This is a genomic window from Amycolatopsis echigonensis (assembly GCF_014174495.1).
GTDB lineage: Bacteria > Actinomycetota > Actinomycetes > Mycobacteriales > Pseudonocardiaceae > Amycolatopsis > Amycolatopsis echigonensis.
The window spans coordinates 55,661-110,448 of record NZ_JACJHR010000026.1 but is presented as its reverse complement, the minus strand read 5'-3'; the positions used below and the strand labels follow the sequence as shown (position 1 = coordinate 110,448).

Sequence of the window (54,788 nt, the reverse complement as noted above, 5' to 3'; positions counted from 1 at the left end):
ATGGAATGCGCCTTCCGGCTTGAGCTTCTCGAGCCGGAGCTGCCGCCGTTCGACGTGCCGCCCGGCGAGACTGAGACCACGCACCTGCGAAAACTCGTCAAGGAGGGCTTCAAGGAGCGTTACGCGGGCAAAGACCACGAAGACGAGGCTTGGCGGCAGATCCAGCACGAGATGGAGGTGATCGAGAAGCTCGGCTTCCCCGGGTACTTCCTGATCGTCTGGGACATCGTCCGGTTCTGCCGGAAAAACGACATTCTTTGCCAGGGAAGGGGTTCCGCGGCCAATTCGGCGGTGTGCTACGCGCTCGGGATCACCAAGGTCGACCCCATCGAGTACCACCTGCTCTTCGAACGGTTTCTCGCACCCGACCGCGACGGCTACCCGGACATCGACATCGACATCGAGTCCGACCGGCGCGAGGAAGCGATCCAGTACGTCTACGGCAAACACGGCAGGCTCAACGCCGCCCAGGTCGCGAACGTGATCACCTACCGCGCCCGCTCCGCGATCCGCGACGCCGCCCGAGCGCTCGGCTACTCGCCCGGCCAGCAGGACGCGTGGAGCAAGCAAATCGACCGCTGGGGCGCTTTGCGCAGCACGGAAAAAGACCACGACCACGACATCCCGAACGACGTCGTGCAGCTCGCCTTCGCCCTCGAAGACTTCCCGCGGCACCTCGGCATCCACTCCGGCGGCATGGTGATGTGCCGGGAACCGGTGAGCCAGGTGTGCCCGGTCGAATGGGCGCGTATGGAAAACCGCAGCGTGCTTCAGTGGGAGAAGGAGGATTGCGCCGCGGCGGGGCTGGTGAAGTTCGACCTGCTCGGGCTCGGCATGCTCTCCGCGCTGCACTACATGCTCGACCTGGTCGAGGAATACAAGGGCGAGAAGATCGATCTCGCCGAGCTGGACCTCAACGACCAGAACATCTACGAAATGCTCTGCCGCGCCGACGCGATCGGCGTGTTCCAGGTGGAAAGCCGCGCCCAGCTGGCGACGTTGCCGCGATTGCGGCCGGAGGAATTCTACGACCTGGCCGTGGAAGTCGCGCTGATCCGCCCCGGCCCGATCCAAGGCGGTTCGGTGCACCCGTACATCCGCCGCAAACAGAAGCGCGAGAAGTGGGACTACGACCATCCGCTGCTGGAGAAGGCTCTGTCGAAGACGCTGGGAGTGCCGCTGTTCCAGGAGCAGATGATGCAGATCGCCCTGGACGTCGCGAACTTCACCCCGGCCGAGGCCGACCAGCTCCGGCACGCGATGGGGTCGAAACGGTCGCAGCGAAAAATGGAACGGCTGCACAAGCGGTTCCTCGACGGAGCTGTCGCCAACGGGCTGGACGCGGAGCTGGCGGAGAAAATCTTCCAGAAGCTCAAGGCGTTCGCCAACTTCGGCTTCCCGGAAAGCCACGCGCTGAGCTTCGCGCATCTGGTGTTCGCGAGCGCGTACTTCAAGTACTACCACCCGGACGCGTTCTGCGCGGGCCTGCTGCGGGCGCAGCCGATGGGGTTCTACTCGCCGCAGTCGCTGGTGGCGGACGCGCGCCGGCACGGCGTCACCACGCTCGGCCCGGACATCAACCGGAGTCTCCCGCACGCGACCCTGGAAGCGTTGCCGGACAACGGAAAACTCCACGCGGTACGCGGTGGGCTCAGCACTGTCCGGATGATCGGCGAAACGCTGGCCAAGACGATCGTGGCGGAACGGCAGGCGAACGGCCGGTACGAGAGCATGTCCGACCTCGGTCGGCGTGTCCGGCTCACCACGCCTCAGCTGGAAGCGCTGGCCACCGCGGGCGCGTTCAGCGCGTTCGGCCCGGGCCGAAGGCAGGCGTTGTGGTCCGCGGGCGCGGTCGCGCAGGACCGGCCGGAGAAACTGCCCGGCACCGGCGTCGGCGTGGAAGCGCCGATGCTGCCCGGGATGGACGGGCTCGAAGTCGCGGCCGCCGACGTGTGGGCCACCGGGATCTCGCCGGACAGCTACCCGACGGAGTTCATCCGCGACCGGCTCGACGCGCTCGGCGTCATCACCGCCGACAAGCTGCTGGACCGGTCCGACGGGGAGCGAGTGCTCGTCGGGGGAGCGGTCACGCACCGCCAGCGGCCCGCGACCGCCGGCGGAGTCACATTCCTGAACCTCGAGGACGAGACCGGCATGGTGAACGTGATCTGCACACTCGGGCTGTGGCAGCGGTTCCACCGGATCGCGCGAGGGAGCGCGGCGCTGCTGGTGCACGGAGTGCTCGAAAAAGCGGACGGCGTCGCGAGCGTGCGCGCGCAGAAACTGGAGCAGCTGAGGCTGCGGATCCCCACGAGATCGCGGGACTTCCGATGACCCGCGGACAGTTCGTGGACACACGCCTTGTGGCGACTCGCAGCCACCCCGTCGACGAGGCGGCACCGGGGCTGATGTCATCCTGTCGGGGTGACGGAGACCGGCGAGGACTACACCGAAGCGCGACTTTCCGGCCAGTGGTGGGAAAAACGCCAGTTCGCGGGTTGCGATTTCACCGAGGCGGACCTGCGCGACCTGCGCACTCGCGGCTGCACTTTCGACAATTGCGACTTCACCAAGGTCGACCTCGCCGGTTCGCGGCACGACGCGTCGGCGTTCCGCTCGTGCACGTTCGACCGCTCGGTGCTCGCCGACAGCCGATGGTCGTCGTGCTCGCTGCTTGGTTCGTCCTTTGTGGACTGTCGCTACACCGGGATCGCGCTGACCGAATGCGATCTGTCGCTGGCGTCATTCGCGCGCGGCCGGTTGCGGAAACTGGACCTGTCCGGTCTGCGGATGCGGGAAGTGAACCTCAACGAGGCGGATCTGACGGATTCCGATCTGCGGGGCACGGATCTGTCCGGGTCCCGGATGCTCGGCACGAGGTTTTCCGGAGCCGATCTGCGCGGCGCGGTGGTCGACGCGAACGGGCTCGTGCAGGCGGACTTGCGCGGCGCTTACGTGGACGTCGAACTGGCGGTGGCGTTCGCCGCGGCCAATGGCTTGGTCGTCAAGTAGCGCGCTTCCAGCTCTTCCGGGCACGGAAAAGGGGCGAAGCCCGCTGGCCCCGCCCCTTTTCCGCGTCCTCAGTCGATCGGCGGTTCGCCCGGGTCGAGTTCGATCAGATCGCCCTCGGCGAGCAGTTCTTCGATGCTCGCCGGAAGCAGGTAGGCCGACCCGCCGCCCGGCTGGTTGAACCACGGGATCGCGACCCCGGCCAGGGTTTCGAGCGGCCGCTGCACCCGGTACACGTGGTACGGCCGGTTCACCCACTCCGGCACCAGCGAACGCTCCTCGAACGGGGTGCCCGCCGCGTAGGTCAGGTTGCCGTTCGGGCCGCCGAAGCGGTCCAGCTCGCTGCCCGCGGGCAGTTCGCGCAGTTCCTTGCCGCGGAACAGGGTCAGCGGGGGCTCGCCGGACAGCGGCGCGATCGGCCACTGCCCGCTGCCGCCGGTTCCGTTGGCGCGCACCGGTTCCTCGCGCCGGGCCGGCGGTTCCCGCCGCGGCGGCGGGCTGACCGGCTGGGCGACCTGGGTGGGCGGTGCGCTGACCGGCGAGGCGACCTGCGTCGGCGGGGCACCGACTGGAGGAGCCACCTGGGTCGGTGGGCTCACCGGTGCCGAGACCTGCGCCGGCGAGGCTGGCGGCGGGGTCTGCCGGGACGGTGGTTCGTCGTCGGCCAGCAGCTGATCGGCTGGCGTGAACGCGGTCTGTTCCTGCGGCGGCACGTTCTCGCGCGGCCGGACCGGGAACGAGCCCGTCGCGACCTCGGGCGACAACGTCGCCACCACCGGCGGCTTCGGCGCGTTCGCGACTGGCTGCGCAGCCGGCACGGGAGCTCCCGCCGCGACGTACCCGTCGGGGTGCAGCAGCACCTTGCCGAGCATGAACGCCGCGGCGTCCTCCGCGTCGCCGAACACCGCCGGGTTGATCAGCTCGCCGTCGTACCAGCCGACGCGCCAGCCTTCGCCCACCTGCTCGACGCTCCACCCGCGTTCGGTGGGGCCGCCGAGCCGGTACGCGGCCTCGGGCACGTTCAGCTCGTCGAGCTTCGTCTGAAGTTCGGCCAGCTCCGGCTGGACAGGCTGTTCCCGCCGGGCGACCGGAGCCGGTTCGGCCTGCTCCCGTGCCGCGCGCCGCCCGCCGGACGGCGGGGGCACCGGCATCTCCGGCACCGGAAGCCCGCCGGGGATCTCGGACCCCGGCATGATCATCGCGGTGGGCGGGCCCGCGTCGTACTCGGCCTCGCGGCGGTTGTCGTCCTCGTACCCACTGGAGTGCGTGAACAGTTCGGCACGCTGCTCGTCGTCGCCGCGGGACGGTTCGTTGCCGTGCGTGAAGAGCACCGGCTCCTCGGCGTCGACCGGCTGGTGGACGTCGGTGTCGTCCTCGTCGGCGTCCGCGTGGCCCGGACCGGTGCCGTTGCGGCCGGAGACGAGGTCGTGGTGGACGTCGGTGTGGTCGTCGTCGTAATGGCCTTCGTCGCGGCGGTCGTACTGCGCGTCGTCGAAGTCCTGCTCGAACGGCGGCTCCGCGGGACGCTCCGGCGCGGTGCCGTGGCGACCCTCGGCCTCCTTCTGGCGACCCCGGCCGTGCGCGGCGGCAAGACCCGCGGCGGCCAACCCGCCGGCCGCGGCGACCCCGGCGGCAGCCGCGCCGACGTGGCTGCCGTGCTCGTCCGCTGGTTCGGCCTGGCCCTCGGGTTCGGCACCGCGCCGTCCGCCGTCCTCGGCGTTCAGCCGCACGTCTTCCCGACGGCTGTCGTCCGCTTCGGTGTCCGGTTGGGCTCGCCGACGGCCACCTTCCTGATCGCCAGCGCGGACGTCGTCCGATGCCGCGCTGCGACGGCCCGCGTCCGGCTCGGCGTTGTGCCGGTTCGGGGCGGCGGGTTCGTCGGCGGAGCTGTCCGCGCCGATGAGCCCGTCGGCACCGATGAGGCCATCCGCGCCGACCAGCCCGTCCTCCGCGTTCGGGGCAGCGGGCTGCTCGAACGCGCTGACGCCGGGGACCTTGCTCCCGTGGGCGTCGAGGTGGTCGTCGTACCCGTGGTCGTCGTCGTAGTCGCCCGCCGCGTCGCGGTTGCGGGCGTCGGCGTGGTGCGCGGGCACGTCGTAACCAGCTTCGGCATGGCTGTGCTGACCAGCGGTTTCGTCGTATCCGTGCGGCTCGGCGTACGCCTCGTGGGATGCGGCGTCCTCGTACCCGTGCTGGTCGGAGTAACCGCTCTCGTCGTACGGCTCGGCGTCGTATCCGCGGGCGTCGTGCGGTGCGGATTCGTCGTACTCGCCGTGGGGCGCGCGGTAGCCGCCGTCGTGGCCAGGCTCTTCGTAACCCTCGTCGTGCTGGTCGTAGTGCTCGCCGTGGCCTTGCTGGCCTTCGCCGCGGTCTTGCCGGTCGTAGTCCTCCGCGTGGCCGTGCTGGTCGTAACCGGCGGCATGACCGTGCTGGTCGGCGTCGGGGTGACCTTGCTGGTCGTAGCCAGCGTCGTGGTGGCCTGGGTCGGCGTAACCGACGGCGTCGTGGGCTCGGTCGTCGTAGCCGGACGCGTCGGGGTGCTCGTCGGAGCCGGGTGCGGCGTGAGCGTGGCTCGCGGCGGCTCCCACTGCGCCCGCGACTCCCGCCGCCCCTGCCGCGGCAGCGGCGACGCCCAGGCCGTGCGCCCCGCCGGGGCTGTCCGGGCCGGACACTCGCGTGCCCTGCGGAGCGCTCGGCGCGCCTGGCCCGCCTGCGGCACCCGGAGCGCCCTGCTGCGGACCAGGCCGGTCGCGCCGGTCCGAACCGCCGTGGGCTGGCGCATTGGGCTCGAAGTGATCCTCCGAGCCGCTGTGTGCGCCGCGATCGTCGAAGCCGGGTTCGTCCGTTGCGCCGGGCTCGCCGAATTCGTCGGCTGAGTGGAAGTTGTCGGGACTGTCCGGTCGGCCAGCCGCGCTGGGCCTGCCGGAACCGGGGCTGTCGAATTCGTTGGCCGGGTGGAAGTTGTCGGGACCGTCGGGTCGGCCAGCTGCGCTGGGCCTGCCGGAACCGGGGCTGTCGAATTCGTCGGCAGGGCCGCGCCGGTCGGGAGCGGGGCCGCCTGGGCCGCCGGTCGCGCCGGGCCTGCGGGAGCCGGGGGCGCCGAACTCGTTTGCCGAGTCGAAACCGTCGGGGCCAGGACCGTTCGGCCCACCGGCTGTGCCGGGCCTGGCGAATTCGTCGGCTGGGCGGAAGTCGTCGGGATTGCCCGGTCCGCTGGGCTGGCTGGGCCCGTGGGACCCGCCTGCCGCGCCGAGCGCGGCTGCTCCGAGACCTGCCGCGCCGAGTCCGGCCGCGGCTGCGCCGACTCCGGCTGCGCCAGAGCCGCCAGGCCTTCCGGAACCGGGTCCGTCAGCGCCGGGGCGGCCGGAACCAGGTCCGTTGGCGTCGAACTCGCCACCAGGGCCGCCGGAACGAGGCCCGTTGCCGTCGAATTCGCCGCCGGGACCGCCCGGGGCACCGGGTCCGCCGGGTCCGGCGATGCCGTTCGGTCCGCCAGCGCCCGGTCCGCCCGGCGTACCGGGGCCACCGGCGCTGCCCGCGCCGCCAGGACCGCCCGGAGCTCCAGCACCGCCAGGACCACCGGGCCCGCCAGCCGAACCCGGTCCGCCAGGCCCACCGGCACCAGGGCCGCCAGGACCAGCCGCGGCAGGGCCAACGGCGCCAGGTCCGCCCGGACCAGGAGCACCGGCACCGGGGGCACCGGGGCCACCAGCCGCGGGACCACCGGGACCACCAGCCCCGGGACCACCAGCCCCGGGACCACCGGCACCAGGGCCACCGGCACCAGGACCACCGGCACCAGGACCGCCCCCGGGAGCGGGTCGCTGCTGCGGGGTCTGGCTTCCACGGGTCAGATACGCGGCCGCTCCCTGCAGGGTCAGGTCGTCCACCTGCGGAAGCTGGAAGCCGTTCGCACGGATGTGCTCGATCAGGTCCGCTTCCGGCGAGACGCCGTACGTGCGGAGGTAGAAGTTCACCGCGGCAGGCCAGATCCAGTGGCCGTCGCTGTGGAAGGCGACTGGGACCGTCGCTTCGGGGGTCTGCGCGAGCCGGTCGATGTCGTAGCCGCGGTCCTGGACCACGACGGGTGCGTGGTCGAGGTAGTCCAGCAGCCGGTCCTGCTCGTCGACGTCCAGGTCAGGACGGTTGATGACGGGGCGGCCGGCGGGGCCGATGGTGTCGAAGATCCGTGCGATGCGGAAGTGCGGTCCGGGCTGTTCCGGGCCGAGGCCGGACATCCGGCGGATCAGCCACTCCGGCACGTTCTCCTCGGTGCGCGGGAACATGCGCAGCTCGTCGGAGTACGCCTGCGGCGGCGGGGCGAGGTGCCACGCCGGCTCGTCGCGGTTGTACTCGAGGTTGTAGCTGGAGGGGTGGTCCAGCTGGTAGCGCGCGTTGAACCACGTGCCGCGGCCGTCGCGGTACATGCCTGCGCGGAGCCTCCCGAAGAGGGTCGCGATGTCGTGCGTCGCGATCCATTCCTGCGTGGAGCCGTCCTCGAGCACGATCTCGCCGGTCAGCTCGTGGTACCTGCCGACGGCTCGGTACTCCGCGGAGACTTTGCGCCAGTCGCGGGGGGCGGCGCGAAGCAGGGCCAGTCCGATCTGCTTGACCAGAGTGTCCTGCTCCGTCGCGTTCAGCTGCGTCGTCGGTTGTGCCACAGAGAACATTTTGACTGTTCGCGCGCACGAACGCACCCCGCATAGGGCTTTTGCCACCCTCGGGCCGGCGGACGAGCGCGCTGACCTCGGCGGACGCGATATGGCACGGGTCACACGCCCGGGTGGGTGATGCGGTGGAGCGTCTCCAGTTTAAGACCCGGGACGGCTGATTCGACGGAAGACGCGCGGGCCGATCGGGTGGTGTCGCGGGCACACAGAGTGCAGAACCCACTCCTGACCGGCAGCCTCCGGCGGCTCTGCGACAATGGCCGCCGTGACGGCGAAGATTCTCGACGGCAAGGCCACGAAGAACGCCATTTTCGCAGAGCTGCGCCCGAGGGTGGCCGCGCTCGCGGAGAAGGGGATCACCCCTGGGCTGGGCACGGTGCTGGTCGGCGACGACCCCGGTTCCCACTCCTACGTGAAGATGAAGCACGCGGACAGCGCGAAGATCGGCGTCAACTCGATCCGCCGCGACCTGCCCGCGGACATCTCGCAGGAGAAGCTCGAGGCCGTCATCGACGAGCTGAACGCCGATCCGGCCTGCCACGGCTACCTCGTCCAGCTGCCGCTGCCGAAGCACCTCGACGCGAACCGCGTCCTCGAGCGCATCGACCCGGAGAAGGACGCCGACGGCCTCGCGCCGATCAGCCTCGGCCGGCTCGTGCTCGGCGAACCGGGCGCGCTGCCGTGCACCCCGTACGGAATCATCGAGCTGCTCAAGCGGCACGGTGTCGAGCTGAACGGCGCGCAGGTCACCGTCGTCGGCCGCGGCATCACCGTCGGCCGCACGCTCGGCTTGCTGCTCACCCGGCGCAGCGAAAACTCCACCGTCACGCTCTGCCACACCGGCACCCGTGACCTCGCCGCCGAAGTGCGCCGCGCGGACATCGTGGTCGCCGCGGCGGGTGTGCCGGGGATCATCAAACCGGACATGGTCAAACCCGGTGCGGCAGTGCTGGACGTCGGCGTTTCGCACGTCGACGGCAAGCTCACCGGCGACGTCGACCCGGCGGTCGCCGAGGTGGCAGGCTGGCTGTCGCCGAACCCCGGCGGCGTGGGCCCGATGACGCGGGCGATGCTGGTGACCAACGTGGTCGAGGCTGCGGAACGCGCGGCCGCGCGCTGATGGCGATGACCGGGCAACGGCACCGCGGCGATCGCCCCTGGCTCGTTCACGCGCCGTTCGCGGTGATCCTGCTGCTGCTGGCCGCGGCCGTGGTGCGCGCTGTCCAGTACCACTGGCGCGAGGGCGCGGTGCTGGTCGGCGTGGCCCTGTTCGTAGCCGGGGTGCTGCGCGCGGTACTGCCGGAGGAGCGCGCCGGGCTGCTCGCGATTCGCGGCAAGGCCGTCGACATCCTCACCTACGGCGCGTTGTGCGCCGCGGTGCTCTATATCTCGCTGACGATCGTCGGCGGCCCGTTCGACGCCTCCTCCTGAGCAGCCCTCAGGACGCGAGCGCGAGTTCCTTCTGGACCCGTGCCTCGCGCCGGTCCAGCAATCCGGACACCGCGGCGATCGACACGCCGAGCACGGCAAGCAGCGCGCCGACCCAGTTCGGGGCCAGCAGACCGAGGCCGCCCGCGATGACCAGGCCGCCGAGGTACGCGCCGATCGAGTTGGCGATGTTGAACGCCGACTGCACCGCGGCCGAGACCAGCGACGGCGTGCCGCCCGCCTTCTCCATGATCCGCGCCTGCATCATCGGGCCGATCATGAAGCCCGCGACGCCCACGAAGAAGATCGTGACAGCCGCGCCGACCTTGCCCTGCGCGGTCACGGTGAAGATCGCGAGCACGGTGGCCAGCGCGAGCAGCGCGACGTACAGGCTCGGCATCAATGCCTTGTCCGCGAGCCGTCCGCCGAGGTAGTTGCCGATCGTCATGCCGACCCCGGCCAGCGAAAGCAGCACCGTGACGTTGGCGGGCGAGTATCCGGCGACGTCGGTCAGCATCGGCGCGATGTAGGACATGCAGGCGAACACGCCGCCGAGACCGAACATCACGATCGCCAGCGCCAGCCACACCTGCGGGCGGCGGAACGCGCCGAGTTCGCCGCGGATCGACGGATCGGCCGGGCGGCCCTGGTGCGGCACCAGTTTCGCGATCGCGGCGATCGCGAGCAGGCCGATCACCGCGACGACGCCGAACGTCGCGCGCCAGCCGACCTGCTGGCCGAGCAACGTGCCGAGCGGAACGCCGATGACGTTCGCCAGCGTCAGTCCCATGAACATCATCGACACGGCCTTCGCGCGCTGGCCCGGCTGCGCGAGGCTGGACGCGACGACCGCGCCCGCGCCGAAGAACGCGCCGTGCGGCAGGCCGGCGAGGAACCGGAACGCGATGCCGAAGTCCTGGTTCGGCGAGAGCGCGAACAGCGCGTTGCCGACCGTGAACAGGCCCATCATCGCCAGCAGCATGGTTTTGCGCGGCAACCGGACGGCCAGCGCGGTAAGCAGCGGTGCGCCGATCACCACGCCGAGCGCGTAGGCGGAGATGAAGTAGCCCGCGGACGGGATGTCGATGTGGAAGTCCGCGGCGGTCAGAGGCAGCACACCCATCATCACGAACTCGGTGGTCCCGATGCCGAAGGCACCGACGGCGAGCGCGAGCAACGCGACGGGCACGGCTCTCCCTTCCTCAAGAAATCGATTGCTCAGCGCCTGGCCAGCAGGCTTCTGAAGCGCTTTAGAACGAGGGCAAAAAACTAGACAGCCCCGACGTCGTCGTGCTGTCTCGCTCTAGTTGAACCGATGGAGGGCGGGCTTGTCATCCCGGTATTCGGGTGAGGACCGCCACGTAGTGCGACCGCTCAGCGCGGCGCGGCCAGCACGCCGTCGAGCAGGCCGGGGAAGAGCGCGTCGAGATCGTTGCGGCGCAACGAGTTGTACCGGGTCGTGCCTTCCTGGCGGCCGGCGATCACCCCGGCCTGGCGCAGGGTCGCGAGGTGATGGGTGAGTGTGGACTTGGTCACCGGCACCTCGAAACCGTTGCACGAGATCTCGGTTTCGGAGTTCGCCAGCTGCCGGACCATCGCCAGCCGCACCGGGTCGGCCAGCGCGCGGAGCACTGCTTCGACGGTGATCTCGTCGCGCTCGGGATAGGCGAGCGGAGGGAGGGAGGCGTGAGCGGGCATGCGTCCATAGTACGACGGTTCTCGAATTTGTCGGTGGGTGCGTGTACGGTCATCATCGAACTACGACGTTCGTCGAACTATCCGTTCAGGTCTCATTGGGGGACTCATGTCCAGCGTCTCGTCCTCGGCGGCGGCCCGGAACTCGGTGCTCGCGTTCGGGGCCTTCGGCGTCGGCACCAGCGGCTACATCGTGGCCGGGTTGTTGCCGGCGCTGACCTCTGAGCTGCACATCTCCGCGACGGCCGCGGCGCAGCTCGTCACGTCGTTCGCCATCGCGTACGCGGTGGGCTCGCCGTTGTTCGCCGCCGCCACCGGCCGGTGGGAGCGGCGCACGCTGCTGGTCGCCGCGCTCGCGGTGGCCGCGGTCGGGAACGTCTTCGCGGCCGTCGCGCCGGGGTACACCACGCTGCTGATCGCACGGGTCGTCACGGCGGTCGGGGCTGCTGTCTACACCCCGGCTGCCACCGCAGTCGCCGCTGAACTGACTACGCCGGAACGTCGCGGGCGAGCCGTTTCCCTGGTATTCGGCGGGCTCACCATCGCACTGATCTTCGGCGTGCCGCTCGGCAGCGTGATCTCCCAGCAGTTCGGCTACGAGGGCGCGTTCCTGTTCGTCGGCATCCTCTCGCTGCTCGGCGCGATCGGCGTGCAGGTCGCGTTGCCGAAGGTCGCTCCGCCGCCAGTCGTCGGGCTCGCCGAGCGGTTCGCGGTGGCGCGGGACAAGCGGGTGGTCGCGTTGCTCGTCACCACGACGCTCGCTTGCCTGGCCGCGTTCATGGTCTACACGCTGGTGTCGCCGGTCCTGTCCGCCACGGCCGGTGTCTCCGGCGGAACGATCACGGTGCTGCTCTTCTGCTACGGCATCGGCGGCGCGATCGGCAACTTCGCCGGGGGCCGTGCGGCGGACAAGTGGGGACCGCGCAAGCCGCTGCTGATCATCCTCATCGGGTTCACCGTCGTGATGGTGCTGCTGCCGTTCACCGCGACGACCGTTGTCGGGGCCGGGATCACGTTGTTCGTGTGGGGCTTGGCGAACTGGTCGTTCAGCCCGCCGCTGCAGCACCGGCTCATCGAACTGTCGCCGGGGCACGCCGGTCTCGCGCTGTCGCTCAACGCGTCGGCGATCTACCTTGGCGTCGGGCTGTCCGGCGTCGTCGGCGGTGCGGTGCTGACCTCGGCCGGACCGACCGTCCTGCCGGAGGTCGCCGCGGTCCTCGCCGCCGCGGCGATGCTCGTGGTCTTGTTCTTCTGGGGCGCGCGCAAGCGGGTTGAGGTCCGCGAGGAGGTCGCGGTCTGAGAAGCTGCCGGACGTGGCGGAGGTACTGGAAACCGTGCCCGGGCACGGGGGCGAACTGGTGCTGCGGCGCGACGGCACCGAGTTCGAGGTGATCGAAAACGGGGTGTTCCTGATGGACACCCGCAATGGCGAGTCGGAACGGCTGCTCGTGACCGGAGCGGCCGACCGGCTCGCGCCCGGCGCGCGGATGCTGATCGGCGGCCTCGGCGTCGGGTTCTCGCTGCGGGCCGCGCTGGATCACCGTGCGGTCGGTTCCGTGGTGGTCGTGGAACGCGAGCCAGCGGTGATCGCCTGGAACCGGACTGGTCCGCTGCGCGAAGTCCACGGCGCGGCCTTGGACGATCCGCGGGTGACGGTGGTCGAGGCGGATCTGCTGGAGTGGCTGCGGACGACGAGCGAGACGTTCGACGCGCTGTGCCTGGACATCGACAACGGTCCAGAGTGGACGGTCACCGAAGGGAATGCCTCGCTGTACGCGGCTTCCGGTCTCGAGCGGTTGTCGCAACTGCTGCGTCCGGGCGGGGTGCTGGCGGTGTGGAGCGCGGGCGCGGCACCGCGGTTCACGGCTCGGTTGCGGGAGCTGTTCGCCGAGGTGGACGTGGTGGAGATTCCGGTGCCGCGCGGAGAACCGGACGTGGTGTGGTTCGCGCGAGGCTTGTGAGTGCCTATGCCGGTTCTAACCGGGATGAACACTCACGAGTCAGTTCGCCTTGGCGGCGGCCTTCGCGGCCTTCTTGAACGCGCGCACCTCGCCGAGCGTCTTGGCGTCCGTCACGTCCGCGATGGACCGACGCGAGCCGCGGTCGCCGTAGGCACCGGCGGCTTCTCGCCAGCCCTTCGGGGCCACTCCGCGCTGTTTGCCCAGCAGCGCCAGGAAGATCTTCGCCTTCTGCTCGCCGAAACCGGGCAGTGCCTTGAGCCGCTTCAGCACCTCCTGGCCGTCCGGTTTGGGGCGTCCGTCGAGCCAGATTCCCTCGGTGCGGCCGTCGTAGTTCTCGATGATGTGCAGCGCGAGCGCGTGCACCCGGCGCGCCATCGAGCCGCCGTAGCGGTGGATGGCCGGCGGCACCACGCACATCTCGACGAACTTGTCGACGTCCGTCGCGGCGATCTTGCGCAGGTCGAAGCCGTCCATCCGGTCGGCGATCTTCCGCGGGCCCGCGAAGGCGTGCTCCATCGGGTACTGCTGGTCCAGGAGCATGCCGGTGAGCAGGGCGAACGGGTCGTCGTTGAGCAGCTTGTCGGCCGCCGGGTCGCCGGTCAGGTGCAGTTCGCGCAGCATGGGGCCATCTTCGCACAAACCGCCCGGTCAGCCGCGTGCGAAGCGGGCCGGGGTGGTGCCGAGGTAGCGGCGGAAGTGCCGGGTCAGGTGCGCCTGGTCGGCGAACCCCGCCGTGGCCGCGACGGCGGCGGGCGGGGTGCCGTCGAGCAGGAGGCGGCGGGCGTGGTCGACGCGGCGGCCGGTGACGTACCGGTGCGGCGGCAGTCCGAAGCGGCGGCCGAAGGCGCGGACCAGGTGGACGGGGTGCGCACCCAGTACCTCGGAGGCGTCGGCCAGAGTCAGGGAATCGGGGAGGCGCTCGTCCAGGAGGTCGCGCAGGTCGTCGGCCAGGCCGCGGTCGGGCGGCGTGCTCGTCGGGCGGCCGAGGTGGCTACGGAGTCGCTGGGTGACCAGCGCGAGGCGGCTTTCGGCTTCCAGCGGTTCGGCGAGCGACTGGTGCAGCTGGTGGATCCTGGTGCGCAGCAACGGATCCGCCAGGCTCGGCTGGTCGACGGCGGCCCCGATCAGGTCTTCGCCGAGGACGGCGGCGTCGAGGTAGAGCACGCGTTTGCGGAACCCGTAGCTGGTCGTGGCGCGCCCATCGTGTGCGACGTTCGGCGGCAGCAGCGTGACAGCGGTGCCTAGTGCGCCGTGATGATGGCGGTCGAGGTCGTAGCTGATGGCACCGTCGTCGACGATCAGCAGCGTCCAGGTGTCGTGCGTATGCGCGGGGTAGGCGTGGTCGGTGAACCGGGCATGGAACGCCTCGGCGATTCCGGGCACCGAAGGACGCCAGGCCGACACCGTCATGTTCAAAACGTACAAGACCCGCGCGCGGCGCCGAGCCGATGCTGTCGCGCATGAACCGATTCGACACGAAGATCGCCGTGCTGCTGCGGGACGACTTGGCCTCGTGGCAACGGCTGAACGTCACGGCGTTCCTGGTGAGCGGCGTGGCCCACACGACGCCCGAGTTGATCGGCGAGCCCTACCTCGACGCCGACGACACCGAGTACCTGCCGATGTTCCGCCAGCCGGTACTCGTGTTCTCCGGCTCCGCCGAGACGCTCGCGCTGGCGCACAGCCGCGCGCTCACGCGGGGTCTGCGGTTCTCGATCTTCACCGATGAACTGTTCCAGACCGGCAATGACGTCGACAATCGCGCGGCGGTGCGGGCGGTGCCGAGGGAGAAACTGGCGTTGGCGGGGATGGCTGTGCACGGGCCGAAGAACGCGGTGGACAAGATCCTCAAGGGCGCTCGGCTGCACGACTGAACGGGGGGTTTTCGCCGCAGGGCCAGGAATCCTGCCGAGATCGGAAGCAGCCCAGGGGAGGGAAATCATGCGGAAAATCTTGGCGGTCGTCGCTGCCGTGGGTATCGCGTTCGGCACCGCATCGGTCGCGCACGCGGACCCGACGGTCGGGTTCGGCTACACCTCGGACGAAGGCGCATACCCGTTTGAAGGCAGTGCTTCGTGGACCGCCGACGAGGTCACGGCATGGGAGTACGGCGGCGCGGTGAAGGTGGACGCCGAGTCGCCCGACGGCTGGGATTGGGCCCGGCTGGAACTCAGCGCGCCTGCCGGACAGCAGCTGCACGAGGGGACTTACTCGAACGCCGCTGTCCGGCAGCAGAACTCGCCCCAGCTCGCGACGCCCGGCTTCATCGCGTTTCGCGGAACCCGGGCGGGCGGCACAGGTGCTTGCGCCGCCCCAGGAGCGACGGCCGACTTCACCGTCTCCCGCCTGACCCGCGCCGCCGACGGAGCGGTGACCGACCTCGACGTCACCTTTGTCCTGCGCTGCTCCGCCGCAGTGACCCGCGGCGAAGCGCACTTCCACCGTTAAGCCTCCGCGAACACCGCGAAAACCTGCCGTACCCGGTCACCCTGATCAAGCGTCACGTGCTGTGCCTTCGCCGAGCTGAACCCGGCGTCGGTGGCCAGCGCGGCGGCTTCGTCGAGGGTGCCCGGGATGCGCAGGTCTCGCGGGATCACCTCGGCGAACTTGCCGCCCGGCTTGAAGCGTTCCGACGACACCACGCTGAACGCCAGCTTGCCGCCCGGACGCAGCACTCGCCGCCAGTCGGTCAAGGCGCTCGGGCCGAGGAAGTGCAGTGCGGACGCGCAGACGACCGCGTCGGCCTCGCCGTCTCCGATCGGCAGCGGGACCGCGGACCCGACGTGCCAGGTGATCCGGCCGGACGGGTCGCGGTCGGCGGCCTTGGCTCGGGCGATCTCGATCATCGCGGGGGAGAGGTCGATCGCGAACACCGCGGCCGGTTCGAGCCGCAGTGCCGCGAAGGCCGCGGCGCCGGTGCCCGCGGCGACGTCGACCAGCAGGCCGGGCTTCTGGGGGAGGCCGCTGATCAGCTGCTCGGCCACATACGGATGGAAGGTGTCCTCGTCGTATCCCGCCGCGTCGGCGTCGAAAAGTGTGCTCACCCAGCCACCGTAGTGCGCTTGACCAGTGATTATTCGGGCAAGCGACGACGGCCGGCGAAACCGAGGTCGGCCCGGTGGTACCAGGACAGTTCGCGGTCGCCTTCGAGCCAGCAGAGCAGCACGTCGTCGCCGTCGAGCGAGGCCGGGAAGTCCACCAGCAGCGGGGCGAACCCCTTCAGCTCCGCCCCGGTCGCCTGGATCGCGGTCATCAGGTCGTCCAGCCGCGCCTGCGCGGCCTTCCACTCCGGCAGGCCGCCGAGGCTCGTGTCCCGCCCGCCCGGACGCAGGGACGCGGCGAGTTCGGCGGCGTCGGCGCGGACCCGGATCAGCTCGGCGAGCACGGGAAGCAGCCGGGCGAGTTCGGCGCGGGCCTCGGCTACGGTGAACAATCCCATCTGCAAATAGTCTCACCGGGCCCGCACCGCGCTGCCGCTACCTGCGCCGTCGCGCGAGCGTCGCCGCGAGGCCCGTGCCGACCAGCAGGAATCCGGCGCCGAGGAACCAGCCGCCCGCCGAATTCGGCCGCCCGCTCGTCGCCCGGCAACAGGCGCAGCAGGTCGATTCCCGTCCGCGGCGACACGAGCGTGGCCGCACCGGGCAGCACGCCCCAGACCACCCCGCCGACGATCGGCCAGGCCGACGACCAAGCGCCGAGCGCGACTGTCCGTCGCTGATTGGGCGAGGCAGGGCGCGGGGTACGACAGGACGGTGACCTCCCAGGCGGTGGTTGCGCGATGGGATGATCGCCGGACTCGTCCGGTTCCCCCACGGCCGGGCGGGCCGGACAGCGCCCGGTCGGAAGGCCGGGTCAAGGGTGGTAGAGACTTGATTCCGACCACTTCTGGAACCATCCAGCTCTGTTAAGCAGTACGCTTGTACCGCTATCGGAGAGCGAAGAAGCGAACGCGAAGATCCGCGGAAGGAGCACCGCTGCTCATGGCCAAGATCAAGGTCCAGGGCACCGTTGTCGAACTCGACGGCGACGAGATGACCCGCATTATCTGGCAGTTCATCAAGGACAAGCTGATCCACCCGTACCTGGACGTCAACCTGGACTACTACGACCTGGGCATCGAGGAGCGGGACCGCACCGACGACCAGATCACCGTCGACGCCGCCAACGCCATCAAGCAGCACGGCGTCGGCGTCAAATGCGCCACGATCACGCCCGACGAGGCGCGCGTGGAGGAGTTCGGCCTCAAGAAGATGTGGGTGTCCCCGAACGGCACCATCCGCAACATCCTCGGCGGCGTGATCTTCCGCGAGCCGATCGTCATGCGCAACGTGCCCCGGCTGGTACCCGGCTGGACCAAGCCGATCATCATCGGCCGCCACGCGCACGGCGACCAGTACAAGGCCACCAACTTCAAGGTCCCCGGCCCGGGCACCCTGACGATGACCTACACCCCCGAAGACGGCTCCGAGCCGATGGAGTTCCAGGTCGCGAACTTCCCCGAGGGCGGCGGCGTCGCGATGGGGATGTTCAACTTCCGCAAGTCGATCGAGGACTTCGCGCGCGCGTCGCTGCAGTACGGCCTCGACCGCGAGTACCCGGTCTACCTGTCGACCAAGAACACGATCCTCAAGGCCTACGACGGCATGTTCAAGGACGTGTTCCAGGAGATCTTCGAGACCGAGTTCAAGGCCGACTTCGACGCCAAGGGCATCACCTACGAGCACCGGCTGATCGACGACATGGTCGCCGCGTCGCTCAAGTGGGAGGGCGGCTACGTCTGGGCGTGCAAGAACTACGACGGCGACGTCCAGTCCGACACCGTCGCGCAGGGCTTCGGTTCGCTCGGCCTGATGACCTCGGTGCTGCGCACGCCGGACGGCAAGACGGTCGAGGCCGAGGCCGCGCACGGCACGGTCACCCGGCACTACCGCCAGCACCAGCAGGGCAAGCCGACCTCCACGAACCCGATCGCCTCGATCTACGCGTGGACCCGGGGCCTCGAGCACCGCGGCAAGCTGGACGGCAACTCCGAGCTGATCGGCTTCGCGAACAAGCTGGAGCAGGTCGTCGTCGACACCGTCGAGGGCGGCAAGATGACCAAGGACCTCGCGCTGCTGGTCGGCAAGGACCAGGAATGGCAGACGACCGAGGAGTTCCTCGCGACGCTGGACGAGAACCTGGCCAAGAAGATCGCGCAGGGCTGATCTTTCTTTAGCCGTTTGAGAGAAGGGCACCTCGGAGGAGTCTTCCGAGGTGCCCTTCTTTTTTTGTCACTCTTCGTGTTGTGCTGATGACAGGATTGGCACCTCCGGGTGGAATGGGAGCGAGAACCTGTTCGGGCACGGGCGGACTGCCTACTCTGGACAAGGGGTTTTCGCGACTGAGGAGCGGCCGTGATTCTGGGTTTGCCCAAGAAGACACTGATGATTATCGGAGTCGTCGCGGCGGTTGTGGTCATCTACGCGCTCGGTCAGAAAGGCCAGGCCGACGCGCAGGGATCCCCGACCGGCTGCAAGGTCTCGGTGACCGCGGACGTGCTCAACGCGCGGGAAACCGCGGCGGGGAACGGCAAAGTCGTCGGGAAGTACTTGCGCGGCGCGGAATTCGACGCACAACCCGTGGTGCAGAACGGGTTCCGGAAGATCGCCGACGGCAAGTGGGTCGCGGACAGCTTCGTGACGCCGGTGTCCGGGGCCAAGTGCTGAGTCTGGTGAATACGGGAACCTGGCTGAGGGTTTCTCGGTAGTGCGCTGGGGTCTCGTCCCGCCGACGGGCCTGGCGCGCGGTGCCGAGGTCCTCACGGACTTCCCCGGGAGCGGGCCTTGCGGGCCTGTCTCGTCCCAGCCGGTGCTCCGGCCGTGGCCGCCATCGCGAACGGCGAACCCGCAGCACATCGCGCTGCTGAGAAAACCTCACTGTGGCGCGGGGCGTTCGGGCTGCTGGCCTTGCCGGGCTTGGGTTCGGATGGCCGCACCGAGGCGTGGAGCGTTCGGTACGGCTGGTCTGCGGAGTGGCTTGCCGGGCCGGGGTTCGCGTGGCTGCTGGGTTCGTCGCGTCGCACGGTGCGCCGGGGACCTGAACGTGGACCGGGCACGTTCGGATGGGTGTGCATTAGCTCGCGCGATTAGTCGCAGCTTCGTCTCGTGTGGTGGGACGGCCTCGGTTGTCCAACCTGGAATTCCCCCGGTCGGTTGAACCGATGCGCCCGTACGGATCGGAATGCGCGCGATTGCCCGAAGCTTTTACGACACCTGCCCCGATTCGGTTTGCTCTTTGCGCTGGGTGGTATCGGGGGCTAACGCGTTCAGCGTGAACATTGATCGCATTTGAGGCGCCGAAAGCGCGATTATGCGTGATTCAGCATGAGTCCTTCTTCCGCGGCGAGCACTTCCCCGGAGAACTCGGTGCGAGCTTCGGCCACCGAAACTGCTCGATCGGAACCCGGCCAGAAATGCGTGAGCAGCAACGTCGCGACATTCGCCGAGGCGGCGAGCTGTCCTGCTTCCGCGGCGGTCATCAGGTGGCGGGGTCCGTCTGGTGGCGCGCCTTGCAGGGTGGCTTCGCAGATGAGGACGTCGGCGTCGCGGGCCAGGTCGGTCAGTTGCGGAGCGGGACCGGTGTCGCCGGTGTAGGCGAGGGTGTACCCGGGAGTGGTGAGCCGGACTCCGTAATTCGGCACGTGGTGCGGCAGGAGGGCGGCGGCGAGCCGGAACGGGCCGAGGTCGGTCTCCGGGCCGAGGTCGTGGAGGTCGAAGATCTCGGCGGGGGCCGGGTTGGGCTCCATCGCGGCAAGCCGGCGCACGGTGCCGGGAGTGCAGTGCATCGGGAGCTTGCGGTCGGTGGTGTAGTGCCGGGCCCGGCCGAGCGCGCTGACGTCCGCGAGGTGATCGGGATGCTCGTGCGTCACGACGATCGCGTCGAGCCGGTCGGCGGGGACGTGCCGGAAGAGCTGCGGGGCGGCTCCGTAACCGAGGTCGAGCGCGACGTGGAAGTCCTCGTGGGACAGGAGGAATCCGGCGCAGGCGCGACCGGGTTCCGGCCAGGCGCCGCAGCTGCCGAGGACGGTCAAGCGAGGCATGGCGGCCATTCTGGTCCTCGCCGGACCCGGCCGTGCCCGGAAAATTGTCGGACCCGGCGGGTAGCGTGCGCGGGGTGCTGATCGTCTCCACTGTCAATGTCAATGGCCTTCGGGCCGCCGTCAAGAAGGGCTTCGTCGAGTGGCTGGCCGCCACTGAGGCGGATGTCGTCGCGTGCCAGGAAGTGCGGGCCGAGGCCGCGCAGCTGCCCGCGTCCGTCGTCGCGCCGGAGGGATGGTTCGCCGCGCACGCGCCCTCGGCCGCGAAGGGGCGCAACGGGGTTTCCCTGTACAGCCGCGTCGAACCGGACGAGGTGCGGACCGGGTTCGGCGAGCCCGAGTTCGAGGACAGCGGGCGGTACCTGGAAATGCACCTGCCCGGCGTGGTGGTGGCGAGCCTGTACCTGCCGAGCGGCGACGTCGGCACCGAGCGCCAGGACGAAAAGGAACGCTTCATGGCCGCGTTCCTGCCGTATCTGGTCGAGTTGCGCGCGAAGGCGGCCGCGGAAGCCCGGGAGGTCGTCGTGGTGGGCGACTGGAACATCGCGTACGACACCGTCGACCTCAAGAACTGGCGCGGCAACCAGAAGAACTCCGGCTTCCTGCCGGAGGAGCGCGAGTGGATGGGCCGGGTCTACGAGGCGGGCTACGCCGACGTCCAGCGCCGGCTCGACCCCGAAGGCCCCGGCCCGTACACGTGGTGGTCCTACCGGGGCAAGGCGTTCGACAACGACTCGGGCTGGCGCATCGACTGCCAGCTGGCGACGCCCGGCCTCGCGGAGAAGGTGAAGTCGGTGGTGGTCGAACGGGCGGAGTCCTACGACCAGCGCTGGTCGGACCACGCTCCGGTCACCGCGACATACGACGTGCCGTTCCCGGGCTGAGCCGGGTTGTCCTGCTGGTGACGAGTGGATGAATAACCTGCTGTGGGTAGTTCTGGTTTGTTCTGAGGGGTGATTCCGTCCCGTTTCGCCGGGGTTGAGCACACTGTGCGTGGTCCCGCGGAGGGCGCACGGCGCTGACCACCGACGACGCCGAGGGGGCAGGGGTGCCCTCGGTTACTCCCCGAGTGGGCGCTAGCCTCGGCGTCCGAGTTGATCAGATCCGACAGGTCTTGACACGCTCGGTAGTTTTCTGACCAGTAGCACGACGAGAACTCATCCGTACGGGTGAGACGCTCGCTCAGACAGTCACCTCGCGGGAGGCACTCCGGTGCGCAACCCAGGCCGGTTCGTGACACGGTCCACGCTGGCTCTTGGCCGTCCAGCGCTGCGCTCGTCCGTCACCCCATCGGGGGTGTCCGCGACGAGGGCGGCCGAACGGACTCCGGTTCGCGACGGTCGCGGTGCAGTGGCGGCCGGCTCCCGCCGTTCCCTGGCGGCGGCGGGACGGGTCTTGGCGGTGCTGGCGACCATCCTGATCGCGGCCGTCGGAACGGGCGCGACGGCGTTCGCCGACAACGGGGTCGTCCAGGCTGAGACGACGTCGACCGGTTTCGGGATGCTCGGACCGGTCGGGTTGGTCGCGGTGGGCTTCGGCGTCATCGGGATGGCGCTGGGCGTCGTCCGGCAGCGGCGCAAGGCGCGCGCGAAGGAGATCGAGGCAGTGGCCGCGGCGGGGGCTCTGGACGAGGAGCCGACCCGGCCGCTGGAACCGGTTCCGGCCGCGCTGAACCTGCGGCAGTCCTAGCCAGCCTGGCCGGTTCTCCGGCAGTCGACGTCTCCCGGGGCGCGGGCGTCAGTCCGCTGTGCAGTTGCTGGCTCCTTTCCTCTGGCCGCCTGCGCTTGAACTCCTTCCCGCAGGCAGATACCCGGGCGGAGCGCGCCGAAACGTCCTGTCTGCCCGTCCGCGCCGCGAACCGCCGGGCCCGCGGCAGCGCCTCCTCCGCTGCCTGAAAGAATCTCGGGCGTGTCTGACGAACAGAACGGTCGCCTGCGGGTGCTTTCCGGGATTCAGCCCACTGCCGACTCCTTCCACCTCGGCAACTACCTCGGCGCCCTGCGCCAGTGGGTGCGGCTGCAGGACACCCACGAGACCTTCTACTGCGTCGTCGACCTGCACGCGATCACCGTCGAGCAGGACCCCAAGGTGCTGCTGGAGCGGACGCGGCGTTCGGCCGCGCAGCTGCTCGCCATCGGGGTCGACCCGGCCCGCAGCGCGCTGTTCGTGCAGAGCCACGTGCCCGAGCACGCTCAGCTGAGCTGGGTCCTCGAATGCCAGACCGGCTTCGGCGAGGCCGGGCGGATGACCCAGTTCAAGGACAAGGCCGCCAAGCAGGGCAGCGACCACGCGAGCGTCGGCCTGTTCACCTACCCGGTGCTGATGGCCGCGGACATCCTGCTCTACCAGACGAACGCGGTGCCGGTCGGCGAGGACCAGCGGCAGCACCTCGAGCTGACCCGCAACCTCGCGCAGCGGTTCAACAGCCGGTTCGGCAAGACGTTCGTGATGCCGGAGCCCTTCATCGTCAAGGACACCGCGAAGATCTACGACCTGCAGGAACCGACGGCGAAGATGAGCAAGTCGGCGGCGACCGGCAACGGGCTCATCGAACTGCTCGAGGACCCGAAGCGCTCGGCGAAGAAGATCCGTTCCGCGGTCACCGACACCGGCCGCGAAGTCCGGTTCGACCGCGAGGAGAAGGCGGGCGTCTCCAACCTGCTCACGATCTACTCCGCGCTGACCGACCGCACCGTCGCCGACCTCGAAACCGCCTACGAGGGCAAGGGCTACGGCGATCTCAAGAAGGACCTCGCCGAGGTGCTTGTCGACTGGGTCACGCCGCTGCAGGAACGCGTTCAGTCCTATTTGGACGATGTTGCCGAGCTGGACCGGATCCTCGCCGCGGGGGCGCACCAGGCGCGCGAGGTCGCCGCCAAGACGCTCGCATCGGTTTACGAGCGGATCGGGTTCCTGCCCGCCGGTTGAGCGGGCGCAGATCACGAAAATCCTGTGGGGGGAGCACAACCGTGAAACTGAAGACTGGTTTGTGGCCGATCGGCGTCGCGACGCTGGTGCTGGTCGCGTCGTGCAGCGGAATGTCCGGATCGGACAGCGAGAAGGCAAAAGACCCGAACGGCGACGGCCAGACCGTGCAACGGCCGGGTTATGCGAACTCGCAGTACCCGGACCCCGCTCCGATCAAGGAACAGGCGAACCCGCAAGCGGTGCAGATCGGCGGCAAGCCGGTGATCCAGGCCTGCAACGTGCTCACCGTCGCGGACCTTTCCGCGCTCGGGATCCAGATCGACTCGCGGCCGGACGCGAACGGGGCCGCCTTCGAGCGCCGCTACCTGGTTGGCGACGGTTCGGGACCGCTGCGGTCGTCCGAACTCACCTACGCCCAGGCGCTGACCTCGGGCGTGAACCACTGTGTGTACACCCTGCAAGACAACCAGGGCAACCAGACGCACGAGGAGCTGGCGGTCGCGGTGTCCCAGCCGGCGTACGTACCGACCGTGGACACCAAGCCCTACCTCGACGACGGGGATCCCAGCCTGACTGTCGGCCCGGTGAAGGTCTTCTCGAAGCGCCGTAAGACGGACAGCCCGTCGGACGCTTCCGGGGACGCCGTGCTGGTTCTGGGAGACACGCTGGTCGACTTCGACTTCGAGCTGAAAGCGGACAAGAACGCCGCGAAGCTGCAGGACCTCGGCAAGAAGATCGCGGAGAACTTCGCGAAGCAGGTGAACTCTCCGGCCGGGGCGAACATCATCGGCTACGACAGTGCGGCGTTCCCGAAATCGGTCGCGCAGCCCTGCCCGATGCTCACGCCGGACGCGGTGACCCCGGCGATCGGCACGGACGCTTCGCCGATGGTTGCCGAATCTCCCGGCACCGCGGTCGGCGACATGATCATGGCCAACAGCACCCAGCACAATTACGTGCAGATCGACTGCGAACGCGGCACCGGGCACGACAACGGCATCGACCGGCGCGCGCTGCACCTGACCGCGCTCAGCTTCCTCAGCGACGACGCGGCGAAGGGCTATGTCGCGTCCGCGCCGAACGACGGCCAGTCCGTGCCCGCGCAGGTCGGAGACGAGGCGCAGGTGCGCAGCAAGGGCGAGACCAACGGCGAGGTGCTGTTCCGCAAGGGCCGCTTCGTGTTCAAGCTCTACCTGGCCGACCACAGCGCCGCTCCGAACGGCATCAGCGGGGCGGACGCGACCCGGCTGCTGGTGCCCGCCGCGCAGAAGATGATCTCCGCCTTCCACGAGCAGTAACCGTTCGGCGACGCTCGCGTTGCGGGGCCGGGTTGGCGTGGTTAGCGTTTTCCAGTGGCGAAAGAGACCGGTGACAAGGAAAAGCTGCTGCCCCGGCTGCGGCGGAAATACCCGTGGCTGGATCACCTGATCCGCGCCAACGACTCCTTCAACGAAAACTACGGCAACCATTACGCGGCGGCGATCACGTACTTCAGCGTGCTGTCGGTGTTCCCGATCTTCATGGTGGCGTTCGCGATCGTCGGCATGGTGTTCGGGCACAACGACGCGGTGATCGCCCAGCTGACGCACGGGATCGACAGTTCGGTCCCGGAGGGCCTGCGCGGCCTGGTCAAACAGATCACCGACGCGGCGCTGAAGTCCGGCAGCGGCATCGGGGTCTTCGGGCTGCTGCTGGCGCTCTACTCCGGCGTCGGCTGGATGGCCAACCTCCGCGACGCACTCACCGCGCAGTGGGGCCAGGAGAAGAAGACGGAGCAGTTCGTCAGCAAGACGATCAAGGATCTGCTGTCGCTGATCGGGCTCGGGCTGGCGCTGGTCGTGTCGTTCGCGCTGACCGCGGCGGGCAGCGGCGTCGGCGAGCTGCTGCTGAAGCTGGTCGGTCTGGAAGGCCAGCAGTGGGCGAAGGTCCTGCTGCAGATCGCGACGATCGTGCTCGGCCTGATCGCCAACACGCTGGTGTTCCTGTGGGTGATCGCCCGGCTGCCGCGGGAGCACGTCGCGTTGCGCAGCGCGGTCAAGGGCGCGATTTTCGCCTCCGTCGGGTTCGTGATCCTGCAGAAGGTCGCGACGGTGTACCTGGCGAGCGTCACGAAGTCGCCGTCGTTCGCGTTGTTCGGGCCGGTGATCGGGTTGCTGGTGTTCGCGAACCTGGTGTCGCGGTTCCTGCTGCTGGTGACGGCGTGGACGGCGACCGCGCGGGAGAACCAGCGGCGCGTGGTCCAGCCGCCTGCTCCGGTGTTGCTGGAGCCGCGGGTGACCGTGCAGCAGGGGCTGGGGCTCGGCTCCGTGGCGGGCGCGTTCAGCGCTGGCGCCCTGCTGGCCTGGCTCGGCAAACGGAAGGGCTGACCGCACAACGACGAAGGGCCTCCTTGAGCGAATCAAGGAGGCCCTTTTTTCCGGTCGTTACGCGCGGGCGTTGCGCTTCCGCTGATAGGCGATGACGAACCCGGCCACGATGACCACAAGCACCACCAGGGTCAGCACCCAGCCGGTCGTGCCGAAGGGGTCCGGCTTCTGCGCCGCCGCGGTCGTCGAGCCCGCCGGGGTGACTTCCTTGTCCGACATCGGGGCGGCGTCGGCGGTCAGCGGCTGGTAGGCGATCTGGCCGACCGGCTGCGCGCCGCTCTTCTCCAGCGCGAAGCCGTAGTCGAGCAGTTTCGCCGCCTGGTCGACCACCTTGGTCGGACGTTGTTCGGCCCGCATCAGCACGATCGCGAGGCGGTGGCCGTCGCGTTCCGCACCGCCGACGTAGGTGTGCCGCGCGTCGTCCGTGAAACCCGTTTTCCCGCCGAGGAAACCGGGGTACACGCCGAGCAGCTTGTTGTCGTTGATCAGCGGGATCGGCGGTTTCCCGTCGATGGCCGGGATCGCGTACGTCTTCGTCGCGACCGTCTTGGCGAACTCCGGCTGCTTCATCGCGTAGTGGAAAACCAGGCTCAGGTCGTACGCCGAGGTCGACATGCCCGGTCCGTCGAGGCCGGACGGGGTCGCCGCACGGGTGTCGGTCGCACCGATGCGGGTGGCGAGCGCGTTCATCTTGGCGACCGCGGTGTCGGCGCCGCCCAGCGCCGTCGCGAGGGCGTGCGCGACGTCGTTGCCCGAGTGCATCAGCAGGCCGTGCAGCAGCTGGTCCACCGTGTAGTGCCCGCCCGCGGTGATGCCGACGCAGGTGCATTCCTGCTCGGCGTCCTCCTTCGTCGGGATGATGACCTGGTCCGGCTTAAGTTCGGTGACCACGACCAGCGCGAGCAGCGTCTTGATCAGCGACGCCGGCCGCTCCCGCGCGTGCGGGTCCTTCGCCGCGACGATCGCCCCGGTGTCGAGATCCTGCAGCACCCACGACGCCGACGTGTCGCCCGGAGGCAGCGGGGGCGCACCCGGCGGGAGGATCGGGCCGCAGCCGCCCAAGCGGTCGCCGCCGACCGGCTGGGCGGGCATCGGAAGCGGCGGCGGAACGGTCTGGCCCGGCTTCGGCTTCTCCGACGTGTCCACCGGAGCCGGCGGCGCGGCGTGCTCTGTGCATTGCTCCGCCAGCGCCGGTGCGGCGAGGGCGACGGGCGCGGCGACGGCTACGAGGGCTGCGGCGAGTGGCGCGGCGAACGCTCGCAGCGACCGGGCGAAAGCAGGGTGCACCCACGCAATCTAGCGCCGATGGCCCGGCGGCATACTCGAGACATGCGTATTTCACGAGGTACAGCGATGGCCTTGTTCGCTTTCGGCATCTGGTCCTGGATCATCTGGATCACGTTCGCGAAGAATCTGTGGGCCAGCAGCCAGTCGTGGGCGGCCGACGGTTCCCCCACTGGGTACTTCATCGTGCACGCGATTCTCACGGTGGTTTCGTTCGTGCTCGGCACCGCCATCGGGGTGCTCGGCTGGCGCGGCATCCGGGCGACCTCGAAGGAGCGCGCGAACACCTGATGGGTCCTTTGGTCGGTAGCGGGCGCGTCCGGGCTGCCTTAGTTTCGGGCGAGGCGACCATGGAGGCTCAATGTCCCGTTTACGTCGATTGCTCGTTCCGGTCGCGGTGGCCGGGGTCGCCGTCGGCGCGGTGGCCGTGCCGGCGTCTGCCGCGCCAGCGCCGTCGTGTGACACCACCAGCAAGCAGTACAGCTACGTCGTGCTGTACCAGCCGGGCGAGAAGCAGCGTTCGGTCGACGCGGAGCTGACCGCCAAATGCGGCAAGCGGATCGCGTACTACCCGGAGATCGGCGTCGCGGTCGCCAGCTCGCGCAACGCGGACTTCGCCGACCGGATCGGCGTGAAGCGGGCGTACTCGGCGGGCAAGGACGTCGCCGCGAAAGCCGCCGCGCGCGCCGGACTTCGGTCATCGATCGGGATGCTGGAGCGGACGGAGAGCGTCGCCGCCGGTGGCGATTTGTCGACTCAGCAGTGGGACATGCGGGTGATCCACGCTCCGGAGGCGAACAAGATCAACCCCGGTTCGCGGTCGGTCACCGTCGGCGTGCTGGATTCCGGCATCGACGCCAAACACCCCGCGCTCGCACACGCCGTAGACACGCGGTCCTCGACCGGCTGCGTCACCGGCGCGCCGGACGCTTCCGCTTGGGCACCCACGAACTCCGACCACGGCACACACGTCGCCGGCACCATCGCGGGCAAGGACCCGGCGCGCGGCTTCACCGGCATCGCGCCGGGCGTGCGGCTGGCGTCGGTGAAGGTCGTGAACGACGACGGCTACATCTTCCCGGAGGCGGCTGTCTGTGGCTTTGTTTGGGCCGCGCAGCACGGTTTCCAGGTGACGAACAACAGCTACTACATCGACCCCGGGATGTTCTACTGCCGCAACGAAGCTGGCGACGCTGCCGCGTACGAGGCCGTACGGCGCGCCGTGACTTATTCGACGCAGCGCGGGACTCTGAACGTCGCTGCGGCGGGCAACTCCGGTTTCGACGTCCGGACGCAGACTGTCGACCCGAATCGCCCGCACAGGATCGACTCTTCGTGCGGCATCCTGCCGAAGGCGATCGACGGCGTCGTGACGGTGTCCGCGGTTGGTTACGCGGGCACGAAGTCTTCTTACTCCAACTACGGCGCTGTCACGGGCACCGCGCCGGGCGGGGATTTCGCACAGCTGCCGCCTTCTGGACAGGGCGAGGGCTGCCCGCTGTCGACGGTGTTCAACGGCGCTTACGGCACTAAGTGCGGCACTTCAATGGCTTCCCCGCACGCGGCTGGGGTTGCGGCTTTGCTGGCCTCCACACATCGGAACGCACCGCCGCGGGCTTTGACGGCTTTGCTTACCGCGGAGGCGGATCCGGTGGCTTGCGAGGTGTCGGCGTGCGAAGGGCCGAAGCAAAACAACTCGTACTACGGGCACGGCTTGGTGAACGCACTCGACGCGGTGCACTGACGCAGCAACGAAAACGGCCCTCGTCCCGAATGCTCGGGGCGAGGGCCGCTCTCGCAGCGAAACCAATCAGACGCGCTTGAACAGCAGCGCCCGCTTCACTTCCTGAATCGCCTTCGTCACCTGGATGCCACGCGGGCAGGCGTCGGTGCAGTTGAACGTCGTGCGGCAGCGCCACACGCCTTCGCCGTCGTTCAGGATGTCCAGCCGCTCCTCGGCGCCCTCGTCGCGGGAGTCGAAGATGAAGCGGTGGGCGTTCACGATCGCCGCCGGGCCGAAGTACGAGCCGTCGTTCCAGTACACCGGGCAGGACGACGTGCAGCAGGCGCACAGGATGCACTTGGTGGTGTCGTCGAACCGGTTGCGGTCGGCCTGGGACTGGATCCGCTCGCGGGTCGGCTCGTTGCCGTAGGTGATCAGGTACGGCTTGATCGCCCGGTACGCCTCGAAGAACGGGTCCATGTCGACGTAGAGGTCCTTCAACGTCGTCAGGCCCTTGATCGGGGCGATGGTGATCTCGGTTTTCTTGCCGTTCTTCTCCAGCAGGTCCTTCAGCAGCACCTTGCAGGCCAGCCGGTTGATCCCGTTGATCTGCATCGCGTCCGAACCGCACACGCCGTGCGCGCACGAACGGCGGAAGGAGAACGTGCCGTCGATGTAGTCCTTGACGTAGAACAGCAGGTTCAGCACGCGGTCGGTCGGCTGCGCCGGGACGTCGTAGGTCTCCCAGTGCGGCTCGGAGTCGACCTCCGGGTTGAACCGCAGGATCTTCAGCGCGACCTGGATCGGAGTGTGCTCGTCGGACGCCTTCGAGGAGGGCGCCTCAGGGGTGGCCGTCGTCATCAGTACTTCCGCTCCATCGGTTCGTAGCGGGTGAAGGTGACCGGCTTGTAGTCGAGCCGGATGTCGGCCGACAGCCCCTCGCCCTGCTTGTAGGCCATGGTGTGCCGCATGAAGTTCGTGTCGTCGCGGTTCGGGTAGTCCTCGCGGGCGTGCCCGCCGCGGGACTCCTTGCGCGCGATCGCGCCGACGACCAGGACCTCGGCCAGTTCGAGCAGGAAGCCGAGCTCGACGGCCTCGAGCAGGTCGGTGTTGTACCGCTTGCCCTTGTCCGCCACGGTGATCCGCTGGTAGCGCTCCTTGAGCGCCTGGATGTCGGTCAGCGCCTGCTTCAGCGTGTCCTCGGTGCGGTACACCGAAGCGTGCGAGTCCATCGTCTGCTGCATTTCCTTGCGGATGTCGGCGACGCGCTCGTCGCCGTGCTCCGACAGCAGCAGCTTCAGCTGGTCCTCGACCAGTGCGGTCGGGTTCTCCGGAAGCTCGACGTGGTCGTGCGCCAGCGCGTACTCCGCGGCGGCGATGCCCGCGCGGCGGCCGAACACGTTGATGTCCAGCAGCGAGTTCGTGCCCAGCCGGTTCGAACCGTGCACCGACACGCAGGCGACCTCGCCCGCGGCGTACAGGCCCGGGATGACGTGCTCGTTGTCGCGCAGCGCCTCGCCGTGGACGTTCGTCGGGATGCCGCCCATGACGTAGTGGCACGTCGGGAACACCGGCACCGGCTCCTTGACCGGGTCGACGCCCAGGTAGGTGCGGGAGAACTCGGTGATGTCCGGCAGCTTGGTCTCGAGGACCTCGACCGGCAGGTGCGTCACGTCGAGGACGACGTAGTCCTTGTTCGGCCCGCAGCCGCGGCCCTGCAGCACCTCCTGGACCATCGACCGCGCGACGATGTCGCGCGGCGCGAGGTCCTTGATGGTGGGGGCGTAGCGCTCCATGAACCGCTCGCCGTCGGCGTTGCGGAGGATGCCGCCCTCGCCGCGCACCGCCTCGGAGATCAGGATGCCCAGTCCGGCGAGGCCGGTCGGGTGGAACTGGAAGAACTCCATGTCCTCCAGCGGAAGGCCCTTGCGGAAGATGATGCCGAGGCCGTCGCCGGTGAGGGTGTGCGCGTTCGACGTGGTCTTGAAGATCTTGCCCGCGCCGCCGGTGGCGAACACGATCGACTTCGCCTGGAACACGTGCAGTTCGCCGGTGGCCAGCTCGTAGGCGACCACGCCGGAGGCGACCGGGGTGCCGTCCTCGCCCTCGGACAGGACCAGGTCGAGCACGTAGAACTCGTTGAAGAACTCGGTGCCGTGCTTGACGCAGTTTTGGTACAGCGTCTGGAGAATCATGTGGCCGGTGCGGTCCGCGGCGTAGCAGGCGCGGCGCACCGCGGCCTTGCCGTGGTCGCGGGTGTGCCCGCCGAACCGGCGCTGGTCGATCTTGCCCTCGGGTGTCCGGTTGAACGGAAGGCCCATCTTCTCCAGGTCGAGGACGGCGTCGATGGCCTCCTTGGCCATGATCTCCGCGGCGTCCTGGTCGACCAGGTAGTCACCGCCCTTGACGGTGTCGAAGGTGTGCCATTCCCAGTTGTCCTCTTCGACGTTCGCCAGCGCGGCGCACATGCCGCCCTGGGCCGCGCCGGTGTGGGACCGGGTCGGGTAAAGCTTGGTGAGGACCGCGGTGCGGGCGCGCTGACCGGACTCGATGGCCGCGCGCATGCCGGCGCCGCCCGCGCCGACGATCACCACGTCGTACTTGTGGAACTGCATAGGGAAAGACTCCGCTAGCTAGTGGTGGGTGCGCCTCAGGAGGCAGGCATCTCGGGGTCGAACGTGAAGATCACCATCGTGCCGACGGCCAGGATGAGCACCATCGAGACGTAGAGAAGGATCTTCAGCCAGAACCGGGTGGAGTCCTTGCGCGCGTAGTCGTCGATGATCGTGCGCAGCCCGTTGCCGCCGTGGATCTCGGCGAGCCACAGCATCGCCAGGTCCCAGAACTGCCAGAACGGCGAGGCCCAGCGGCCGGCGACGAAACCCCAGTTGATGCGGTGCACGCCGCCGTCGAGGATGTTCATGATGAACAGGTGGCCCAGCACCAGGATGATCAGCGCGAGCCCGGAGATGCGCATGAACAGCCAGCTGTAGAGCTCGAAGTTGCTGCGCCGGGCGGCCGGGCGCCGCGGCGAGCGCGGCTTGTCGAGGATCAGAGCGTCGGCCATGGGATCAGGCACCCCCGAAAAGCGTCTCGACGGTGCGCTTCAGCATGAAGAACGCACCCGGAACCATCACGACCACCCACACGACGCCGATGACCCAGAGCATCGTCTTCTGGTACTTCGGGCCCTTGGCCCAGAAGTCGACCAGCAGGACGCGGAGCCCGTTGAGTGCGTGATAGAGCACCGCGCCGACAAGGCCGACCTCGAGCAGGTTCACGATCGGCGTCTTGTACGTCTCGATGACCTGGTCGTAGGTGTTCGGCGACACGCGCACGAGCGCGGTGTCGAGCACGTGCACGAACAGGAAGAAAAAGGTCAGCACGCCGGTGATGCGGTGAAGCACCCAGGACCACATGCCGGGGTCGCCCCGGTAGAAGGTTCCCTGCCGGCGTGAGGCACCCGCCCGATCGCTAGCTCCTGCCCCGCTTTCGGTGGCAGTGCTCGCCGTGGTGGACATCGGTGAACGGCCTCCAACGTCATGACTGTCGTGCCCGGGTGACCGGTGAGGTCCGCACCCGCGGCCGGGGTCGGTCCACTGGGGACAACTCCGGCGACGGTGCCGAGATCAGGGGCCATCGAGCGTGGATGCATGGATGCTAGACCCGACCCATACGCTCGGCTCACCTCCGGGTTCCTGTCTGTGATGGACCAGACACCGGTGACCACGGCAGACCACTCGGACGTGTGGTCTGGAGCACGTTGAAGCGGTCCGTGAAGGACTCCTTCCGGGAATCAGGTTCCCTCGGGGAGTCCTTCACGGACCTTTCCCGGAACGAGGAGGGGCACGGTGAGTGATGGGTGCGCGGGCGGCCGGGGCACTTGATCACAGTCGGCGCCGGATTGGTCGCGGATCGACCCTCCGAGTAAACGTTTGTGTTACGTAGCGTGCCGTTCCTATGGCGGTTACCCGGCGGTTGGGTACGGTCTGGCGGTTGAGCCCGGCGACCGTGACCGGGCCGTTCCTGGATCGTCCGCTGGATCAGCGGGGAGGGAGACACACGTTGCGTCGCATGCGTGGAACCGCGCTGGCCGCCGCGACCATGGCTGGGGTGCTTGCACTGGCCGGGTGCGCGAAGGACACCGGGGGAAGCAACAACAACGCGTCCGGTTCGGACGGCAATGCGGGGTCGAACTGCATCACCGCCCCGAAGCCGCCCGCCGCTCCGGCCGCCGCCACGAGCAGCAGTGCCGCCTCGGGCAAGGTCGACGGCAGCAAGCTCAAGGTCGGCCTGGCCTTCGACGTCGGCGGTCGCGGTGACGCTTCCTTCAACGACGCGGCCGCCGCGGGCACCGACCGGGCGAAGACCGACCTCGGCGTCCCGACCGTCAACGAGAGCACCGCGAGCGCGAGCGAGAGCGAAGCCGCCAAGCAGCAGCGGCTCGAGCAGATGGCGCAGCAGGGCCTGAACCCGATCATCGCGGTCGGCTTCGCCTACGCGCCGTCGGTCAAGGCGGTCGCCGCCAAGTACCCGAACACCAAGTTCGCGATCGTCGACGACGACTCGATCACCCTGCCGAACGTCACGCCGCTGGTCTTCGCCGAGGAGCAGGGCTCGTTCCTGGCCGGCGTCGCCGCCGCGTACAAGAGCAAGAAGTGCCACGTCGGCTTCGTCGGCGGCGTGAACACCCCGCTGATCCAGAAGTTCGAGGCGGGCTTCCTGCAGGGCGCGAAGGCCGTTTCGAGCAAGATCAAGATCGAAGACGAGTACCTGACGCCGGCCGGCGACTTCTCCGGCTTCCAGGACCCGCCGAAGGGCAACGCGAAGGCCGCGGCCGAGATCTCCCGCGGCGCGGACGTCGTCTACCACGCGGCGGGCGCCTCCGGTAAGGGCGTGTTCGACGCGGCGAAGCAGAACAACGCGCTGGCCATCGGCGTCGACTCCGACCAGTACAACCAGAAGACCGTCGCCGCCGACAAGGACGTCATCATCACCTCGATGATCAAGCGCGTCGACGTCGCGGTCTTCGAGTATCTGCAGGCCGTTGCGAAGGGCGACCTGAGCACGGTGCCCAAGCGGTTCGACCTCAAGGCCGACGGCGTCGGCTACTCCACCTCAGGTGGCAAGGTCGACGACATCAAGGACGTGCTCGACGGGTACAAGGCCCAGATCATTTCCGGCGCCATCAAGGTTTCGGACAAGCCGGCCAAGTAACGCTCATGACGCGGCAGGGCTCGGAAGGATCTTCCTTCCGGGCCCTCACGCGTTTCGACAGAACGGGATGTCCCCTCCGATGACCGAGATCGAGGCCGACGCCGTCCCCGACCGGGGCGTGCCGGCCGTCCAGCTGACCGGGATCACCAAGCGGTTTCCCGGCGTGGTCGCGAACTCCGACGTCAACCTCACCGTCGCGGCGGGCGAGGTGCACGCGCTGTGCGGGGAAAACGGCGCGGGCAAGTCGACCCTGATGAAGATCCTGTACGGGATGCAGCAGCCCGACGAGGGCAACATCGCCATCAACGGCGCCGAGGTGAAACTGCGCAACCCGCAGGACGCCATCCGTGCCGGGATCGGCATGGTGCACCAGCACTTCATGCTCGCCGACAACCTGACCGTCGCGGAAAACGTATTCCTAGGCGCGGAATCGCTGCACGGCATCGGCCGCGCGGCGCGGACGCGGCTGCAGGAACTGTCGAAGCGGACCGGGCTGCACGCGAAGCCGGACACGCTGCTGGAGGAACTCGGCGTGGCCGACCGCCAGCGCGTCGAGATCGTCAAAGTCCTTTACCGCGGCGCGAAAATCATCATCCTCGACGAGCCGACCGCCGTGCTCGTGCCGCAGGAAGTGGACGCGCTGTTCACCACGGTCCGCGAGATGCAGGCCGACGGTTACACGTTCCTCTTCATCTCGCACAAGCTCGACGAGGTGCGCGCGATCGCGGACACGGTCACCGTGATCCGGCGCGGCACCACGGTCGGCACCGCGGATCCGAAGAAGATCACCAGCCGCGAACTGGCCGAGATGATGGTCGGTTCGGAGCTGCCGAGCCCGGAGACGCGCGAGTCGACGGTGACCGACCGCGAGGTCCTGCGGGTGCGTGAGCTGCGGCTGTCCGCCGAGGGCTCCGAGCGCAACGTGCTGGACCACATTTCCTTCACCGTGCACGCGGGCGAGGTGCTCGGCATCGCGGGGGTCGAGGGCAACGGCCAGACCGAACTGGTCGAGACGATCATGGGGATGCGCAAGGCGAGCGGCGGCCACATCGAGCTGACGCCGCCCGGCGGCGAGACGCACGACCTGGTCAAGCTGGGCACGCTGGCGCGGCGCGAGGCGGGCATCGGCTACATCGCCGAGGACCGCACGCGGCACAGCCTGCTGCTCACGCAACCGTTGTGGGTCAACCGGATTCTCGGCTACCAGACGCGGGAACCGGTGTCCGGCGGACAGCTGCTCAACATCGCGGGAGCGCGGGAGGACACCGAGCGGATCGTGCGCGAGTACGACGTCCGCACCCCCGGCATCGACGTTCCGGCCGCCGCGCTGTCCGGCGGGAACCAGCAGAAGCTGATCGTCGGCCGCGAGCTGTCCGGCAATCCGGTGCTGCTGATCGCTTCGCATCCGACCCGCGGGGTCGACGTCGGTGCGCAGGCGATGATCTGGGAGCAGATCCGTCAGGCACGTGCCGACGGCCTCGCCGTGCTGCTGATTTCCGCGGACCTCGACGAGCTGATCGGGCTGTCCGACACCATTCGCGTGATGCTGCGCGGGAGGCTCGTGAGCGAGGCGAACCCCGCCACTGTCACTCCGCAGGAACTCGGTTCCGCCATGACCGGCGCCGAAGAAGGTGAAGACTCATGAGTTCGTGGCGCACGCGGCTTCTGCCGCCGCTGCTCGCGATCGCGTTCGCAGTGATCCTGTCCGCGATCGCGCTGGTCATCTCCGGCGCCGACCCGTTGCAGGCATACGGGACGATGATCGGCCAGCTGTTCAAGGGTTCCACCGCCGTCGACACGGTGAACCTCGCGACGGTGTACTACCTGTCCGGCCTCGCCGTGGCGATCGGGTTCCAGATGAACCTGTTCAACATCGGGGTCGAGGGCCAGTACCGGTTCGCCGCGGTGGTCGCCGCGATCATCGGCGGGGCGCTGCAGCTGCCGCCGGTCATCCACACCATCGTGATCCTGCTGGTGGCCATCGTTTCCGGCGCGCTGTACGCGACGATCCCGGCGGTGCTGAAGGTGACCCGCGGCGTCAGCGAGGTCATCTCGACGATCATGCTGAACTCGATCGTCGCCGGCATCATCGCGTTCCTGATCAACGCCAACCAGTTCGGCGTGCAGACCGGCAACAACATCGGGACCAGGGTGATCGCGCCGTCCGGCCGGATCCCGGGCATCCCGCTCGGGTCGGGCACGCTGTTCGGGTTCGTGTTCATCGCGATCGTGATCGGCGGCGCGTACTGGTTCATGCTGAACCGCACCAGGTTCGGCTTCGAGCTGAAGGCGAGCGGCGAGTCCGCGACGGCCGCCGCGGCCGGTGGGGTGAGCGCGAAGAAGATGACGCTCATCGCGATGCTGCTCTCCGGTGCGGTGGCCGGTCTGGTCGCCATGCCGGAACTGCTCGGCCGCGACTACAGCTACGGCATCACCGCGACGCAGATGTACGGCTTCACCGGCATCGCGGTCGCGCTGCTCGGCCGCAACCACCCCGGCGGCATCGCGTTCGGCGCGCTGCTGTGGGCGTTCCTGGACACCTCGGCGGTGTCGCTCGAGCAGATCAACGTGTCCAAGGAAATCGCGACGATCATGCAGGGCATCATCGTGCTCTCGGTCGTCGTGGCGTACGAGATCGTGCGCCGGGCCGACCTCGCCGCGGAACAGCGCAGGGTGGGCAGGGCGCTCGCCGGCAACGGCCGCAAGGGCGCCTCGGTCGCGGAAGGCGGTGCGGTGTGACCACCACGACGGAGTTCTCCCGGCCGGGACCGGAGTCCGGGACGCCGATGCCGGTCAAGCGCAAGCGGCAGCGGATCCCCGGCTGGCTGCGCGGCGTGATCTGGGCCGTGGTCGCGATCGCGGTCATGTCGACCGCGTCGTATGCCACCGGCGTTTCGGCGCTGACGTCGAGCAACACCGCGTCGACCGCGCTGCGGCTGGCGCTGCCGATCCTGCTGTGTGCGCTGGGCGGGCTGTGGGCCGAGCGCGCGGGCGTGATCAACATCGGCCTCGAAGGCATGATGATCCTCGGCACCTGGGGCGCGGCCTGGGGTTCGTACTACGGCGGCGCGTGGGTCGGCCTGCTGGCCGCGATCGCGTTCGGCGCGCTGGGCGGGCTGCTGCACGCGGTGGCGACGGTGACGTTCAACGTCAACCACATCGTCTCCGGGGTCGCGATCAACCTGCTCGGGCTCGGCGTCGCGAAGTATCTGGCGAACCTGATTTTCGAGCCGCTGTCGGGAAACCCGCGCCAGTCGCCGCCGGTGCCGAAGTTCGACACCTACTCGGCGGCCGGTCTGTCGGATTGGCTGGGCTCGCTGGAGAACCAGCAGCGCGTCGGGCTGTCTGACGTCGCGGGCATTCTGCGCGGACTGGTGACCGGGGTCGCGCCGCTGACCATGATCGCGATCCTGCTGATCCCGGTGAGCTACTGGGTTCTCTGGCGCACCCGGTTCGGCCTGCGGCTGCGTTCGTGCGGCGAGAACCCGGTCGCGGCGGAGTCGCTCGGCGTGAACGTGTACCGCTACAAGTACGTCGGCGTGCTGATCTCCGGCGGTTTCGCGGGCATGGGCGGTGCGTCGCTGGTGCTGCTCAAGGGCGGCGCGGACTACCTGGAGAACCAGACCAACGGCCGCGGGTACATCGGTCTGGCCGCGATGATTTTCGGCAACTGGCGACCGGGCGGGCTGCTCGGCGGGGCCGCGCTGTTCGGGTACTCCGACGGTCTGCAGCTCGCCGGCGGCGGCGACGCGGTGCTGGCGTTGCTGTACGGCGCGGTCATCCTGCTGGCGATCATCGTGATCGTGCAGCTGATCCGGAAGCGCTGGCTCGCGGCTGCGCTCGGCGTGGTCGGCGCTGGGATCTTGTACGCGATCTACTGGACCAACGACACGCTGCCGAGCGACTTGATCCCGTACACCGCGCACTTCGTGACGCTGATTGTGCTGGCCGTTGCGTCGCAACGACTTCGGCCGCCCAAGGCAGACGGTGCGCAGTATCGGCGAGGTGAGGGCGACTGATGTCCGAAGTGGACTGGGAAGCTTTGCGCGCGGCCGCGGTTTCGGCCGCTTCGCATGCTTACGCGCCTTATTCGGGACTGCACGTCGGCGTTGCGGCCATTGTGGACGATGGTCGGCAGGTGACCGGGTGCAACGTCGAAAACGCTTCGTACGGCTTGGGTTTGTGCGCTGAGTGCACAATGGCCGGACAATTGCGACTGTCCGGCGGCGGCCGGCTGATTGCGGTGGCTTGCCGTAGCGGTGAAGGTGAGCTCCTGATGCCATGTGGTCGTTGTCGCCAGATTCTGTTCGAACTCGGCGGTTCTTCCTGCCTGGTCGACACTCCCCGCGGGGTGCTGCCGATGTCGGAGGTGCTGCCGGACGCGTTCGGGCCGGAGGACCTGCCGTGACCTTCACCGCGGTAGATGTCATTCGGACGAAGCGTGACGGCGGACGGCTGAGCGACGAGCAGATCGACTGGGTCGTCGACGCGTACACCCGCGGCGTTGTCGCGGAAGAGCAGATGGCCGCGTTGGCCATGGCGATTTTCTTGCGGGGCATGGACGACGGCGAGATCGCGCGCTGGACCGGCGCGATGATCGACTCGGGCTCGCGGCTGTCGCTGGACGTCGCGCGCCCGACCGTGGACAAGCACTCGACCGGCGGGGTCGGCGACAAGATCACCTTGCCGCTGGCTCCGCTGGTCGCCGCGTGCGGTGCCGCGGTGCCGCAGCTGTCCGGTCGCGGGCTCGGCCACACCGGCGGGACGCTGGACAAACTGGAGTCGATCCCGGGTTGGCGCGCGGCTTTGTCTCTGGACGAGATCGCGGCGCAGCTGAACTCGGTCGGCGCGGTGGTCTGCGCGGCGACCGAGGGGCTGGCTCCGGCGGACAAGAAGCTGTACGCGCTGCGGGATGTCACCTCGACCGTCGAGTCGGTGCCGTTGATCGCCAGCTCGATCATGAGCAAGAAGATCGCCGAGGGTGCTTCCGGGTTGGTGCTGGATGTGAAGGCTGGCTCCGGGGCGTTCATGAAGACGGTGCCGGAAGCGCAGCTGCTGGCGCGGACGCTCGTGGACATCGGCACGGCGCACGGCGTCGCTTGCACGGCGTTGATCACCGACATGAGCACGCCGCTCGGGCGGGCGGTCGGGAACGCGGTGGAGGTCGCGGAGGCAGTTGAGGTCCTCCGCGGTGGCGGACCGGCTGATGTGGTCGCGTTGACGGTGGCGTTGGCTCGGGAAATGCTTGCTTTGGCGGGTATTTCCGTGGATCCGGCTGAGGTGCTGGCGTCCGGCGAGGCTTACGAGGTGTGGGCTCGAATGATCACCGCGCAGGGCGGGGACCCTTCGGCTCCCTTGCCGCGTCCTTCGACGGTGCATGTCGTCCCGGCTCCTGCTTCGGGGGTGCTGACTTCGCTGGACGCCTACGCGGTGGGGGTCGCGGCTTGGCGACTCGGTGCTGGCCGGGCGCGGAAGGAAGACCCGGTGCAGGCCGCAGCGGGGATCTTGTGCCACGCGAAGCCGGGCGATGCGGTGGTGGCGGAGGAGCCGTTGCTGGAACTGCACACGGACACCCCGGAGGCGGTGCCCGCTGCTCTCGCCGCGTTGGAGGGCGGGTTCACGGTGGGTGCGGAGGCGCCTGCTTCGCGAGAGATCGTGCTGGAGACTGTGCGGCCTTGACTGCTTGTCTGCGGTGAGCCTGGCTGCTTGTCTGTGGTGAGCCTGGCTGCTTGTCTGTGGTGAGCCTGGCTGCTCGCCTTCGGTGAGCCTGGCTGCTCGTCTGTGGCGGTCCTGACTGCTTGTCTGCCGAGAGCCTGGCTGCTCGCCTTCGGCGAGCCCTGCTGCTCGTCTGTGGCGGTCCTGACTGCTCGCCTGCGACGAAGCCCCCTGTCCGGAGGTCTGGTCGGGGGCTTTGTTCTTGCTGCCCAGACCGGTTGTCCACACCCGTCTCGGGTTGTGGAGTAGTCGGCCTCCGCTCGCTCCAAACGCCGGTTTCGTCGGGTAGCGCCGGTAGACTGGGCGTGGGCAGCCCCCCAGAGGAGGGCGGGGGTGGGCGTCGACTCGGAGGCGGAGTCGCGCCGCGCTGGGGAGGCCGTGTGGTTGGGGGATTTGGGTGCCGCCCGCGACTGTGAATCGACGAAGCTCCGCCCGGGCTGTGGGTGGGGTTGCGGTTTAGCCAGCACTTTCCAGTCCGGCGATGTGCTGAGCTGTCGGTCCTGGCGGCGGTGCGCTGGCAGGCCTGGCCGCGGTGCGAGTGGCAGGCTTCGTCGCGAACGATCGTGCGGCACCGTCTGGCCGTGAGGTCACCGGCGGAGTCCCGTCTGGAGCTCGAAACGACGAAGCCCCCGTCCGGATTCCGGACGGGGGCTTCGTTCAGAAGCGGTCAGTCAGTCGACTCGTCGGCGTCGCCGCCAGTCTTCGCCTTCGCGTCGGCGGCCTTGGGCGACCGGCCGTTGCGGGAGCTTCGGCGCGGCTGGCGCGGGGCGGGCGGCGGCGGGGCGATCTGCTGCACGGCAGGTCCGCCGCCCAGCATCAGTTCCGCGAACGTGGCCATCGCTTCGTCCAGCTGGCCGCCGATGCGGCGCACCGATTCGTCGTTGCTGCGGCGCACCAGCGAGTCGACCGCGTCGGTGTCGGGCTGCTTCGACAGCGTGCCTTCGACCTTCGACAGGCCGCTGCGGACCGAGCCGTCCAGGTCGCCGATGCGGCCGGTGACGTCGTCTTCGACCTTGTCGATGCGGCTGGACAGGTCGTCGAGACGCTGGGTGATCGTCTCGAGCTTCGTGCCCACCGCGTCGAGCCGGGCGGCCGGGTCGATCATCTCGCCGGTGTCGGAGACCGCGCTCTTCACCGCGTCGGTCGCGGTGGCGATGCGTTCCTTCGTCGCGCGGTCCAGTTCGTCGACGCGCGAGCGCAGTTCCTGGTCCGTGGTCTCGATCCGCTCGCGCAGCGACGCCTCGGCCATCTCGATCCGGTCGCGGATCGGGCCCTGCGTCGCCTGCGGCAGCGACTCCAGCTTCGCGTCCTGCTTGTCCAGGTGCCCGCCGAGTTCGTCCAGCCGGCGGTGGATGTTCTGCAGCTTGTCCTCGAGCCCGTCCATCCGGCCCGCGACACCCTCGAACCGCGCCGCCACGCCGTCGAGGCGTCCGTCGAGCTGGGCGAAGGGCTTCGCCAGCTTGTCGACGATGCTCTCCACCGCGTGCGTGAGCGCGGCGATCGCGTTGTCCTGCGACTCCAGCCGGGTCATCGCCTCGTCGAGGCGTTCCGCCAGCACCCCGACCTCGGTCCGGTCCGGCAGTTCCGACAGCCGCTTGCGCACCGCGCCCAGGGAGTCCACCGGCGCGAGCCGGGCGTAGATGTCGTCGAGCGCGTCGAAGATCTGCTGCTGCTCGCTCTCACGAACCTCGGCCGCGCGCACCAGCATGTTGCGCATCCGGTCGAACGACGGAGCGGCAATGTGGTTGTCAGTGGTCACTGCGGTGTCCTTCGTCGGCGGGGAAAATGGAAGGGACTGACCGGAGCTTATCGATGAAGAAAATTGCTGTGCGTATGGCCCCCGGGGAACGCGGATAACGGCCGTGCCACCCGGATGGCCGATTCCTTGCGCACGGTGCTGAGCAGAGGGTTGCTCCGGTGCTCTCGGTTACGGCCAGGTAGGGGAATGACAGCGAGGCTACCGTTGGAGCATGTCGGACGTAACCCCGCTGAGCGCGGAGATCCTGCGCCGTGCCCCCAAGGTCCTGCTCCACGACCACCTCGACGGCGGCCTGCGCCCCGGCACGGTCGCCGAACTCGCCGAGGATCTCGGCTACCGGGACCTTCCCACGACCGATCCGGACGAGCTGGGCCGCTGGTTCCGGGCCGCGGCCGACTCCGGTTCGCTCGTTTCGTATCTCGAAACATTCGCCCATACGTGTGGCGTCATGCAAACGGAGGAAGCGCTGGTCAGGGTTGCCGCCGAAGCGGTGGAGGACCTGGCCGCGGACGGAGTGGTCTACGCCGAGCTGCGGTACGCGCCGGAGCTGTTCGTGGACCGCGGGCTGTCACTCGATGCAGTGGTTGAGGCTGTCCAGGAAGGCTTCGCCGAGGGGACGCGGAGGGTAGCCGCGGGTGGCGGGCGGATCCGGGTGCGGACGCTGTTGTGCGGGATGCGCCAGCACGCCCGTGCGCTCGAGATCGCCGAACTCGCGGTGCGCTACCGCGACGCCGGGGTCGCCGGATTCGACATCGCCGGTCCGGAGGAAGGATTTCCGCCCACCCGCAATCTGGACGCATTCGACTATTTGCGCCGGAACAATGCGCACTTCACTATTCATGCCGGCGAAGCGTTCGGGCTTCCGTCGATCGGCGAGGCAATCCAGTACTGCGGTGCGGAACGGCTCGGGCACGGCGTGCGGATCGCCGAGGACATCACCACCGACGCCGACGGAAATGTCCACCTTGGACGGTTGGCGAGCTACGTGCGGGACCGGCGGATCCCGCTGGAAATCTGCCCCTCGTCGAATGTCCAGACCGGAACCGTGCCGTCGCTGGCGGAACATCCCATCGGACTGCTCGCCCGGCTGCGCTTCCGCGTCACCGTCAACACCGACAACCGGTTGATGAGCGGATGCACGATGACCAGTGAATTCGCCGCGCTGGCCGAGACGTTCGGCTTCGGCCTCGACGACTTCCGCTGGTTCACCATCAACGCGATGAAATCCGCGTTCCTCGATTTCGACGAGCGGCTCGAGCTGATCGAGAAGGTCGTCAAACCCGGGTACGCGGCACTCGGCTGAATCACCGCTTCCTGGACGCGGCCGCCGCCGAAAGGCGGTTGCGTTCGTTAGCCACGCCAACTATCGTTCACCATGTAGGATCTATATCTCACATAATGAGACGGTGGCGGAATGACGCAGGTCGAGGCTGGGGAGCGGGTGCGGCAAAAAGGCAGTTCGCGACGGTGGTTGATCCTCGCGCTCGGCCTCGCCGCGCAGACCGCCAGCTGCTCGTTCCTTTACGGGCTGCCATTTCTCGTGCCCGCCATGCGCGAGGCCGACCATCTGACTCTGGCGCAGGCGGGCACGGTCGTCGCGGCGCCCAGCATCGGCCTGCTGCTGACGCTCATCGCCTGGGGCGCGGCTGCGGACCGTTACGGCGAGCGGCTCATCATGGCGCTGGGCCTGGGCGTATCGGGGTTACTCCTCGTGTACGCCGCCCTGTGGCACCACCCGGTCGGCCTTCTCTTTGGAGTGTTTCTCGTAGCCGGTGCGTGCACGGCTTCGGTGAACGCGGCGAGCGGCCGGGTCGTGATGGGCTGGTTCTCGAAATCCGAGCGCGGCGTCGCGATGGGGATCCGGCAGACGGCGCAGCCGCTGGGCGTCGGCGTGGCCGCGCTCGGGCTGCCGCCGCTGGCCGCGAAGTGGGGGTTCCAGGCGGCGATGCTGCTGCCGGCGGCGTTGGCGGCCGGCGTGGCGCTGTTGGTGGCGGCGTTCGTCATCGACCCGCCGCGGCCGCCGCGCGCGGCGAAGGGGGAGCGGCCGCCGTCGCCGTACCGCAAGCCGTGGCTGTGGCGAGTGCACGGCGCGAGCGCGCTGTTGGTGGTGCCGCAGTTCGCGGTGTCCGCGTTCGCGCCGGTGTACCTGGTGTCTCAGCATCAGTGGACCGCCGCGCAGGCCGGGGTGTTCGTCGCGGTGGCTCAGGTGCTCGGTGCGCTCGGTCGGCTGGCGTCGGGGTATTGGTCGGACCGGGTCGGCAGCCGGTTGCGGCCGATGCGGCAGCTCGCCATCGCGAGTGCGGTCGTGATGCTGCTGGTCGCCGTCGGGGACGCGACGTGGCTGTGGCTGGTGCTGGCCGCGCTGGTGCTGGCGGCGGTGATCACGGTGGCGGACAACGGTCTTGGCTTCACCGCGTCGGCCGAGCTGGCTGGGGTCGCGTGGTCCGGCCGCGCGATGGGGACGCAGAACACGGCGCAGAACATCGCCGCGTCGCTCACGCCGCCGTTGCTGGGCTTGGTGATCGGGGACGGCCGGTACGCGCTGGCCTATTGCGTCGCGGCCATTTTCCCGTTGCTGGCAATAGCTTTGGTTCCGGTGCGGGCGGAGTCCGAAAAGGACTAAGCGCGCAGGCCGTCGAGAAAGAACGCCAGATGCCGTCGCCAGGTTTCGGGTGGTTCACGGATCAGCTGTGACATCGCGGAGACCAGCGGGGCGAGGTCCGAAGGTTCGAAATCGGCGCGCAGCTGACCGGATTCCTTGGCCCGGTCGATAATCCGCGCGGCGTGCTGGAAACCGGTGCGGCAGGCCTCCACCGCGGCCGGGCTCAGCGGCAGCCGCCGGGCGAGGGCGTCGTTGAGTCCTTGGTCCTTGGCCTGCAACACGAACAGTCCGTCGAGGAATCCGGTGAAGCCCTGCCAGGGGTCCGGCTCCGCTAACGCCTTCGTCGCCAGGTCGTCCACCGCGGCGATTCGCGCGGGCAGGATCGCGTCGACAAAGGCGTCCCGGGTCGGGAAGTGCGCGTACAGCGTGCCGATGCTGACCCCGGCACTGCGGGCGATCTGCTCCAACGGCGCGTCGAGGCCGTGCTCGCCAAACGCGCGCGTCGCGGCGGCCAGCAGCTTGTCGCGGTTGCGGGCGGCGTCCGCGCGCAACGGCTTCGATCCGGTGGCCATGGGTCCCATCGTACAAAGTCGAGGCCACCCTCGGGTTTTGTGGTAGCTTCGATGGAAGTCGAGGGTGCCCTCGACTTGCCTCTGGGGAAGGAAGCCAAGCCATGACCATTCGCCCGACCGCTGTCGTTCTCGGAGCCGGACCCGGCCTCGGGATGTCGATGGCACGCCGGTTCTCCGCCGAGGGATATCAGGTCGCCCTCGTTTCGCGCACCGCTGAGCGGCACCCGGCCTACCTGGCCGAACTCGGCGACGCGGAGGCGTTCGTCGGCGACGTCCGGAACGGCATCGGGACGACGCTCGACGAAATCGCCGAACGATTCGGGGCCATCGACGTCGCCTACTACGGCCCGGCCGCGATCGAGCCGGACCGCATGCCCACGGACATCACCGAAGTGACCGTCGACGCTGTCGAGAAGGCGATGAGCTGGGTGTATCCGGCCGTCGAGGTGGTCGGCAAGCTGCTGCCGGGCATGCTGGAACGCGGCCGCGGCGGGTTCCTGTTCGCGGGCGGGCTGAGCGCGGTGCGGCCGATGCCCGCTCTCGGCGCGCTCGCGATGTCGTCAGCGGCCCTGCGGAACTACGCGCGAACGCTGCACGAACGGCTGGCCGGGACCGGCGTGTACGCGGGCAGCCTCACCATCGGCGGTCTGATCGAACGCGGCGACATCTACCGGATGGTCGTCGCGCAGCGGGAAAAATACGGCGACGCCGGCGGTCGCACCTTGGATCCGGATGCGATCGCCGGCGTCGCCTGGAAGATGTTCTCCGCCGGGGACTCGGCCGAGAGCGTGTTCGACGCCCTCTAGAGGTTCAGACCACCGTGAGGCGGTTCTCGAAGTCCTCCACCAGCTTGCGCCAGGCGCTCTGCTCGGCGTCGAACGGAGCGCTCGGCTCGAGCCGGCTCGGGTCCGGCCGCAGCACGAACGACACCAGCCAGCCGAGGCTTTCGTTGGCCGCCAGCGCGGTTTCGACGGTGTCGTCGCCCGCCCATTCGGCGGCGTCGGTGATCAGCTCGACGGCCAGCTCCAGCTGGGTCGGGTCGATCGACTCGGGGCCCTCGGCGATGTCCTCGTCGAGGCCGGGGAACACGTAGGTGTTGTCGGTGTCGACCTCGATCTCGAGCTCGTCGGCCGCCGCCTTCTCGCGCACCTCGTCCCAAGTGGACACCTCGGCGAGGTCGGTGTCGGCGAGCTCGTCCCCGGCCTTGATCGCCTTGAGCAGCGCCTTCGGCGAGCTGAACACGTCGATCTCGCCGTCGTTGCCGAGGAACACCGGCTTGTCGTCGAGGTAGCAGCGCAGCGTGTAGTACTCCGCACCGGAGGTGACGATCTTGATCGGGTCGATGCCGACCTCGCCCCAGAAGCCGACCGGCTCGTCCTCGGCGTCCTCGTCCTCGGTGTCGACCGCTTCGAGGTCTTCCGGCCCGCCGTCTTCTTCACCGGCCTCCGCCTCGGCGGATTCCTCGTGGAAGGCGGCCAGCTCTTCGGCGGTCTGCTCCAGCACCGCGGCGTCGACGTCCGGCACGGTCACCAGGTTGTCGATCGCGTCGAGCACGGTGTCCCACTTCTCGGAGACGGCCTTCGACAGGTCGTTCCACAGCGCTTCGCCCTCGCGCCCGGTGAACGGCAGCCGGCCCTGCTCCAGCAGCGAGAAGCCCTCGTAGGCGTCGAGCACCTCGTGCACCTCGTCCAGCTCGCACACGTCGGCGAGCGAACGCACGATGCCGACGATCTCGGCGAGTTCGCCGATCGTCCACGAGTCCGGCTCCTCGGCGACCAGCTCGGGCACGCCGACGAGGTCGTAGGAGTGGTCGTCGTCCGGGATCAGCTCGGGCACGTTCAGCGCGGGCACCGCGTCCCACGCCGGGTGGTCGAGCAGGTCGTGCTGCTCGGACGTGCGCACGAAGGCGGCGAGGTGCGCGGCGTCCGGGAAGGCGTACAGGTCGTCCTCGTCGCCGAGGAACGCTTCCCACTCCTCGCCGTCCTCCCGCCACCGCGGGGCCCAGAGGGTGACCACGTCGCCCTGCGGCAGCCCGAGCTCGATCGGGATGATGTCCTGTGCCATTGCCGAATCCTCCGCGAGTACCGCCCGTGTGCGCGCCCGCCTGCCTGTGGCCCCTCCGGCGACGCGCGGTACCGGAAGCCTACGGGTTAGGGCAAGGGCCCGCGATCTCCCCTGCACCTGCGGCCGGGCCCGGGATGGCACGATAGGTGCCGCGATGACTCTCACCGACCTCCTGCCAGCGGATCCCGACGCAGATGCCCTGTTCGAAGCCTTCACGACGTGGACGGCGGAGCGGGGCATCGAGTTGTACCCGGCGCAGGAGGAGGCGGTGATCGAGGTCGTCTCCGGGGCCAACGTCATCCTGTCGACGCCGACCGGCTCCGGCAAAAGCCTCGTGGCGGTCGGCGCGCACTTCACCGCGCTCGCGCACGGCAAACGCAGTTTTTACACCGCGCCGATCAAGGCCCTCGTCTCGGAGAAGTTCTTCCAGCTCATCGACATCTTCGGGGCCGACCAGGTCGGCATGATGACCGGCGATTCGAGCGTCAACGCCGATGCTCCGATCATCTGCTGCACCGCGGAAATCTTGGCGAACATCGCGTTGCGCGACGGTGCCGACGCCCCGGTCGGCCAGGTCGTCGCGGACGAGTTCCACTTCTATTCGGAACCGGACCGCGGCTGGGCGTGGCAGGTCCCGCTGATCGAGCTGCCGAACGCGCAGTTCGTGCTCATGTCGGCCACGCTCGGCGACGTTTCGTTCTTCGAAAAGGACCTGACCCGGCGGACCGGGCGGCCGACCGCGGTGGTCACGTCGGCGCAGCGGCCGGTGCCGCTCACCTTCCGGTACGCGCTCACGCCGCTGCACGAGACGATGTCCGAGCTGCTCAACGGCGGCCAGGCACCGGTGTATGTCGTGCATTTCTCGCAGGCCGCGGCCATCGAGCGGGCGCAGACGCTGATGAGCATCAACGTCACGACCAAGGCGGAGAAGGAGGCGATCGCCGACCTGCTCGGCGACTTCCGGTTCTCCGCCGGGTTCGGCAAGACGCTTTCGCGGCTCGTGCGGCACGGCATCGGCGTGCACCACGCGGGCATGCTGCCGAAGTACCGCCGGCTGGTCGAAACGCTCGCGCAGTCCGGCCTGCTGAAGGTGATCTGCGGGACGGACACCCTCGGCGTCGGCATCAACGTGCCGATCCGCACGGTGGTGTTCTCGGCGCTGACGAAATACGACGGCGTGCGGCAGCGGCATCTGAAGGCGCGCGAGTTCCACCAGATCGCCGGACGCGCCGGCCGGGCCGGGTACGACACCGACGGTTACGTGGTCGTGCAGGCCCCGGACCACGTGGTGGAGAACGCGAAGGCGCTGGAGAAGGCGGGCGACGACCCGAAGAAGAAAAAGAAGATCGTCCGGAAGAAAGCGCCGGAGGGCTTCGTCAACTGGACCGAGAGCACGTTCGACCGGCTGATCGCGGCCGAGCCGGAACCGCTCACGTCCAGCTTCCAGGTCAGCCACTCGATGCTGCTGAACGTGATTTCGCGGCCGGGCAACGCGTTCGACGCGATGCGGCATCTGCTCGAGGACAACCATTCGGACCGTCCGACGCAGCGGAAGCTGATCCTGCGGGCGATCGAGATCTATCGTTCGCTGCTCGCTGCCGGCGTCGTGGAAAGGCTGCCCGAACCGGACGCCGAGGGACGCATCGTCCGCCTGACCGTCGACCTGCAGTTCGATTTCGCGTTGAACCAGCCGCTTTCGCCGTTCGCGCTGGCCGCGATCGAACTGCTGGACATGGAATCGCCGTCGTACGCGCTGGACGTGGTGTCCATTGTGGAATCCACGGTGGACAACCCGCGGCCGGTGTTGTCGCAGCAGCAGTTCAAGGCGCGCGGTGAAGCCGTGCAGGCGATGAAGGCCGAGGGCATCGAGTACGACGAGCGGATGGAGCTTCTCGAATCCGTCACGTACCCGAAACCGTTGGAGGAGCTGCTTAACGCGGCTTATCAGTCCTATCGCGCCGGACACCCGTGGGTGGCGGATTACGAGCTGTCGCCGAAGTCGGTGGTGCGCGATATGTACGAGCGCGCGATGAACTTCGTGGAATACGTGGGCTTCTATCAGCTCGCGCGTTCTGAGGGTTTGGTGCTGCGCTACCTCGCCGACACTTACGACGCGTTGCGGCACACCGTGCCGGACGAGGCGAAAACCGAATCGCTGCAGGACCTCATCGAATGGCTCGGCGAACTGGTGCGCCAAGTCGACTCGAGCCTGCTGGACGAATGGGAAGCGCTGCGGCATCCGGACGAGGAAGGCCCGGTCTCGCACCGGCCGCCGCCCGAGCCGCCCGCGGTCACGCGCAACGAGCGGGCCTTCCGCGTGCTGGTGCGCAACGAGTTGTTCCGCCGGGTGGAGCTGGCTTCGCGCCGGGCGTACGACGAGCTGGGCGCGCTGGACGCCGCCTCCGGTTGGGACGCGGACGCGTGGGAAGACGCGATCGAGGACTACTTCGACGAGCACGATTCGCTCGGGATCGGCCCGGACGCGCGCGGTCCGGCTTTGCTGCTGATCGAGCAGGAGCCGGATCTCTGGCGGGTGCGGCAGATCTTCGACGATCCGGCTGGCGACCACGACTGGGGGATCAGCGCGGAGGTCGATTTGCGCGCCTCGGACGAGGCGGGCAGCGCGGTGGTCCGGATCGTGGACGTCAACCAGCTCTGAGCAGCCGGGTTTCCGGTCGCCGGACGAGCAGCACGGCGAGCATGATCAGCGAGAACGCGGGCATCGGGTAGCCGAGCGCGATCCCGGCGGCGGTGTCCGCGATCGGCGCGGCCAGCCCGGCGGTGAACACCCAGGTGGGCGCGGGCCGCGGTTTGGCGGCGGTGGACCACGGCGTGCGCGACCACGGCTTGGCGACCGAAATCCAGACCTGGAACGCCAATCCGCTCGCCATCAGCGCACTGCCCGCGGCTAGCTGCCACACCGGTACGGCGGTCGCGGCGGCCTGGGTGAGAGCAGGAGAGAGCAGGAAAATCCCGGCGTACAGCTGGATGAGCGTCAGGCCGAATTTGACCAGAACCCACCAATGCCGGAAGAAACCCCAGGCGGTGGCTCCGGCGAGAAGCAGACCGGTGAACGCGGCGGTGTTCGCCATGGGCGCGAGCAGCACGGCGTCGAGCCGTTTGGCCATGAGCATCGCCGGGCCCGCGTGGTGTCCGTCGAGCGCGACCAGCGTCAGCACGCACAGGGAGAGCGCCTGGCTCATCCATGCTACTGACGAGATTACGTGGAGCCATACCACTGTTTGCCGCCATCGCGGGGAAACCCGAGTCACCGGGCCAGTTTCGCGGCCGATCGGCGACTCGGGCATCCGGTGAAACCACCCAATTCGACCCTGAGGTCAGCTCTGGTCGCTCAGGGTCGGCGGTAACGCGGGAGCGGCCGCACGAGTGACCGCGAATCCACTGTGGACAGAAATGCGTGCGCAGTCGGTCGTGACAGGCGATTCAGGCGCTCATGAGCATGGATCGCGCGTCCAGGCCGTCGAACCACAGGCCGATCGCCAGCCCGGCCGCGGCTTCCAGCAGGGCGGCTCGGTCCAGTCCGCCAGCGGGCAGGGGAGTGCAGCCGACGTCTCGGACCAACTCAGTGGCCACGGCGACAGCCTCCGGGGCACCACAGAGCGGGACGCCGAGCGGGCGGCCTTCGAACAGCGGCGGGGTCATCCGCCAGACGTCCACGTGCGCGAGGTTGAACGCCTTCACCACCGATGCACCCGGGGCGTATCCGGCGATGCGAGCGGCCATCGGTTCGCCGGTCGCGCCGGGCGTGTTGGTGCAGTCGATCAGGACTTTGCCGGACAGGTCGAGGGGAGTGAGCAGGGCTTCGAGGGCGGTGGTGGGGACGGCCAGCAGAATGGCGTCCGCTCGGGCGGCGGCGTCGGCCCAAGACAGAACCTCCGCACCGAGTTCCGCTGCCAGGGCGGCGGCGTGCGAAGGGGAGCGGCCGGACACGGTCAGGTCGTGCCGGGTCCATTGGCCGCCGAGGGCGGACGCCATGCCGCCGGTGCCGAAGAGGGCGATGCGCATGGGAAGGTCTCCTGTCGTCGCGTGGTTGTACGGAAGCGACGTTATGGACCACGGCAGGAACCGAAAGGTAACTATGGAGTTCATCGCCGACTGCCGCACCCGGCTCGCATTCGACCTGGTGGGCAACACGTGGCATCCGGTCGTGCTGTGGGCGTTGAAGAACGGCCCGCTGCGGCACGGCGAGCTGCGCACGCGCATCGGCGGGATCAGCGCGAAGGTGCTCACCGAGGCGGTGCGCAAGCTGGAACGCGACGGGCTCGTCGAGCGCGCTTCGGGGGCATATCAGCTCACCGAACTCGGGGTGAGTTTCCTCGGGCCGATCGAGGGATTCGGGCGCTGGGCGGCGGAATACGGCGATCAGGTGCTCGAAGCGCAGCTAGCTCACGAGGGCAACGGCCTCGCTCGCGCTAGTTCGAGCAGCGGTACGGCCGCCGCGGCGTCGGTGACCAGTGTCGACACCAGCCCGGACCGCAGCACGGCGTCCACGGCCTCGGCTTTCGGCCGGCTGTAACCGATCGCGATCACCTCGGGGACCGCCATCAGCTCCTCGTGGCTGATCGCGAGCACGTGGTGCGCCAGTCCGGTGCCGAGCGAGTTGCCGTCCGCGTCGAACAGCCGCGCGGCGACCTCGGCGGTCGCGCCCCGGGCGGCGATGGCGGCGCGTTCGGCCTCGTCCAGGGCGTCGTACACAGTGGACTCCCCGGCCTCCCACGAACCGATGCTCACCACGGCCTTGGTGAGTTTCCCGAACTGCGCGAACGTTTCCGCGATGCCCGGCTGGTGCCGCAGGATCTCGGTGGTCCGCCGGTCGGGCAGGACGAGCGGGCCGAAAATCGGGTACGAATCGCCGCCGGACACCGACGTCACGCGGCTGACCGTCTCCACCGAACGGCCGCGCATGTCCATCCCCGCCTGCACTCCGCACAACTGCACGATCGGGCAGCGCGGCAGGGTCCGGATCGCCTCGGTCATCGCGTTGACCGACCGCGCCCAGGACAGCCCGATGACGTCGTCCGGGGTGGCGATCTCCTCCAGCAGCCGGGCGGCCAGCGCGCCGACCTTCGTGCGGACGATCTCCCTCGGTTCCTTCTCGGCTGCTCGTTCGAGCACGAGCACGCGGTCCAGCCGGTAGGCGCGGCGGATGTCGTCGGACAGTTCGACGTCGATCGGCGCGGGCAGGTCGAACTCGATCCGCACCAGCCCGCTTTCGAGCGCCGTGTCCAGCATCCGCGCGACCTTGAAGCGGCTCACGCCGAACTCCTCGGCGATCTCCAGCTTCGAGGCGCCCTGCACGTAGAACCGCCTGGCCATGGTCGCCAGCAACAGCGTCTCGGTCAGCGGCGGTGACCCCTTTTTCCTGCTCACATGAGCAGGATAGCGCAAAAATGAGCTTTGCTGGTTGACGGATCCCCAGGTTGCGGCCTCTAATGCCTACGCATGTTACTACGGCATAAGTCAAAATCGCTCAAATGAGCACCTTGGAAGGTGATGACGCATGCGCGCCGCGATCGTGGACCGGCCCGGGGAGATCCGGGTCGGCGAGGTTCCCGATCCGAAGCCCGGGGAGCGCCAGGTCGTCGTGAAGGTGGGTGCCTGCGGGATCTGCGGCACGGACCTGCACATCGCCGACGGCCACTTCCCGCCGACCCCGTATCCCATCGTTCCCGGGCACGAGTTCTCCGGGGAGATCGTCGAACTCGGCGCGGACGTGCCCGCCGAGTGGAAGCTCGGCGACCGGGTCGCGGTCGACCCGTCGATCTACTGCGGATACTGCACCCCGTGCCGTTCCGGGCACGGCAACCTCTGCGCGAACTGGAACGCCACCGGCGACACGGTCAACGGCGCGTTCGCCGAGTACGTCGCGGTGCCCGCCGACACCTGCTACCGGATGCCCGACTCGATGACCTGGGAACAGGGCGCGCTGGTCGAACCCGTTTCCTGTGCGGTGCACGGCGTGCGCCGGATCGGCGTGGAGGCGGGCGAACGTTTCCTCGTGGTCGGCGCGGGCACGATGGGCCTGATCATGCAGCAGCTGCTGCTCCGTGCGGGCGCGCACGTGACGATGGTCGACCGCAACGCCGCACGGCTGCCTCGCGCGACCGACCTCGGCGCGACCGCGGTGGCCTCCGATGTGTCCGAATTGGACGAGGAGCGCTTCGACGCCGCGGTGGACTGCACTGGCGCGGCACCCGCCATCGAGGCCGCGTTCAACGCGCTTCACCGCGGTGGCCGGTTGCTCGTGTTCGGGGTCGCCCCGGCCGAAGCACGTGTCGCGCTTTCGCCCTTCCGCATCTACAACGACGAAATCACCATCGTCGGTTCGATGGCCGTGCTGAACAGCTACGGCAACGCGCTCGACCTGGTCGCGAACGGCTACATCGACACCGAAGCGCTGATCACCGACACGCTTCCGCTCGAGCAGTACCCCGAGGCGCTGGCGAAGATGCGCAGCGGGTCCGGCCTCAAGATCCAGGTGCTGCCCGGAGGTGGTGGCGGTGCGTAAACTCCTGTGCCTCCTGGCCGCGACAGCGTTGTTAGTGACGGGATGCGCCGGAGCCGGGGCGCTCGGCACCGGCGGGCGGACACTGGTCGTCGCGATCGTGTCCAATCCGCAGATGAAGGACGCCATCTCGCTCAAGGGCGAGTTCGAGCAGGCCAACCCCGGGATCAAGCTCAAGTTCGTCTCCCTGCCGGAAAACGAGGCAAGGGCGAAGATCACCGCGTCCACCGCCACCCAGGGCGGCGAGTTCGACGTGGTGATGATCAGCAATTACGAGGCTCCGCAATGGGCGGCCAACGGCTGGCTGGAGAACCTCGAACCGCACATGAAGGCGACGCCGGGGTACGACGAAGCCGACTTCATCCCGAGCATCCGGCAGTCGCTGTCGTATGAGAACCAGATGTACGCGGTGCCGTTCTACGGCGAATCGTCCTTTGTGGTCTATCGCAAGGACCTGTTCCAGAAGGCCGGGCTGAACATGCCGGCGCATCCGACGTGGGAGCAGATCGCCGATTTCGCCGCGAAACTCGACGACAAGAAGGCCGGTGTAGCCGGGATCTGCCTGCGTGGCAAGCCGGGCTGGGGCGAGAGCCTCGCGCCGTTCACGACGGTGGCGAACACCTTCGGCGCGCAATGGTTCGACAAGAACTGGAACGCGAAGCTGACCAGCCCGGAGTTCACCCAGGCGGCTAACTTCTACGTGAACCTGCTGCGCGAACACGGCGAGGTCGGCGCTTCCAGCGCCGGGTTCACCGAATGCGGCACGAAGTACGCCCAGGGCAACGCGGCGATGTGGTACGACGCCACGTCGATGACCGGCACCACGGAAGACCCGAAGACCAGCCACGTCGTCGGCAAGAACGGCTACGCCGCCGCTCCGGTGGAGAAGACCCAGGCGAGCGGCTGGCTCTACACCTGGGCGCTGGGCATTCCGAAGGTCGGCAAGAACAAGGACGACGCCTGGAAGTTCATGGCGTGGATGACGAACAAGGAGTACGCGAAGAAGGTCGGCGAGACCTACGGCTGGAACCGGGTGCCGCCGGGCACGCGCAAGTCGACCTATGAGATCCCGCAGTACAAGGAAGCCGCGAAGGCCTACGCCCAGCCGACGCTGGACGGCATCGCGGCGGCCAACCAGCAGAAGACGATGGCGAACCCGGTGCCGTACCCGGGCATCCAGTTCGTCGGGATCCCGGAGTTCCAGGACCTCGGCACCCGGGTGAGCCAGCAGCTGTCCGCCGCGATCGCCGGTCAGACCTCCGTCGCCGACGCGCTCGCGCAATCGCAGAAATACGCGGAATCCGTCGGAAAGTCCTATCAGGAGGTGCAGCGATGAGCACCCTCTCCGTCCCCGCCGGAACCGCGCCGGCGACCGTGAAGCCCGCTGCGAGGAAAGTGACCGGTTCGGCCGGGAAACGACGGCTGCCGCTGCTGCCCGCGCTGATCTTCGTGATCGCGGTGACGCAGATTCCCTTCCTGCTCACCGTGTTCTACTCGTTCCAGTCGTGGAACCTGGTGCGGCCGGGCTCGCGGCATTTCGTCGGGTTCCGCAACTACATCGACGTCTTCACCGACACGACGTTCCTCGGCGCGCTGCTGAACACAGTGGTGCTCACCGTGGTTTGCGTGTTCCTTTCGCTGTTGCTCGGGCTCGGGCTCGCCGTCCTGCTGGACCGGAAGTTCTTCGGTCGCGGCTTTGTCCGGACGCTGCTGATCACACCGTTCCTGATCCTCCCGGCGGCCGGTGCGCTGCTGTGGAAGACGACAATGTTCGACCCGACGTACGGGCTGCTGCATTTCGTGTTCGGCACGGACACGGACTGGCTTTCGCAGTTCCCGCTGGCCGCGGTGATGGCGCAGATCATCTGGCAGTGGACGCCGTTCATGACGCTGCTGATCCTCGCCGGGCTGCAGAGCCAGTCGAAGGAGGTGCTGGAGGCGGCGTCGGTGGACGGCGCGAGCCGCTGGCGCACCTTCGTGTCGATCACGCTGCCGCATCTGTCGCGGTTCCTGCAACTGGCCACGCTGCTCGGCGCGATCTACATCGTGAACAGTTTCGACGCGATCTTCCTGATGACGCAAGGCGGTCCGGGCACGGCCAGCACGAACCTGCCGTTCTACATCTACCAGCGCGCGTTCGAGGGCTTCGACATCGGACAGTCGTCCGCGATGGGCGTCGTGGTGGTCATCCTGA

At 68.7% G+C, this 54,788-nt stretch carries 49 protein-coding genes and 1 pseudogene (1 of these 50 cut by a window edge); 31 read left to right on the top strand and 19 right to left on the bottom strand.

From position 1 onward, the window contains the following. Both H5411_RS19790 and H5411_RS19785 read left to right on the top strand, forming a co-directional pair. A partial coding sequence (locus tag H5411_RS19790; RefSeq protein ID WP_183124590.1) for an error-prone DNA polymerase occupies positions 1-2,334 on the top strand: 2,334 nt, incomplete at its 5' end. Positions 2,335-2,424: 90 nt separating this feature from the next. Continuing rightward, positions 2,425-3,012: a pentapeptide repeat-containing protein gene (locus tag H5411_RS19785; RefSeq protein ID WP_183124589.1), complete on the top strand. Its 588-nt coding sequence runs from the start codon at positions 2,425-2,427 to the stop codon at positions 3,010-3,012. 68 nt (positions 3,013-3,080) lie between these two features. Here the strand turns inward: H5411_RS19785 and H5411_RS49580 are convergent, their stop codons facing one another. Next, positions 3,081-7,679, bottom strand: a complete 4,599-nt coding sequence (locus H5411_RS49580) for a TNT domain-containing protein (RefSeq protein ID WP_312878455.1) — start codon at positions 7,677-7,679, stop codon at positions 3,081-3,083. A 265-nt stretch (positions 7,680-7,944) separates the two neighbouring features. Between H5411_RS49580 and H5411_RS19770 the strand changes: the two genes are divergently transcribed. Further along, positions 7,945-8,799, top strand: coding sequence for a bifunctional methylenetetrahydrofolate dehydrogenase/methenyltetrahydrofolate cyclohydrolase (locus H5411_RS19770; protein ID WP_312878454.1), 855 nt, complete (start codon positions 7,945-7,947; stop codon positions 8,797-8,799). Further along, positions 8,799-9,110 carry a DUF3017 domain-containing protein gene (locus H5411_RS19765; protein WP_101435924.1) on the top strand — a complete coding sequence of 104 codons (312 nt, stop codon included), beginning with the start codon at positions 8,799-8,801 and terminating at the stop codon, positions 9,108-9,110. Before H5411_RS19770 ends, H5411_RS19765 begins: the two co-directional genes overlap by 1 nt. A 7-nt stretch (positions 9,111-9,117) precedes the next feature. Here the strand turns inward: H5411_RS19765 and H5411_RS19760 are convergent, their stop codons facing one another. Together H5411_RS19760 and H5411_RS19755 are read right to left on the bottom strand one after the other, a co-directional pair. Continuing rightward, positions 9,118-10,296, bottom strand: coding sequence for an MFS transporter (locus tag H5411_RS19760; RefSeq protein WP_101435923.1), 1,179 nt, complete (start codon positions 10,294-10,296; stop codon positions 9,118-9,120). A gap of 185 nt (positions 10,297-10,481) precedes the next feature. Beyond that, the gene (locus tag H5411_RS19755) at positions 10,482-10,805 is read right to left on the bottom strand and encodes an ArsR/SmtB family transcription factor (RefSeq protein ID WP_183124587.1); all 324 of its coding nucleotides are present in this window, start codon (positions 10,803-10,805) and stop codon (positions 10,482-10,484) included. A gap of 106 nt (positions 10,806-10,911) precedes the next feature. Here H5411_RS19755 and H5411_RS19750 point away from each other — a divergent pair, with 106 nt between their 5' ends. After that, positions 10,912-12,102 carry an MFS transporter gene (locus H5411_RS19750; protein WP_183124586.1) on the top strand — a complete coding sequence of 397 codons (1,191 nt, stop codon included), beginning with the start codon at positions 10,912-10,914 and terminating at the stop codon, positions 12,100-12,102. A 13-nt stretch (positions 12,103-12,115) separates the two neighbouring features. Beyond that, positions 12,116-12,763 (top strand): spermine/spermidine synthase domain-containing protein, encoded by a 648-nt coding sequence (locus H5411_RS19745; RefSeq protein WP_183124585.1) that lies wholly within the window; start codon positions 12,116-12,118, stop codon positions 12,761-12,763. A gap of 39 nt (positions 12,764-12,802) precedes the next feature. On the opposite strand, the gene H5411_RS19740 is transcribed toward H5411_RS19745, so the two are convergent. Both H5411_RS19740 and H5411_RS19735 read right to left on the bottom strand, forming a co-directional pair. Next, positions 12,803-13,384, bottom strand: coding sequence for an HhH-GPD-type base excision DNA repair protein (locus H5411_RS19740; RefSeq protein ID WP_101435919.1), 582 nt, complete (start codon positions 13,382-13,384; stop codon positions 12,803-12,805). A 27-nt stretch (positions 13,385-13,411) separates the two neighbouring features. Beyond that, positions 13,412-14,173 carry an AraC family transcriptional regulator gene (locus H5411_RS19735; protein WP_183124584.1) on the bottom strand — a complete coding sequence of 254 codons (762 nt, stop codon included), beginning with the start codon at positions 14,171-14,173 and terminating at the stop codon, positions 13,412-13,414. Positions 14,174-14,223: 50 nt separating this feature from the next. Here H5411_RS19735 and H5411_RS19730 point away from each other — a divergent pair, with 50 nt between their 5' ends. Together H5411_RS19730 and H5411_RS19725 are read left to right on the top strand one after the other, a co-directional pair. Next, a complete protein-coding gene (locus tag H5411_RS19730; RefSeq protein WP_101440809.1) occupies positions 14,224-14,637 on the top strand; it encodes a DUF2000 domain-containing protein in 414 nt (137 codons plus the stop codon). A 67-nt stretch (positions 14,638-14,704) separates the two neighbouring features. After that, on the top strand, positions 14,705-15,211 hold the full coding sequence (locus H5411_RS19725) for a hypothetical protein (protein ID WP_183124583.1): 507 nt from the start codon (positions 14,705-14,707) through the stop codon (positions 15,209-15,211). On the opposite strand, the gene H5411_RS19720 is transcribed toward H5411_RS19725, so the two are convergent. Both H5411_RS19720 and H5411_RS19715 read right to left on the bottom strand, forming a co-directional pair. Next, a complete protein-coding gene (locus tag H5411_RS19720; RefSeq protein ID WP_101435916.1) occupies positions 15,208-15,807 on the bottom strand; it encodes a class I SAM-dependent methyltransferase in 600 nt (199 codons plus the stop codon). The two genes, H5411_RS19725 and H5411_RS19720, sit on opposite strands and share 4 nt — an antisense overlap. A 29-nt stretch (positions 15,808-15,836) precedes the next feature. After that, positions 15,837-16,202 carry a DUF2203 domain-containing protein gene (locus tag H5411_RS19715; protein WP_101435915.1) on the bottom strand — a complete coding sequence of 122 codons (366 nt, stop codon included), beginning with the start codon at positions 16,200-16,202 and terminating at the stop codon, positions 15,837-15,839. Between the two features lie 541 nt (positions 16,203-16,743). Between H5411_RS19715 and H5411_RS19710 the strand changes: the two genes are divergently transcribed. Together H5411_RS19710 and H5411_RS19705 are read left to right on the top strand one after the other, a co-directional pair. Further along, positions 16,744-17,967 (top strand): NADP-dependent isocitrate dehydrogenase, encoded by a 1,224-nt coding sequence (locus H5411_RS19710; protein ID WP_101435914.1) that lies wholly within the window; start codon positions 16,744-16,746, stop codon positions 17,965-17,967. Between the two features lie 219 nt (positions 17,968-18,186). Further along, positions 18,187-18,468, top strand: coding sequence for an SH3 domain-containing protein (locus H5411_RS19705; protein ID WP_183124582.1), 282 nt, complete (start codon positions 18,187-18,189; stop codon positions 18,466-18,468). Between the two features lie 641 nt (positions 18,469-19,109). On the opposite strand, the gene H5411_RS19700 is transcribed toward H5411_RS19705, so the two are convergent. After that, positions 19,110-19,841, bottom strand: a complete 732-nt coding sequence (locus H5411_RS19700; RefSeq protein ID WP_183124581.1) for an MBL fold metallo-hydrolase — start codon at positions 19,839-19,841, stop codon at positions 19,110-19,112. 65 nt (positions 19,842-19,906) lie between these two features. On the opposite strand from H5411_RS19700, the gene H5411_RS19695 reads away from it, so the two are divergent. From H5411_RS19695 to yhjD, 5 genes are all read left to right on the top strand, one after another. Continuing rightward, entirely contained in the window at positions 19,907-20,722 is an 816-nt protein-coding gene (locus H5411_RS19695; protein WP_183124596.1) for an exodeoxyribonuclease III, read from the top strand. Between the two features lie 466 nt (positions 20,723-21,188). Further along, a complete protein-coding gene (locus tag H5411_RS19690; RefSeq protein ID WP_312878452.1) occupies positions 21,189-21,527 on the top strand; it encodes a hypothetical protein in 339 nt (112 codons plus the stop codon). Positions 21,528-21,746: 219 nt separating this feature from the next. Then, positions 21,747-22,766 (top strand): tryptophan--tRNA ligase, encoded by a 1,020-nt coding sequence (gene trpS / locus H5411_RS19685; protein WP_183124579.1) that lies wholly within the window; start codon positions 21,747-21,749, stop codon positions 22,764-22,766. A gap of 41 nt (positions 22,767-22,807) precedes the next feature. After that, the gene (locus tag H5411_RS19680; protein ID WP_183124578.1) at positions 22,808-24,064 is read left to right on the top strand and encodes a hypothetical protein; all 1,257 of its coding nucleotides are present in this window, start codon (positions 22,808-22,810) and stop codon (positions 24,062-24,064) included. A gap of 54 nt (positions 24,065-24,118) precedes the next feature. Beyond that, entirely contained in the window at positions 24,119-25,132 is a 1,014-nt protein-coding gene (gene yhjD / locus H5411_RS19675) for an inner membrane protein YhjD (protein WP_101435908.1), read from the top strand. 57 nt (positions 25,133-25,189) lie between these two features. Here yhjD and H5411_RS19670 read toward each other — a convergent pair whose 3' ends face one another. Continuing rightward, on the bottom strand, positions 25,190-26,419 hold the full coding sequence (locus H5411_RS19670; protein WP_101435907.1) for a D-alanyl-D-alanine carboxypeptidase family protein: 1,230 nt from the start codon (positions 26,417-26,419) through the stop codon (positions 25,190-25,192). 42 nt (positions 26,420-26,461) lie between these two features. Between H5411_RS19670 and H5411_RS19665 the strand changes: the two genes are divergently transcribed. Both H5411_RS19665 and H5411_RS19660 read left to right on the top strand, forming a co-directional pair. Beyond that, positions 26,462-26,707, top strand: a complete 246-nt coding sequence (locus tag H5411_RS19665) for an SCO4848 family membrane protein (RefSeq protein ID WP_101435906.1) — start codon at positions 26,462-26,464, stop codon at positions 26,705-26,707. A 70-nt stretch (positions 26,708-26,777) separates the two neighbouring features. Further along, complete coding sequence (locus H5411_RS19660; RefSeq protein WP_183124577.1) at positions 26,778-28,160, top strand: S8 family peptidase; 1,383 nt, start codon at positions 26,778-26,780, stop codon at positions 28,158-28,160. A 66-nt stretch (positions 28,161-28,226) separates the two neighbouring features. Here the strand turns inward: H5411_RS19660 and H5411_RS19655 are convergent, their stop codons facing one another. From H5411_RS19655 to sdhC, 4 genes are read right to left on the bottom strand one after another with little or no spacing between them, the layout of a single operon-like run. Next, positions 28,227-29,000 (bottom strand): succinate dehydrogenase iron-sulfur subunit, encoded by a 774-nt coding sequence (locus tag H5411_RS19655; protein ID WP_101435904.1) that lies wholly within the window; start codon positions 28,998-29,000, stop codon positions 28,227-28,229. Continuing rightward, positions 29,000-30,754 carry a succinate dehydrogenase flavoprotein subunit gene (sdhA, locus tag H5411_RS19650; RefSeq protein WP_101435903.1) on the bottom strand — a complete coding sequence of 585 codons (1,755 nt, stop codon included), beginning with the start codon at positions 30,752-30,754 and terminating at the stop codon, positions 29,000-29,002. Before sdhA ends, H5411_RS19655 begins: the two co-directional genes overlap by 1 nt. A 35-nt stretch (positions 30,755-30,789) precedes the next feature. Beyond that, complete coding sequence (locus H5411_RS19645; RefSeq protein WP_101435902.1) at positions 30,790-31,206, bottom strand: succinate dehydrogenase hydrophobic membrane anchor subunit; 417 nt, start codon at positions 31,204-31,206, stop codon at positions 30,790-30,792. Positions 31,207-31,210: 4 nt separating this feature from the next. Next, a complete protein-coding gene (gene sdhC / locus H5411_RS19640; protein WP_009072553.1) occupies positions 31,211-31,660 on the bottom strand; it encodes a succinate dehydrogenase, cytochrome b556 subunit in 450 nt (149 codons plus the stop codon). A gap of 553 nt (positions 31,661-32,213) precedes the next feature. Here sdhC and H5411_RS19635 point away from each other — a divergent pair. The 6 genes from H5411_RS19635 to H5411_RS19610 all read left to right on the top strand — a co-directional run bounded on the left by H5411_RS19635 (position 32,214) and on the right by H5411_RS19610 (position 39,035). Next, complete coding sequence (locus H5411_RS19635; RefSeq protein ID WP_101435901.1) at positions 32,214-33,356, top strand: BMP family lipoprotein; 1,143 nt, start codon at positions 32,214-32,216, stop codon at positions 33,354-33,356. Between the two features lie 79 nt (positions 33,357-33,435). Further along, positions 33,436-35,001 (top strand): ABC transporter ATP-binding protein, encoded by a 1,566-nt coding sequence (locus tag H5411_RS19630; RefSeq protein ID WP_101435900.1) that lies wholly within the window; start codon positions 33,436-33,438, stop codon positions 34,999-35,001. Further along, on the top strand, positions 34,998-36,095 hold the full coding sequence (locus H5411_RS19625) for an ABC transporter permease (RefSeq protein ID WP_183124576.1): 1,098 nt from the start codon (positions 34,998-35,000) through the stop codon (positions 36,093-36,095). The genes H5411_RS19630 and H5411_RS19625 overlap by 4 nt, the downstream gene beginning before the upstream one ends. Positions 36,096-36,142: 47 nt before the next feature. Beyond that, positions 36,143-37,375: an ABC transporter permease gene (locus H5411_RS19620; RefSeq protein ID WP_101440807.1), complete on the top strand. Its 1,233-nt coding sequence runs from the start codon at positions 36,143-36,145 to the stop codon at positions 37,373-37,375. Next, positions 37,375-37,764 (top strand): cytidine deaminase, encoded by a 390-nt coding sequence (locus tag H5411_RS19615; RefSeq protein ID WP_101435898.1) that lies wholly within the window; start codon positions 37,375-37,377, stop codon positions 37,762-37,764. Before H5411_RS19620 ends, H5411_RS19615 begins: the two co-directional genes overlap by 1 nt. Further along, positions 37,761-39,035: a thymidine phosphorylase gene (locus H5411_RS19610; RefSeq protein ID WP_183124575.1), complete on the top strand. Its 1,275-nt coding sequence runs from the start codon at positions 37,761-37,763 to the stop codon at positions 39,033-39,035. Before H5411_RS19615 ends, H5411_RS19610 begins: the two co-directional genes overlap by 4 nt. Positions 39,036-39,738: 703 nt before the next feature. Here H5411_RS19610 and H5411_RS19605 read toward each other — a convergent pair. Next, complete coding sequence (locus tag H5411_RS19605; protein WP_101435896.1) at positions 39,739-40,830, bottom strand: PA containing protein; 1,092 nt, start codon at positions 40,828-40,830, stop codon at positions 39,739-39,741. Positions 40,831-41,041: 211 nt separating this feature from the next. Between H5411_RS19605 and H5411_RS19600 the strand changes: the two genes are divergently transcribed. Next, on the top strand, positions 41,042-42,133 hold the full coding sequence (locus H5411_RS19600; protein WP_183124574.1) for an adenosine deaminase: 1,092 nt from the start codon (positions 41,042-41,044) through the stop codon (positions 42,131-42,133). A gap of 111 nt (positions 42,134-42,244) precedes the next feature. After that, positions 42,245-43,453 (top strand): MFS transporter, encoded by a 1,209-nt coding sequence (locus H5411_RS19595; RefSeq protein WP_183124573.1) that lies wholly within the window; start codon positions 42,245-42,247, stop codon positions 43,451-43,453. Here the strand turns inward: H5411_RS19595 and H5411_RS19590 are convergent. Further along, complete coding sequence (locus H5411_RS19590) at positions 43,450-44,004, bottom strand: TetR/AcrR family transcriptional regulator (RefSeq protein WP_220817146.1); 555 nt, start codon at positions 44,002-44,004, stop codon at positions 43,450-43,452. The two genes, H5411_RS19595 and H5411_RS19590, sit on opposite strands and share 4 nt — an antisense overlap. 101 nt (positions 44,005-44,105) lie before the next feature. Here H5411_RS19590 and H5411_RS19585 point away from each other — a divergent pair, with 101 nt between their 5' ends. Next, positions 44,106-44,810, top strand: a complete 705-nt coding sequence (locus H5411_RS19585; RefSeq protein ID WP_183124571.1) for an SDR family NAD(P)-dependent oxidoreductase — start codon at positions 44,106-44,108, stop codon at positions 44,808-44,810. Between the two features lie 4 nt (positions 44,811-44,814). Here H5411_RS19585 and H5411_RS19580 read toward each other — a convergent pair whose 3' ends face one another. Beyond that, the gene (locus tag H5411_RS19580) at positions 44,815-46,068 is read right to left on the bottom strand and encodes a primosomal protein (RefSeq protein ID WP_101435891.1); all 1,254 of its coding nucleotides are present in this window, start codon (positions 46,066-46,068) and stop codon (positions 44,815-44,817) included. 154 nt (positions 46,069-46,222) lie between these two features. On the opposite strand from H5411_RS19580, the gene H5411_RS19575 reads away from it, so the two are divergent. Beyond that, the gene (locus tag H5411_RS19575; RefSeq protein WP_183124570.1) at positions 46,223-48,727 is read left to right on the top strand and encodes a DEAD/DEAH box helicase; all 2,505 of its coding nucleotides are present in this window, start codon (positions 46,223-46,225) and stop codon (positions 48,725-48,727) included. On the opposite strand, the gene H5411_RS19570 is transcribed toward H5411_RS19575, so the two are convergent. Both H5411_RS19570 and H5411_RS19565 read right to left on the bottom strand, forming a co-directional pair. Further along, entirely contained in the window at positions 48,714-49,271 is a 558-nt protein-coding gene (locus H5411_RS19570; RefSeq protein WP_246369074.1) for a hypothetical protein, read from the bottom strand. The genes H5411_RS19575 and H5411_RS19570 overlap by 14 nt on opposite strands. 241 nt (positions 49,272-49,512) lie before the next feature. After that, positions 49,513-50,094: an NAD(P)-binding domain-containing protein gene (locus tag H5411_RS19565; protein ID WP_183124568.1), complete on the bottom strand. Its 582-nt coding sequence runs from the start codon at positions 50,092-50,094 to the stop codon at positions 49,513-49,515. A gap of 73 nt (positions 50,095-50,167) precedes the next feature. Between H5411_RS19565 and H5411_RS19560 the strand changes: the two are divergent. Beyond that, positions 50,168-50,470: pseudogene (locus tag H5411_RS19560) on the top strand (winged helix-turn-helix transcriptional regulator); the annotation flags it as partial. A 5-nt stretch (positions 50,471-50,475) separates the two neighbouring features. Here H5411_RS19560 and H5411_RS19555 read toward each other — a convergent pair. Then, the gene (locus H5411_RS19555) at positions 50,476-51,405 is read right to left on the bottom strand and encodes a sugar-binding transcriptional regulator (RefSeq protein WP_220817165.1); all 930 of its coding nucleotides are present in this window, start codon (positions 51,403-51,405) and stop codon (positions 50,476-50,478) included. A 184-nt stretch (positions 51,406-51,589) separates the two neighbouring features. Here H5411_RS19555 and H5411_RS19550 point away from each other — a divergent pair, with 184 nt between their 5' ends. The 3 genes in view from H5411_RS19550 to H5411_RS19540 are tightly spaced (each overlapping or abutting the next) and all read left to right on the top strand, a layout consistent with a single transcriptional unit that may run on beyond the window. Further along, positions 51,590-52,597, top strand: coding sequence for a zinc-dependent alcohol dehydrogenase family protein (locus tag H5411_RS19550; protein ID WP_183124566.1), 1,008 nt, complete (start codon positions 51,590-51,592; stop codon positions 52,595-52,597). Further along, a complete protein-coding gene (locus H5411_RS19545) occupies positions 52,584-53,930 on the top strand; it encodes an ABC transporter substrate-binding protein (protein ID WP_101440805.1) in 1,347 nt (448 codons plus the stop codon). The genes H5411_RS19550 and H5411_RS19545 overlap by 14 nt, the downstream gene beginning before the upstream one ends. Next, positions 53,927-54,788, top strand: the 5' portion of a protein-coding gene (locus H5411_RS19540; protein WP_183124565.1) for a carbohydrate ABC transporter permease. 71 nt of this gene lie beyond the right edge of the window; the window shows 862 of its 933 coding nt (coding positions 1-862); its start codon is at positions 53,927-53,929; its stop codon lies beyond the right edge, outside the window. Before H5411_RS19545 ends, H5411_RS19540 begins: the two co-directional genes overlap by 4 nt.

What these genes read in the sequence shown, in the direction of transcription:
- H5411_RS49580 (WP_312878455.1), bottom strand. Translation starts at nt 7,679, where the DNA reads ATGTTCTCTGTGGCACAACCGACGACGCAGCTGAACGCGACGGAGCAG.
- H5411_RS19765 (WP_101435924.1), top strand. Translation starts at nt 8,799, where the DNA reads ATGGCGATGACCGGGCAACGGCACCGCGGCGATCGCCCCTGGCTCGTT.
- H5411_RS19755 (WP_183124587.1), bottom strand. Translation starts at nt 10,805, where the DNA reads ATGCCCGCTCACGCCTCCCTCCCTCCGCTCGCCTATCCCGAGCGCGAC.
- H5411_RS19750 (WP_183124586.1), top strand. Translation starts at nt 10,912, where the DNA reads ATGTCCAGCGTCTCGTCCTCGGCGGCGGCCCGGAACTCGGTGCTCGCG.
- H5411_RS19740 (WP_101435919.1), bottom strand. Translation starts at nt 13,384, where the DNA reads ATGCTGCGCGAACTGCACCTGACCGGCGACCCGGCGGCCGACAAGCTG.
- H5411_RS19735 (WP_183124584.1), bottom strand. Translation starts at nt 14,173, where the DNA reads ATGACGGTGTCGGCCTGGCGTCCTTCGGTGCCCGGAATCGCCGAGGCG.
- H5411_RS19730 (WP_101440809.1), top strand. Translation starts at nt 14,224, where the DNA reads ATGAACCGATTCGACACGAAGATCGCCGTGCTGCTGCGGGACGACTTG.
- H5411_RS19725 (WP_183124583.1), top strand. Translation starts at nt 14,705, where the DNA reads ATGCGGAAAATCTTGGCGGTCGTCGCTGCCGTGGGTATCGCGTTCGGC.
- H5411_RS19715 (WP_101435915.1), bottom strand. Translation starts at nt 16,202, where the DNA reads ATGGGATTGTTCACCGTAGCCGAGGCCCGCGCCGAACTCGCCCGGCTG.
- H5411_RS19710 (WP_101435914.1), top strand. Translation starts at nt 16,744, where the DNA reads ATGGCCAAGATCAAGGTCCAGGGCACCGTTGTCGAACTCGACGGCGAC.
- H5411_RS19705 (WP_183124582.1), top strand. Translation starts at nt 18,187, where the DNA reads ATGATTATCGGAGTCGTCGCGGCGGTTGTGGTCATCTACGCGCTCGGT.
- H5411_RS19700 (WP_183124581.1), bottom strand. Translation starts at nt 19,841, where the DNA reads ATGCCTCGCTTGACCGTCCTCGGCAGCTGCGGCGCCTGGCCGGAACCC.
- H5411_RS19665 (WP_101435906.1), top strand. Translation starts at nt 26,462, where the DNA reads ATGCGTATTTCACGAGGTACAGCGATGGCCTTGTTCGCTTTCGGCATC.
- H5411_RS19660 (WP_183124577.1), top strand. Translation starts at nt 26,778, where the DNA reads ATGTCCCGTTTACGTCGATTGCTCGTTCCGGTCGCGGTGGCCGGGGTC.
- H5411_RS19655 (WP_101435904.1), bottom strand. Translation starts at nt 29,000, where the DNA reads ATGACGACGGCCACCCCTGAGGCGCCCTCCTCGAAGGCGTCCGACGAG.
- sdhA (WP_101435903.1), bottom strand. Translation starts at nt 30,754, where the DNA reads ATGCAGTTCCACAAGTACGACGTGGTGATCGTCGGCGCGGGCGGCGCC.
- H5411_RS19645 (WP_101435902.1), bottom strand. Translation starts at nt 31,206, where the DNA reads ATGGCCGACGCTCTGATCCTCGACAAGCCGCGCTCGCCGCGGCGCCCG.
- sdhC (WP_009072553.1), bottom strand. Translation starts at nt 31,660, where the DNA reads ATGTCCACCACGGCGAGCACTGCCACCGAAAGCGGGGCAGGAGCTAGC.
- H5411_RS19635 (WP_101435901.1), top strand. Translation starts at nt 32,214, where the DNA reads ATGCGTGGAACCGCGCTGGCCGCCGCGACCATGGCTGGGGTGCTTGCA.
- H5411_RS19630 (WP_101435900.1), top strand. Translation starts at nt 33,436, where the DNA reads ATGACCGAGATCGAGGCCGACGCCGTCCCCGACCGGGGCGTGCCGGCC.
- H5411_RS19625 (WP_183124576.1), top strand. Translation starts at nt 34,998, where the DNA reads ATGAGTTCGTGGCGCACGCGGCTTCTGCCGCCGCTGCTCGCGATCGCG.
- H5411_RS19620 (WP_101440807.1), top strand. Translation starts at nt 36,143, where the DNA reads ATGCCGGTCAAGCGCAAGCGGCAGCGGATCCCCGGCTGGCTGCGCGGC.
- H5411_RS19615 (WP_101435898.1), top strand. Translation starts at nt 37,375, where the DNA reads ATGTCCGAAGTGGACTGGGAAGCTTTGCGCGCGGCCGCGGTTTCGGCC.
- H5411_RS19600 (WP_183124574.1), top strand. Translation starts at nt 41,042, where the DNA reads ATGTCGGACGTAACCCCGCTGAGCGCGGAGATCCTGCGCCGTGCCCCC.
- H5411_RS19595 (WP_183124573.1), top strand. Translation starts at nt 42,245, where the DNA reads ATGACGCAGGTCGAGGCTGGGGAGCGGGTGCGGCAAAAAGGCAGTTCG.
- H5411_RS19590 (WP_220817146.1), bottom strand. Translation starts at nt 44,004, where the DNA reads ATGGCCACCGGATCGAAGCCGTTGCGCGCGGACGCCGCCCGCAACCGC.
- H5411_RS19585 (WP_183124571.1), top strand. Translation starts at nt 44,106, where the DNA reads ATGACCATTCGCCCGACCGCTGTCGTTCTCGGAGCCGGACCCGGCCTC.
- H5411_RS19580 (WP_101435891.1), bottom strand. Translation starts at nt 46,068, where the DNA reads ATGGCACAGGACATCATCCCGATCGAGCTCGGGCTGCCGCAGGGCGAC.
- H5411_RS19575 (WP_183124570.1), top strand. Translation starts at nt 46,223, where the DNA reads ATGACTCTCACCGACCTCCTGCCAGCGGATCCCGACGCAGATGCCCTG.
- H5411_RS19570 (WP_246369074.1), bottom strand. Translation starts at nt 49,271, where the DNA reads ATGAGCCAGGCGCTCTCCCTGTGCGTGCTGACGCTGGTCGCGCTCGAC.
- H5411_RS19565 (WP_183124568.1), bottom strand. Translation starts at nt 50,094, where the DNA reads ATGCGCATCGCCCTCTTCGGCACCGGCGGCATGGCGTCCGCCCTCGGC.
- H5411_RS19555 (WP_220817165.1), bottom strand. Translation starts at nt 51,405, where the DNA reads ATGGCCAGGCGGTTCTACGTGCAGGGCGCCTCGAAGCTGGAGATCGCC.
- H5411_RS19550 (WP_183124566.1), top strand. Translation starts at nt 51,590, where the DNA reads ATGCGCGCCGCGATCGTGGACCGGCCCGGGGAGATCCGGGTCGGCGAG.